Raw genomic sequence first — 55,020 nt, forward strand, 5'->3', positions numbered from 1 at the left:
CGCCGCCCGGTGATCATCACCGGGCGGCGGCCCTTTTCGCGCGTCCGCTCGCCGGCGGCTACTTCTTGTTGGCGTCGCCCACCGAGGTGACGACCTCCTTGGCCGCCTCCTGCGCGCCCTTCTTGATGTCGTCCGCGCTCGGCGACTTCGCGCCCTCGTAGCCGGCACCGCTGTACTTCACGGTGATGACCACGTTCTTGGTCCGCGCGACGACGGTCGCGTTCTTGAAGTCGTTGTCGCCCTTCTTCGAATCCGCGGTCACCACGTTCGCCTCGTCACCGATGCCCGAGGCCTTGTCCGTCTTCGCGTCCTTCGCGCCGTCCGCCGTGCTCGCGGCCGTCGTCTGCTTCGCCACGAAGTCCGCCGCACGCTTCTCGCCCGTACCCAGCGTCGGGTCCGAGACGAACCGCTTCAGCGAAACGGTCATCGTGCGGAACTGCATGTCCTTGACGTCCTCGTCGTCCAGACCGCTCCAGATGCAGCTGGCCGAGTCGTTGGTGTCGGTCGCGGGAAGGGCCTTGCCCTCCTTCTTCTCCGCCTTCGGCACCAGCTTGTCGACCGTCTTCTCCGTGACCGTCTTGCAGACCTCCGGCAGCTTGGCGTACGCCGCCGCCTTCATCGTCGGAGTGGCGTTCGGCTGGGCCGACTGCGTGGGCTTGCCCGATTCCTTCTTCGACCCCGAATCGTCGTCCGAGGAGCAGCCGGTGGCGACGAGCATCACCGGTACTGCGGCGCAGGCGAGGATTCGGGCGAGTCGCGGGGCTGTACGTCGGTGCATGGGTCCTTCGCTCATTCGGTCAGAGGTGACGGGGGCGCCTGACGGTGCCTACCGGCACGGTACGCGGCCCACGCCCGGCCATGGCCGAACGCGAGCCCTGTCGAGGGGGCTAATTGCCGAAGTGCCCCGCATCCAGCTCGCGGGCCAGGCCCTGGGCCTTGCCCTGCAGATCCTGGCTGGTGGGCACGTGCTGCTTGTCCGTCGTCCACTGGTCGTACGCGATCGTGACCAGCACGTTCGACGACCGGAAGACCACCGTCACGTCCCGGTGCACGCCCGAGCTCGTCGTCGCCAGCACATCGTTGACGAACGCGTCGTCCCCCAGGTCGTCCAGCACCCGCGGCGCCAGCCGGGGGTCCGCCGAGGCGGACGCGTTCGCCGACGACGGGGCCGCCGACGCCTCCGCCAGCTGCGGGCCCGGGCCCGGATCGCTCTTGGAGCTCGCGCTCGCACTCGCGCTCGCGCCCGGCGAGGGCGAGCCGGACGACTTCGCCGACGGCGCGGCCGAGGGGATGCGCGCGGCCGTCGCCTGGCGCTCGTACAGCTGCTCCGCCCGGGCCTCGTCGCTCACGCCCGGCTGGTACGACACCACGCGCTCGAAGTCGACCGTCAGGTGCCGGGTGCCGTTGGGCGTCTCCAGCTTCCAGCGGCAGCCGACCCGGCGGTCGGTGTCATAGGTGATCGCGGCCGTCCCGCGCAGGAGCCGCTCCGCCTCCTGCTCGTCGCCGTCGCCCGCGCCGGGCAGCATCCGCCGCACCGTCTCCGCGCTGACGTAGCCGCACGGCTCCGGCAGGCTGTGGTACTTCCCGGGCGGCCCCGCGGGCACCGCCGAGCCCGCCTGTCCCGCCTTCGCGTCGATGCCCTTGCCGCCGGCTCCGCCGCCCCCGCCGCACCCGGCGAGCGCGGCCGACAGCACCGCCGCGGCCAGTGCGGCTACCGGTGCGTACGCCCTCCGCTGCACTGTCCGTGGCTCCCTTCGCCCGAATATTTGGTTGCCGCCGTTGGGCGGCGGCTGGAGACAATGTGTACCGCACGCGCCGCCGAGTCTGCCGTCCCAGTGTCCTGGACGAGCACTTACGTCCGGCTTTTGCGCTTTGTAGACTTTTCGGGGGAATGAGGAAGTTATGTCGTACACCGAGGTACCCGGCGCCCGCGTACCGATCCGCATGTGGGCGGACCCCGCCACGGTCGAGGCCGTAGCCATGCAGCAGCTGCGGAACGTCTCCACCCTGCCCTGGATCCAGGGCCTCGCCGTGATGCCGGACGTCCACTTCGGCAAGGGCGCCACGGTCGGCTCGGTGATCGCGATGCGCGGCGCCGTCTGCCCGGCGGCGGTCGGCGTCGACATCGGCTGCGGCATGTCGGCGGTGAAGACCTCGCTGACGGCGAACGACCTGCCGGGTGATCTCTCGCGGCTGCGGTCGAAGATCGAGGAGGCGATCCCGGTCGGCTTCTCGATGCACGACGACCCGGTGGACCCGCGCCGGCTGCACGGACTGCCGACGGCCGGGTGGGACGACTTCTGGGGGCGGTTCGACGGGGTCGCGGAGGCGGTCAAATTCCGTCAGAGCCGGGCGCTGAAGCAGATGGGATCGCTCGGCGGAGGAAATCACTTTTGGGAGCTTTGCCTCGATTCGGATAATTCGGTCTGGATCATGCTTCACTCCGGGTCGCGCAACATCGGCAAGGAGCTGGCCGAGTACCACATCGGTGAAGCGCGGAAGCTCTCCCACAACCAGAACCTGGTCGACCGTGATCTCGCCGTCTTCATTGCCGACACGCCTCAGATGGCCGCCTACCGGCACGACCTGTTCTGGGCGCAGGAGTACGCACGGCACAACCGCGAGATCATGATGGCTCTCTCCCAGGACGTGCTGCGCAGGGAGTTCAAGAAGGCCAAGGTGACCTTTGGGCAGGTCATCTCCTGCCACCACAACTACGTGGCGGAGGAGCGCTACGAGGGCGTGGACCTGCTGGTCACCCGCAAGGGCGCGATCCGCGCGGGCGGCGGCGAGTACGGCATCATCCCGGGCTCGATGGGCACCGGCTCGTACATCGTCCGCGGCCTGGGCAACGCGGACTCGTTCAACTCCGCCTCGCACGGCGCCGGCCGCCGGATGAGCCGCAACAAGGCGAAGAAGATGTTTTCCGAGCGGGATCTGGCGGAGCAGACGCAGGGCGTCGAGTGCCGCAAGGACCGCGGCGTGGTCGACGAGATCCCGGCCGCCTACAAGCCCATCGAGCAGGTCATGGAGCAGCAGCGGGATCTGGTCGAGGTCGTGGCGAAGCTCAAGCAGGTCGTCTGCGTGAAGGGCTGAGGCCCGGTCGGCGGATCAGTCCGGCAGTGGCTGGCCTTGGCGCAGACGCCAGCGGCGTACTTGGCAGGAGCTCTGGGATCTGCCGAGTCGCTCCGCCGCCTGGGCGAGCGTAGGAGCGGCCAGCAGGATGTGGTCTTCCTGCTGTGTCCACGGGCGGCGGCCTCGTGCGGGGCCCATGTGCGGGGGACGGACCCATGCGGCGACTTCGGCGGCGGCCGTGCGCTTGCGCTCGAGGGCAAGGCTGCCGGGGTAGTAGAGGTGGTCGGCGAGCGTGACGCCTGCCTCGCGCATGTACATGATGTTGTACACATGGTCGCGGGTGTTACGCCCTGCTCGCCGCTGGATGCCGAAGGTCAGCTTGGTGAACCGGCACAGGTACGTGGCGATTGCGGTGCTTGCCGTGGTGAGGCTGACGAATGGCAGCCCCGTGGCCGTGATGCCGACTGATCCGTCGGCATCGATGACGCCGCGGAGGTAGTCCGCCTTCGAGAAGGGGACGCGTGGCGGTGTGATGCGCGTGGACTTCTTGCCGTAGGGGAGGCCGAGCTCCGCGAGGCGGTTTCTCGCTTCCAGCGAGCACACGGTCCAGCTCGCGGATCGGTGGCTCTCGGAGAAGTTGGTCGCCCTCGTGCGCTCGCTGATGGTGCTGTTGTACGGGCACAGCTCCTGAAAGGCACGGAGTATGTCGATGTCGCGGTAGCTGATCTCGACCGTGAGCCGCCCCCGCTGCCGAGTCCCTTCGTGCATGTGACCGTCGGCCTGCAGGAAGCCGAACATGTACGCGTAGCGCGGATCTTCGAGGTCCATGAAGGTCATGGCTCGATCGTCGGCCGACCCTGCCGCTCGATTATTCGAAACGGCAGGGTGTCACTCGAACTGGCGAGCGCGCAACGCGCGTAAACGCGCTGCTTCCGCTTACGCGCCCTGCTCGCGGTCCTCGGCGTACCAGCGGAGCTCGACCGTGTTGCCGTCCGGGTCGAGGACGTAGAGGGACTGGGCGGTGCCGCGGGCGCCGAAGCGGGGGCCGGGGCCGTCGACGACGGTGAAGGTGCCGGAGGCGACGACCTCCTCCCAGTCCAGGGGCTCGACGGTGAGGCAGATGTGGTCGACGTTGGACTCGCCGCGCTCGCGGGCGAAGAGGTCGATGATCGTGGAGGGGTTGACCCGGACCGAGGGGAAGGAGACCTTCCCCGCGCGCCATTCGTCCACGCGGACCGGCTCCAGGCCGAGCGGGCCGGTGTAGAAGGCCAGGGATCGCTCGATGTCGGAGACGTTGAGGACGAGGTGGTCGAAGGCGATGACGCGCATGGGGCTCCCCCTGTTTCGTACGGGCCGCCCCGGTGCCGGGGCGGCTGCGCGTACGACGGTAGCGCTTCAAGATCATCCGCGCATGGGTCCAGGGTCCTGCGACCGTGGCCCCGGCCGGGGTCAGCCCTCGCGGTGGACCTTGTAGTTCGACGCCTGGGCGCGGGGGCGGACGACGAGCAGGTCGATGTTGACGTGCGGGGGGCGGGAGACGGCCCAGGTGATGGTCTCGGCGACGTCGTCGGCGGTGAGGGGGTCGGGCACGCCCGCGTAGACGGCGTCGGCCTTGTCCTGGTCGCCGCGGTAGCGGGTGAGGGCGAATTCGTCGGTGCGCACCATGCCGGGGGCGATCTCGACGACGCGCACGGGCTTGCCGCACAGCTCCAGGCGGAGGGTCTCGGCGATGACGTGGGCGCCGTGCTTGGCGGCGACGTAGCCGCCGCCGCCCTCGTAGGTGGCGAGGCCGGCGGTGGAGGACAGGACGATCAGGGTGCCCTCGGCCTGGACGAGGCGGGGGAGCAGGGCCTGGGTCATGTTGAGGGTGCCCAGGACGTTGACGTCGTACATCGTGCGCCAGTCGGCGGGGTCGGCGGTGGCGACGGTCTCGCTGCCGATGGCGCCGCCGGCGTTGTTGACCAGGACGTCGATGGGGCCGTACTCGTCGAGGAAGACGGCGAAGGTCATGACGGCGGCGCGGTCGGTGACGTCGAGGACGTAGGGGACGGCCTCGTGGCCGGCGGCGGTGAGTTCCCCGGCGAGGGCGTCGAGGCGGTCCTCGCGGCGGGCGGTGAGTACGACGCGGTAGCCGGCGGCGGCCAGGCGGCGGGCGGTGGCGGCGCCGATGCCGCTGCTCGCGCCGGTGATGACGGCGGTGGGGGCTGCGGTGCGGGTTCGCATGGTGGGCCTCCTGGGGCTGGCGTGGTCTCTGCGCAGCATAGGCCGGGTCGTGGGCGGGGTCAGCGGCCGCGTGGTGCGTACATGATCACGGCCACGCCGGCCAGGCAGATCAGGGCGCCGGCGATGTCGTAGCGGTCGGGGCGGTAGCCGTCGGCGGCCATGCCCCAGGCGAGTGAGCCGGCGACGAAGACGCCGCCGTACGCGGCGAGGATCCGGCCGAAGTGTGCGTCCGGCTGGAGGGTGGCGACGAAGCCGTACGCGCCCAGGGCGATGATCCCGGCGCCGATCCAGGCCCATCCGCGGTGCTCGCGGACGCCCTGCCAGACGAGCCAGGCGCCGCCGATCTCGAGGAGGGCGGCGAGGAGGAAGAGGGCGGTGGAGCGGGCGATCAGCATGGGGGAAGGCTAGGTCCGCCGTCGCCGATGGGGTGGTTTCGGATGGTTCCTACGGCCACACCAGGCAGTACGGCTGGTGTCCCGCCTCGTGCAGGCGATGGGAGAAGTCCTGCCATTCGTGGAGCAGCCGGTAGACCGAGAAGGCGTCCCGGGGGCCGCCGCGGTCGGGGACCGTGGACCAGATGAACGCCGCCGCGCCCACCGATTCCTCGCCAATGCCGCGCAGCGGGTCGACCACGGTCATGGGGAGCTTGACCACGGCATAGTCGGGATGGAGAACCACCAGTTCGAGCGGGGGAACCTTGTGCAGGGGTATGCCCTCGATGCCGGTGAGGACCATGGCGGCCACCGTCTCCGGCTTGATCTTGGTGAACATGCCGCCCATGCCCAGCTCGTCGCCGCCGAGCTCCTCGGGGCGCATGGAGATGGGAACCCTGGCCGCGGTCGCGCCGTTGGGGGCCCCGAAGTATTTGTAGGTCACCCCCACTCGGCCACTCCTGCTTCCCGTGCTGTGCTCGATGTGCTCCTGGTGGTGCCCTTCGCGGCGGTGCCGGCCCCGCTGCGCGCGCTGGGCTCGCTCGGGCCCCAGGTCATCGGTGCCCTCGCCCAGTCCGCCACCGCGATGCATATCTCCACCCGACCGCTTTTTTACGCAGCACAGCCCCCGCCGCGCAACCAGATCATCGTCTCAGAGACCTCCCCCGTGGGCGCCGTGCGAAACGCCCGGACGCGACGGGCCGGAACGCTCTGAGACCATGGCTAGCGTGAGCTACCCATACAGTGCCCCAGTCTCGCAGACGCTCTTCGACCGTGCGGCGGTCGTGACGCCCGGTGGCGTGAACTCTCCGGTCCGGGCGTTCCGCGCCGTGGGCGGTACGCCCCGGTTCATGGTTTCCGGCACCGGTCCGTACCTGACGGACGCGGATGGCCGGGAATATGTGGACCTCGTGTGTTCATGGGGGCCGATGATTCTCGGCCATTCCCACCCCGAGGTGATCGCCGCGGTGCAGGAGGCCGTCGCGCGGGGCACCTCCTTCGGTACGCCCGGCGAGGGCGAGGTGGCGCTGGCCGAGGAGATCGTCGCCCGGATCGAGCCGGTCGAGCAGGTGCGCCTGGTGTCCTCGGGCACCGAGGCGACGATGTCGGCGATCCGGCTGGCGCGCGGCTTCACCGGCCGGGCCAAGGTGATCAAGTTCGCGGGCTGCTACCACGGCCACGTCGACGCGCTGCTGGCCGCGGCCGGCTCCGGGCTGGCCACGTTCGGCCTGCCGGACACGCCGGGCGTCACGGGCGCGCAGGCCGGGGACACCATCGTGCTGCCGTACAACGACCTGGAGGCGGTGCACGCCGCCTTCCACGCCCACCCGGGTGAGATCGCCTGTGTGATCACCGAGGCGTCGCCGGGCAACATGGGCGTGGTCCCGCCGCTGCCGGGCTTCAACGAGGGGCTGCGGGACGCCTGCGCCAAGAACGGCGCGCTGTTCATCTCCGACGAGGTGATGACCGGCTTCCGCACGAGCAAGGCGGGCTGGTACGGCATCGACGGCGTCAAGCCGGACCTGATGACGTTCGGCAAGGTCATGGGCGGCGGCTTCCCGGCGGCGGCCTTCGGCGGCCGTGCCGACGTGATGGCCCACCTGGCCCCGGCCGGCCCGGTCTACCAGGCCGGCACGCTCTCGGGTAACCCGGTGGCGACCGCGGCGGGCCTGGCGCAGCTGCGGCTGTTGGACGACGCGGCGTACGAGAAGGTGGACGCGGTGTCCGCCGAGATCAGCGGGCTGGTCGGCGAGGCGCTGACCAAGCAGGGCGTGGCGCACCGTCTGCAGACGGCGAGCAACATGTTCTCGGTGTTCTTCACGGGGCGTGAGGTGAGGAACTACGACGACGCGAAGGCGCAGGAGTCGTTCCGCTTCAACGCCTTCTTCCACTCGATGCTGTCGCAGGGCGTGTACCTGCCGCCGTCGGCGTTCGAGTCGTGGTTCGTCTCGACGGCGCACGACGCGGCGGCGGTGGAGCGGATCGCGGCGGCGCTGCCGGCGGCGGCGCGCGCGGCGGCCGAGGCGACCGAGGAGGGGAAGTAAGTGAGCTCGCAGAAGAAGCAGGACGACATCACCGTCGTCCACCTGATGCGCCACGGCGAGGTCCACAACCCGGACGGCGTGCTGTACGGGCGGCGGTCGGGCTACCACCTGTCGGACCTGGGCCGGCGGATGGCGGACCGGGTGGCGGAGCACCTGGCGGACCGGGACGTGACGTACGTCGTGGCCTCCCCGCTGGAGCGGGCGCAGGAGACGGCGACGCCGGTCGCCAAGGCGCACGGGCTGGACCTGGCGACGGACGAGCGGCTGATCGAGGCGGCGAACGTCTTCGAGGGCAAGACCTTCGGGGTGGGCGACGGGGCGCTGCGCAAGCCGGCGAACTGGAAGCACCTGACGAACCCCTTCCGGCCGTCGTGGGGTGAGCCCTACGTCGAGCAGGTGGTGCGGATGATGGGCGCGCTGGACGCGGCGAAGGACGCGGCGCGCGGTCACGAGGCCGTGCTGGTGAGCCATCAGCTGCCGATCTGGATCGTGCGGAGCTTCGTGGAGAAGCGCCGGCTGTGGCACGACCCGCGCAAGCGGCAGTGCACGCTGGCGAGCCTGACGACGTTCACCTACCGGGGGGACAGGATCGTTTCGGTGGGCTACAGCGAGCCCGCGCGGGATCTCGTTCCGGCGCACCTGCTGGCGGGTGCCAAGCCGGTCAAGGGCGGCGCGAAGGCCTTCGGGGCCTGAGCGCGGGCGTGTGCGCCCTGGCGCTCGGTCAGGGCCGCACTGCGATACACCCCTAAAGGCGAGTAAAAGAGCGCAACCGTCGTAGTTCGGCGCGCCCTCATACCCAATGTCCATTTATATGGACGACATATGGTATTGGGGCGCATCGATCTGGACGGAGACGACATGCGCGACATCAGCCGACGAGGTCTCCTCGAACTGGGGGTGGGAGCGGCCGCCGCACTGGGCACCGTCGCGGCCTGCTCTTCGGGCTCCGGATCGGGCCCGGCCGCCGGGCCGGGCCCGAAGCAGGGGGACCCCGCCGCCAAGCCGGCCGCCAAGGCCCGGCCCCTCGGCGACGGCTCCACGGCCGACGCGGGCAAGCAGCCCCACCAGCCCCCCAATCCGGTGCCGCTGGAGCCCGGCCAGAAGCCCCCGCAGTTCGTGATCTTCTCCTGGGACGGGGCGGGCGAGGTCGGCAACGGCCTCTTCCCCCGCTTCCTGAAGCTGGCCCGGGAGTACGACGCGAAGATGACGTTCTTCCTCTCCGGGATCTACCTCGTGCCCGAGTCCAAGAAGGACCTCTACGACCCGCCGAACAATCCCCGGGGCGCGTCCGACATCGGCTATCTGACCGACGGGCACATCAGGACCACGCTCACCTGCCTGCGCCAGGCCTGGCTCGAGGGCCACGAGGTCGGCACCCACTTCAACGGGCACTTCTGCTCCGGGAACGGGTCGGTCGCCCACTGGACGCCCGCGGACTGGGAATCCGAGATCGACCAGGCCGTCTCCTTCGTCACCCGCTGGCGGACGCACACCGGATTCACCGACCTCGAGCCGCTGCCCTTCGACTACCGCAAGGAACTCGTCGGCGCCCGCACCCCCTGCCTGCTCGGCCAGGACAATCTGCTGCCGACCGCCGCGAAACTCGGCTGGCGCTACGACGCGAGTTCCGCCGGCGGCACGCAGGTGTGGCCCGGAAAGAAACACGGGATCTGGGACCTTCCGCTGCAGCAGATGCCCTTCCCGGGTCACTCTTTCGAAGTCCTCTCGATGGACTACAACATCCTCGCCAACCAGTCGAAGAACACGACGCGGGGAGCCTCGTACAACTACCCCGCCTGGCGAAAGCAGGCCACCGAGTCGTACATCGCCGGCTTCGACCGGGCCTACGAGACCAACCGGGCGCCGTTCTTCGTGGGGAATCACTTCGAGGAATGGAACGGCGGGATTTACATGGACGCCGTGGAGGAGGCGTTCAAATACATGGCCGACGACAAGCGGCGCGACGTCCGCGTGGTGTCCTTCCGGCAATTCGTCGACTGGCTCGACGTGCAGAGCCCGGCGGTGCTGAAGAAGCTGCGCCGGCTCGAGGTGGGCGAGAAATGGAGCGCCAAGGCCGACTGAGAACGGCGGGCCCGCCGGGATCCGTGCGGGGCAAGGGGCCGAAGCGGACCGAGGGGGGTGCGGAAGATCCCCAAACCGCCCATGCGAAACTTTTCACATGAGTGCCTGCCGCGCCCTTCGACGCCCACTTTCACGCCGTCGTACCACCCTGCCGGCCGCCGCCGTCGCCGTCATGGCGGCGCTGACGCTCAGCGCCTGCGGTTCCGGCAAGACCTCCGGCAGCGGGGGGCAGACCCAGTTCGTGCAGGGCACGGGCGGGGTGAGCGTGGTCAAGGAGCGCGGGGACCGGCAGGACGCGCCCGACCTCTCGGGCAAGACCCTGGAGGGCAAGCAGCTCGACGTCGCCGACGCCTACAAGGGCAAGATCGTCGTCCTGAACGTCTGGGGCTCGTGGTGCTCGCCCTGCCGTGCCGAGGCGCCCAACCTCGTCAAGGTCGCCAACGACTACAAGGACAAGGGCGTGCAGTTCGTCGGGCTCGACACCCGTGACCCCGACCCCGCCCCCGGCCTGAAGTTCGAGAAGGAGTTCGAGGTTCCGTACCCGAGCCTGTACGACTCCTCCGGCAAGCTGCTGCTGCGCTTCCCCAAGGGCAGCCTCAACCCGCAGGCCATCCCCTCGACGGTCTTCATCGACCGGGACGGGAAGATCGCCGCCCGGGCCCTGAAGGCGCTGACCGAGGAAGAGCTGCGCAAGACGCTCGACCCGCTGGTCGCGGAGAAGTGACCCCGGTGACCGCCACGATCACCCTGGCCGCCGTGGGCGACGTGAACCACACCGTCGAGACCGGCGCCCTGCTCCTGGCCCTGCCCGTGGCGGTGCTCGGCGGGCTGGTCTCCTTCTTCTCGCCGTGCGTGCTGCCGCTCGTCCCCGGCTACCTCTCCTACGTCACCGGCGTCAGCGGCGCCGACATGGCCGAGGCCAAGCGCGGCCGGATGGCCCTGGGCACCTCGCTCTTCGTCCTCGGCTTCACCGCCGTCTTCGTCTCCTTCGGCGCCCTCTTCGGCTTCTTCGGCGAGACGCTGCTCGCCCACAAGAAGACGATCTCCATGGTCCTGGGCGGCGTGACGATCCTGCTCGGCCTCGGCTTCATGGGGGCCTTCAACCTCTTCGGCCAGCGCGAATTCCGCTTCCACACCCGGCCCACCATGGGCCTGGTGGGCGCGCCGCTGCTGGGCGTCCTCTTCGGGCTCGGCTGGACGCCGTGCATCGGGCCGACGCTCGGCGCCGTGCTCTCCCTGTCCTCGCAGCAGGCCAGCGCCGGCCGCGGCGCGCTGCTGACCGTCGCCTACTGTGCGGGGCTGGGCGTGCCGTTCGTCCTGGCGGCCGTGGCGTTCCGGCGGGCGCTGGGCGCGTTCGGCTGGGTCAAGCGGCACTACGCGTGGGTCATGCGGATCGGCGGCGGGATGCTCGTCGCGGTCGGCCTGCTCCTCGTCACAGGTCTGTGGGACAGCATGGTCGCGGACCTGCAGACGTGGTCGAGCAACTTCACCCCTGGGATCTGATCGATGGCCAAGACCGATAAGAGCGCATCCGCACCGGCCCCGGAGGAATCCGAGGCCGGCGCCGCGGGCGCGAGCATGTCCACCGCCCCCGCCGAGGACCGGGGCCAGGCGATGCCCGGCTCGTTCGGCGGCGTGCGCGCCCCCGGCGCGCTGGGGTGGCTGGCCTGGTCCGCCCGCGAGGCGACGGGCTGGGTGCGCTGGTGCTGGCGCCAGCTGACCTCCATGCGGGTGGCGCTGCTGCTGCTGTTCCTGCTCTCGCTCGCCACCATCCCCGGCTCGCTCGTGCCGCAGACCGGCGTCGACCAGCTCAAGGCCGAGCAGTGGCAGAAGGAACACGAGAGCCTCGCGCCCCTGTACGAGAAGCTCGGGCTCTTCCACGTCTACAGCTCGGTGTGGTTCTCGGCGATCTACATCCTGCTGTTCGTCTCCCTCATCGGCTGCATCGTCCCGCGCACCTGGAAGTTCGTCGGCCAGCTGCGCGGCCGCCCGCCCGCCGCCCCGCGCCACCTGGACCGGATGCCCGCCCACGCCACCTGGCGCACGGAGGCGGAGCCGGAGCAGGTGCTGGCCGCGGCCGGCCGGCTGCTCAAGCGACGCCGCTTCCGCACGGAGACGGCCGCCGGCTCGGTCGGCGGCGAGAAGGGCTACCTCCGCGAGGCCGGCAACCTCCTCTTCCACATCTCCCTGATCGTGCTGCTGGTGGCCTTCGCCTCCGGCCAGCTGTGGAAGTCCGAGGGCGGCAAGCTCGTCGTCGAGGGCGACGGCTTCGCGAACACCCTCACCCAGTACGACGACTTCAAGGCCGGCTCGCTGTTCGACGCCGACGACCTCGACCCCTTCGAGTTCGACCTCGACAGCTTCTCCGGGACCTACGAGCGCACCGGCCCCCAGAAGGGCACGCCGCGCGACTACGCCGCCCACGTCACGTACCGGGACAAGCCCGGCGCCCCGCGCCGCAAGGCCACCATCAAGGTGAACGAGCCGCTGGAGACCAGCCGCTCGAAGGTCTACCTCATCGGCCACGGCTACGCCCCGATGGTCACCGTCCGCGACGGCAAGGGCGACATCGCCTTCAGGGGCCCGATCCCCTCGCTGCCGCTGGACAGCAACGTCACCGAGACCTCGGTGCTGAAGGTGGCCGACTACCGCGACAAGGACGGCAAGCCGGACGACCTCGGCTTCCAGGGCAACTTCGTGCCCACGCTGGACCTGCGCACCGGCACCATGTTCAGCCAGTTCCCCGCGCTGGACAATCCGCGGCTGGTGCTGACCGCCTACCGGGGCAGCCTCGGCGTCGACTCGGGCGTGCCGCAGAGCGTGTACCAGCTCGACACGACGAAGATGAAGCAGTTCAAGAACGAGGACGGCAGGGCCTTCGCCCAGGCGATGAAGGTCGGCGACACCATGACGCTGCCGGACGGCGCGGGCTCGCTGCACTTCGACGGCATCCGCCAGTGGGCCACCTTCCAGGTCTCCCAGAAGCCGGGCAACGCCACCGCGCTGGCCGGCGCCGTGGCGGCGCTGATCGGCCTGGCCGGGTCGCTGTTCATCCAGCGCCGCCGGGTGTGGGTGCGGGCCGTCAAGGGCGCCGACGGCACCACGGTCGTGGAGCTGGCCGGCCTCGGCCGCAGCGAGTCCGCCCGGCTGCCCGAGGAGCTCGCCGACCTGGCCGCGGCCCTGCAGCCCGACGCCCCGCCGGTGGCCGCCGGCGACGGTGACGACGACGCCACCGACGCGGGTGACGACGCCACCGACGACGCCCGCGAAGGCGCCTCCCCAGCCCCCGAAGCCCCCGCCGAAACGTCCGAAGGAGCGCGCGCGTGACCCTCGCCGCCGCAACCAACGAGAACCTGGCCCACATCAGCAATGTGCTGGTCTACTCGGCCATGGCCGTCTACACCCTCGCCTTCCTCGCGCACATCGCCGAGTGGGTCTTCGGCAGCCGCAGCGCCGTCGGCCGGACCGCGGCCGCGCTCACGGCACCGGCGACGCCGGCCGTGACCGTCACCACCGCCAAGAGCGCGCAGAGCGGCGGCACGGCCGTCCTGGAGCGCCCCAAGGTCGTCACCCGCTCCGCCCCCGGCAGCCGCGACGTCCCCGACGGCCCCGGCGCCGCCGGCGGCAGCGAGAAGGGCGACCTCTACGGCCGCATCGCCGTCTCGCTGACCGTGCTGGCCTTCGCCCTGCACGTGGGCGGCGTGCTCAGCCGCGCGCTGTCGGTGCAGCGGGCGCCGTGGGGCAACATGTACGAGTTCTCCACGACCTTCGCCATGGCCGCCGTCGGCGTGTACCTCGGCCTGCTCCTCGCCAAGAAGAACGTCCGCTGGCTGGGCCTGCCGCTGACCACGTCGATCCTCCTCGACCTGGGCCTGGCCGTCTCCGTGCTCTACACCGACAGCGACCAGCTGGTCCCCGCCCTGCACTCGTACTGGCTGTGGATCCACGTCTCCTGCGCCATCCTCTCGGGCGCGGCGCTGTGGGTGGGCGCGACGTCGAGCCTGTTCTACCTCTTCCGCGACTCCCACGAGCTGCGCGCCGCCGAGGGCCGCCCCGCCGGCGCCTGGGACAACGTCCTCTCCCGCCTGCCGTCGGCCGCCACGCTCGACAAGTTCGCGTACCGCATCAACGCCACCGTCTTCCCGCTGTGGACGTTCACGATCATCGCGGGCGCGATCTGGGCCGAGGCCGCCTGGGGCCGCTACTGGGGCTGGGACCCCAAGGAGGTCTGGTCCTTCATCACCTGGGTCGCCTACGCCTGCTACCTCCACGCCCGCGCCACCGCCGGCTGGAAGGGCCGCAAGGCCGCCTACCTGGCCCTGCTGGCCTTCGCCTGCTACCTCTTCAACTACTACGGCGTGAACATCCTGCTGAGCGGCAAGCACTCCTACGCGGGGGTGTGACCGCCCGCGCCGCACGCGCGCACGCACGAAAGGCCCGCTGCCCCGTTCGGGGGCAGCGGGCCTTCCTGCGAGCTCCGAACGGCCCGCGACCGGCGCGCGCGGCGCGGCCGGCCGTGTTAGACGTGGACCATGGAGATCCCCTCCCCCTACGGTGCGTCCGAGACCAAGGGCGACATCCACGTCCTGCGCTACGAGCTGTCGATTCCGTACCCCGTCGACGAGGTGTGGGCCGCCATCGCCACCCCCGAGGGGCTGCCGGCCTGGCTGGCCGTCGCCGATCCGTTCGAGCAGCGCGAGGGCGGGGCGATCACGCTGCGGTGGCAGAACACCGACGCGAAGGGCCACGCCACCGTGGCGCCGGGCCGGGTGACGGCCTGGGAGCCGCAGCGGCTCGTCGAGTACACCGTCGAGATCCACGGGCGGATCCGCTTCGAGCTGGAACGCGGGCCGCTGGGCGTCGGCGGGACACTGCTGCACTTCACCAACGAGATGACCGGCACCGAGGACGTCCGCCTGGACTGCCTCGCCGGCTGGCACCACCACTTCGAGTACCTGCTGCAGGCCCTCGGCGGGCAGCCGGCCGACTGGTCGCAGTGGACGATGGACCGCTGGCGCGAGCTGAGGGAGCGCTACGAGCGCGGAGAGCGCTAGCCCTTGGGGCCCTCGCCGCCCTGGTCCGTGTCGTCGTCCTTCTTCAGCGAGCGCAGGAACTCCGGGTTGTCGTCCGGCGCCACCCACTCCCGGCGCGCCGGGCGGCCGTGCGTACGGGCGCGGGGCCGGCCGGCGACCAGCCAGGCCACCGGGCCCACGAGCACCTCGCCGAAGAGCAGGATGACGAACACCCATGCCATCTTCGGCATGCCCCGCACCTCGTTCTCCGGAGTGTTCAGGCAGTCGATGAAGGCGTAGATCCACAGTGCCAGGATCAGCAGGAACGGCAGATACCTGAGCATGGCGGCGGCCCCCGGAGAGCGGTGATGCGGGCCGCTCGGCGGCCCCCGTGACGGGTCCAGGGTAGTGCGTGCTCGATACTGGAACGCATGGCTTACGACGATCTTCGCTCCTTCCTGCGGGCACTGGAGCGCGATGGCGATCTCAAGCGCATCAAGGCTGAAGTCGACCCGTACCTGGAAATCGGGGAGATCGTCGACAGAGTGAACAAGTCGGGCGGTCCCGCGCTCCTCTTCGAGAACGTCAAGGGCGCGGCGATGCCGCTGGCCATGAACGTCTTCGGCACCGACCGCCGCCTCCTCAAGGCCCTCGGCCTGAAGTCCTACGAGGAGATCAGCGAGAAGATCGGCGGGCTGCTCAAGCCCGAGCTGCCGCAGGGCTTCATCGGCATGCGCGAGGCCTTCGGCAAGCTGGGCGCGATGGCGCACGTACCGCCGAAGAAGGTCAAGGACGCGCCGGTCCAGGAGGTCGTCCTCACCGGCGACGACGTCGACCTCGACCAGCTGCCGGCGCTCTTCACCTGGCCCGAGGACGGCGGCTCCTTCTTCAACCTCGGTCTCACCCACACCAAGCACCCCGAGACCGGCGTCCGCAACCTCGGCCTCTACCGCCTCCAGCGCCACGACAAGCGCACCATCGGCATGCACTGGCAGATCCACAAGGACAGCCGCAACCACTACCAGGTGGCCGCCAAGCGCGGCGAGCGCCTGCCGGTCGCCATCGCCTTCGGCTGCCCGCCGGCCGTGACCTACGCCTCCACCGCGCCGCTGCCCGGCGACATCGACGAGTACCTCTTCGCCGGCTTCATCCAGGGCAAGCGCATCGAGATGGTCGACTGCAAGACCGTCCCGCTGCAGGTCCCGGCGCAGGCCGAGGTCGTCATCGAGGGCTGGCTCGAGCCCGGGGAGATGCTCCCCGAGGGCCCCTTCGGCGACCACACCGGCTTCTACACGCCGCAGGAGCCGTTCCCCGCGCTGACCATCGACTGCGTGACGATGCGCCGGCGCCCGCTGCTCCAGTCGATCGTCGTCGGCCGCCCGCCGACGGAGGACGGGCCGCTGGGCCGGGCCACCGAGCGCTTCTTCCTGCCGCTGCTCAAGGTGATCGTCCCCGACATCGTGGACTACCACCTGCCGGAGTCCGGCGGCTTCCACAACTGCGCGATCGTCTCGATCGACAAGAAGTACCCCAAGCACGCCCAGAAGGTCATGCACGCCATCTGGGGCGCGCACATGATGTCGCTGACCAAGCTGATCATCGTCGTCGACTCCGACTGCGACGTCCACGACCTGCACGAGGTGTCCTGGCGAGCCCTGGGCAACACCGACTACGCCCGCGACCTCACCGTCGTCGAGGGCCCGGTCGACCACCTCGACCACGCCTCGTACCAGCAGTTCTGGGGCGGCAAGGCGGGCATCGACGCCACCGCGAAGTGGCCCGAGGAGGGCTACACGCGCGACGGCGGGTGGCCGCAGATGGTCGAGTCGGACCCGGAGACCGCGGCGAAGGTCGACCGCCGCTGGAAGGAGTACGGACTGTGAGCGCCTCCGCCGCCGCCGTACCGCAGATGGGCCGCGCCCGCGGCTTCCTGCGCGTCGTCATGATCGAACACTCCGTCTTCGCGCTGCCCTTCGCCTACATCGCCTCGCTGACGGCGATGTTCGTCGAGGAGGAGCGCATCGACTGGTGGCGCCTGCTGCTGGTCACCGTCGCCATGGTGGGCCTGCGCACGTTCGCCATGGCCTGCAACCGCATCATCGACCGCGAGATCGACGCCCGTAACCCGCGCACCGCCTCCCGCGAGCTGGTCACCGGCGCGGTGTCCGTGCGCTCGGCGTGGACCGGCGCGCTGATCGCCGTCGTCTTCTTCCTCGGCGCGGCCGCCCTGCTCAACCCGCTGTGCCTGGCGCTGGCGCCGATCGCGGTGGTCCCGATGGTGGTCTATCCCTACGGCAAGCGCTTCACCGACTTCCCGCACGCGATCCTGGGCCTCGCCCAGGCCATGGGCCCGGTGGGCGCGTGGCTCGCGGTGACGGGGGAGTGGTCGTGGGACGCGGTGATCCTCGGCCTCGCGGTCGGCGTGTGGATCGGCGGCTTCGACCTGATCTTCGCCTGCCAGGACGTGGCCGCCGACCGCGCCCACGGCGTGAAGTCGACCCCGGCCCGCTTCGGCATCCCGGCCGCGCTGTACGGGGCGCGCGTGTGCCATGCGATCACCACGGCGCTGCTGGTCTGGTACGCGCTGGCCACGCACGCGGGCGTGTTCTTCTGGACCGGGCTCGTGGTGGTCGCGGGGGCCTTCCTCTACGAGCACGCGATCGTCCGGCCGGGCGATCTGTCGCGTCTGAACAGGGCGTTCTTCACGGTGAACGGTTTCATCGGCATCGCGCTCTTCGTCTGCGCGCTGCTCGACCTGCTGGTGCGGGGGCTGTCGCCGGCCTGACCGCCGTACGGACCTGAAAAGGGGCGGCCCCACCTCTCGAGGTGGGGCCGCCCCTTTCATGCCGTCACGTGCGTGTCACGGCGTCAGATGCCCTCGAAGCCGCTCTTCTCCGGGCGCACGTGCCTCCCCGATCCGTCCTCGTCGCCGAGGCGGTCGCCGCCCATGGTCATGAGCGCGCCGAGGAGGTCCTGCGGCTTGAGTTCCTTGGCGCCGGCGGGGGCCTCGACGGCTGCCGTGTCGCCGGCCTTGAGGGTGATGGTCAGCGGCAGTTCGCCCTTGGCCTTCTTGTCGAACTGGGCGGCGTCGACGGTCAGCCCGGTGAGCGTGCCGTTCTTGATGGCGACGTCGACCGTGACCTTGTCGGGGAAGTCCTCGAGGTCGTCGTCCGCGGCCTTGTCCTGCTTGCCGAAGGGGTTCAGCTTGTCCTTCAGGGGCTTGAGGCCCTCCTTGACGTCCTCGGCGACCTTCTTGGCCGGGACGGTGACCAGCACGTGGTCCACGCCGTTCTTCTTGCCCGCGTCCTTGAACTGCGCGTTGTCGCCGAGCGCCTTGCGGAAGGCGTCGAGGAACCGCTTCTGGGACTTGCCGTCGGGCGAGAAGGGGTTCGGTCCGCCGGCGGAGTCGCTGCCCTGGGACTTGGCGAACTCCTCGGCGGCGGCGTTGTCGAGGACGACCCACTCGCCCTTGAGGGCGCTCTTGACCGCGCCCATGGAGGCGGGCAGCTGGTCGGCCTTCTTCATCATCTCGTCGAGGGCCGCCCCCGGCGTGCTGCCCGGCCCCGAGGCCCGGCCGCCCCTGCCGGAGCTCTGGACGAGGGAGACGACCTCCTTGAGGTCGCTGCGCACGTAGGACTTGCCGTCGGTGGAGCGGACCTCGACGAGCTGCTTGCCGGCGCGGTTCACCTTGTAGGCGACCTTCGCGCTCTTGTCGTCCTTGTCGGTGACGTCCTTGAGCGGCTTGTCGTAGGCGGCCGAGAAGGAGTACTTCATGCCCGCGAGCACGTCGGCGTCGTCGCGGTCGAAGTCGTCGGTGTCCTTGAGGGCGCCGTAGATCTTCTCGGCGTCCGCGTCGAAGGACATCTCCGCGGAGTACGACTTCTGCTTGCCCAGTTTGTCGAAGGCGCGCTCGACCTTGGCCGCGGTACCGAGCTTGCCGGGCTCGCAGGCGGTGGACGCGGCGGCTATGAGTGCCACGCCGGCGAGCGCGGCGAGGCCCTTGTGCGTGCGGTGGATGATGACTCCCCCAATTGACTGATCCTGGGCAAAACCTAATCAATGCCAGGAAGATTAAGCATGTCAAAGGACTTTTCGGCCGTGACTCCGGCCTGCGGATAGGCTCGGGGCGTGGAGCGGTACGAACACACAACGCAGCGCCGGCCGTGGGTGGTGGGCGTTTCCGGCGCGTCCGGGACGCCGTACGCCGCGGCCGTGGTGCGCGGGCTGCTGGCGGCGGGCGAGGCGGTGGACCTGGTGGTCAGCCGGGCCTCGCGGCTGACGCTGCTGGACGAGACGGGAATCGCGTTCCGGGACGCGCACTGGCGGGACGACCTGCGCGCCTGGCTGGCGCTGGGGGCGGACGGCAAGCCGGCGACCTTCGACGCCGACGTGTCCGACGTGCGGTACTGGGCGGCGGGCGACCTCGCCGCCGGGCCGTCGTCGGGCTCGTATCCGGTGAAGGGGATGCTGATCGTCCCGGCGAGCACGGCGTGTGTGGCCGGAGTGGCCATGGGGCTGTCGAAGGATCTTCTGCAGCGAGTGGCGAGCGTGACGCTCAAGGAGCGACGGCCGTTGATCGTCGCGGTGCGGGAGACGCCGCTCAGCGGACAGACGCTCAAGCAGCTCGTGGCGCTCGACGAAGCGGGAGCCGTGGTGCTGCCCGCCTCACCGGCGTTCTACGCGGGGGCGACGCACATCCAGGATCTGGTGGACTTCGTCGCCGGACGGGTGCTGGACGCGGCGGGGGTGCCGCACCGGCTGTACCGCCGATGGGAAGGAGAACTCGGTGGTGCCAGTGGTCCCCGCCGCGCGGGTTAGCGCTTCTTCGCGCGCGGGATGCGGATCTTCGCGGCCGTACGGCGCGAGTCGGCGGGCTGGTGGGCACGCGAGCGGTTGGCCAGGTCCTGCAGCTCACGCATGCGGGCGTAGGCCATCTCGATCGAGTACACGGGCGCTTCACTCCTGAGATCGAAGGATCGTCGTTGATTCGCTGATCTGGTGAAAGATTTGCGGGGCTTGGAGCCCCGTACGCCTTAGATTCTACACGTAAACCGGCGACTTCGCTGATTATTGAAAGGTGCCAGGCAATGGACGCGGTGGACAGGCAGCTCATCCAGGCTCTGCGGGAGAACGGCCGGGCCTCGTACGCGGAGCTGGGCAGGCTCGTCGGCCTGTCCGGGCCGAGCGTCACGGACCGGATCAACCGCCTGGAGGCGGCGGGCGTCATCACCGGCTACCGCGCGACCGTCAACTCCGCGTCGCTCGGCCTCGGCGTCACCGCGCTGATCGGCATTCAGCTCTCGGACGCCGCCGACCACGAGGACGTGGCCCGGCGGCTGCGCGACCTGGAGGAGATCGAGGACTGCTGGTTCATCGCCGGCGACGACTCCTACATGCTCAAGGTCCGCGTCGGCGACGTGGACGGCCTGGAGCGCACCATCCGCCGCCTGTCGGGCACCAAGGGCGTCAGCCGCACCCGCACGACCATCGTGCTGTCCACCAAGTGGGAGAACCGGGTGGGTGAGCTCCCCGAGGAGGCGTGAGGGCGGGGGAGTACGCTCGTTGAGGTTGACGCAGCAGCGGAAGTGACAGAGAGGCGGGCGCATCCATGGACGCGGGGCTCAAGCGTGAGCTGGAGGAGAAGGTCCACGCCGGTGAGCGGCTCACCCGCGAGGACGGCATCGCTCTGTACGAGTCCGACGACCTGGCCTGGCTGGGCGGCCTCGCCAACGAGGTGCGCACGCGCAAGAACGGCGACGTCGTCCACTTCAACGTCAACCGTCACCTCAACATGACCAATGTGTGCACGGCGTCGTGCGCGTACTGCTCGTTCCAGCGCAAGCCGGGCGAGAAGGACGCGTACACCATGCGCATCGAGGAGGCCGTCCGCCTCGCCAAGGCGATGGAGAACGAGCACCTCACCGAGCTGCACATCGTCAACGGCCTCCACCCCACCCTGCCCTGGCGCTACTACCCGCGCTCCCTGCGGGCGCTGAAGGAAGCGCTGCCGAACGTCTCCCTGAAGGCCTTCACCGCCACCGAGATCCAGCACTTCGAGAAGATCTCCGGGATGCCCGCCGACGAGATCCTCGACGAGCTGATCGACGCCGGCCTGGAGTCGCTCACCGGTGGCGGTGCGGAGATCTTCGACTGGGAGGTCCGCCAGCACATCGTCGACCACGACACCCACTGGGAGGACTGGTCGCGCATCCACCGCCTGGCGCACTCCAAGGGCCTCAAGGGCCCCTGCACGATGCTCTACGGGCACATCGAGGAGCCCCGCCACCGCGTGGACCACGTGCTGCGGCTGCGCGAGCTGCAGGACGAGACCGGCGGCTTCCACGTCTTCATCCCGCTGCGCTACCAGCACGACTTCGTGGACATGAAGGACGGCAAGATCCGCAACCGCCTGCAGGCGCGCACGTCCATGGCGACGGGCGCCGAGGCGCTCAAGACCTTCGCGGTCTCGCGGCTGCTGTTCGACAACGTGCCGCACGTGAAGGTGTTCTGGGTGATGCACGGCGTCCAGACCGCCCAGCTCGCGCTGCAGCACGGCGCGGACGACATGGACGGCTCGGTCGTGGAGTACAAGATCACCCACGATGCCGACAACTACGGCACGCCGAACAAGCTCACCCGCGACGACCTGCTGGAGCTCATCCGCGAGGCCGGCTTCCGGCCGGTCGAGCGCAACACGCGCTACGAGATCATCCGCGAGTACCCGGGTCCGGACGCCTCGCTGCGCGAATCGCCGCAGCCGATGCGGGTCTGAGATCCACTTCGGGGCGTGCTGTACTGGCTGTGTTTGACTGAGCCTGCCCCTTTCGGTCGTCGTCGAGAAGAAGGTCCCGTCCGTGAGTAGCCAGAAGTACGCGTCGCTCCGCTACACCGCCCTGCGTCTCGGCCTGCTCGTCGCATGCTTCGCCCTGGTGTGGGTGCTGTGCTACGCGCATGTCATCCCGCTCGGGGTCGGTGACTCCAACCTCGTCTGGATGGTGCTGCTCGCGCTCGTCCTCTCCGCTCCGCTCAGCTGGGTCCTGCTGCGCAAGCAGCGCGACGCCATGTCGGAGCAGATCGTCGAGCGCGTGGACCGGGCCAAGGCCCGCTTCGACGCCAGCGCCGGCCAGGAGGACGGCGCCCGCAACGGCGCGTAAGTCTTCTCACACCTCATCGACGCCCTGTCGCGGAATACCCCTTCCGCGCCAGGGCGTCGGCGCATTTCGGGCACCGCGCGCCTCAAAGTTTCCCTTTGGGTGACTCAAAGTGCCGGTGTTAACGTGGTCGGCATGTCGACGCCCCCGTCCAACCCGGCGTCCGCTCAGCGCGGGCGCATATCGCGCATCCTGTCCGTCCCCTTCTGGGCCCAGATCCTGCTCGCCCTCGTGCTGGGCGCCCTGCTGGGCTGGGTCGCCAAGAGCGGTGACGTCTCCTGGCTGCAGACCGCCCTCGACAAGACCGGCAGCATCTTCGTCCAGCTGCTGATGGTGGTGGTCGCGCCGCTGGTGTTCTTCGCCATCCTGGTGTCGATCACCAACCTGCGGAACGTCTCCAACGCCGCCCGGCTGGCCACCCGCACCCTGCTCTGGTTCATGATCACGTCGCTGATCGCGGTCGTCATCGGCCTCGCCATCGGCCTGCTCACCGACCCGGGCGCCGGCACCGGCCTGACCGCCGCCGACGGCGCCGAGCCCAAGAAGCACGGCTCGTGGCTGGACTTCCTCACCGGCATCGTCCCCACCGACGTCATCACGCCCTTCACCGAGCTGAACGTCCTGCAGATCGTCTTCATGGCCGCCGTCGCCGGCGTCGCCGTGCTGCAGATCGGCGAGAAGGCCCAGCCGCTGCTGACCTTCAGCGAGTCCGTGCTCCAGCTGCTGCAGAAGGTGCTGTGGTGGGTCATCCGGCTCGCCCCGCTCGGCAGCCTGGGCCTGGTCGGCAAGGCCGTCTACACCTACGGCTGGGGCCTGATCAGCAAGTACGCGACCTTCACCGCCGACATCTACGTCGGCTGCGCCATCGTGCTGTTCGGCGTCTACCCGCTGCTGCTGGCCACGGTCGCCAAGGTCAACCCGCTGCGCTTCTTCAAGGGCGCCTGGCCGGCCATCCAGCTGGCCTTCGTCTCCCGCTCCTCCGTCGGCACCATGCCGCTGACGCAGAAGGTCACCGAGCGCCTCGGCGTGCCGAAGGAGTACGCCTCCTTCGCGGTGCCGTTCGGCTCCACGACCAAGATGGACGGCTGCGCCTCGATCTACCCGGCCATCGCCGCGATCTTCGTCGCCCAGGTCTTCGACGTGCCGCTGGAGATCAAGGACTACGTCCTGATCGTCTTCGTCTCGGTCATCGGCTCCGCCGCGACCGCCGGCCTGACCGGCGCCACGGTGATGCTGACCCTGACCCTGTCGACGCTGGGCCTGCCGATGGCGGGCGTGGGCCTGCTGCTGGCCATCGACCCGATCGTGGACATGATGCGCACCGCGACGAACGTCGCCGGGCAGTCCGTGATCCCGATCATCGTCGCGTCGCGGGAGAAGATCCTGGACCGCGAGGCGTACGAGACGGCCGACGGCTCCCGTCTGGAGCCGGCCGCGCCGGCGGAGCCGGAGCCCGTCGCCGCGTGAGCGGGGCGGCTTGATCTCCACCCTTGACGTCCCTCCTCCCCGTGATATTACCTGCCGGTAACGTGACGGGGGGGAGGGATTTTGTCATGAATGTCATGAGTTCCATCAAGCCCGCGCAGTCCGGAGCCAAGCGCAAGGGCAGCGGCAAGACCAAGCGGATGCCCCGGGAGGTGCGCGAGCGGCAGATGCTCGACGCGGCCGTGGAGGTGTTCGCCCGGCGCGGCTACAACGCCGCGTCCATGGACGAGATCGCCGAGCTGGCCGGCGCCTCCAAGCCGCTGGTGTACCTCTACCTGAACTCCAAGGAAGACCTCTTCAGCGCGTGCATCCGGCGCGAGGCCGAGGCGCTGCTCGCGGCGGTGCGGGGGGCGACCGAGCCGGACGCGCCCGCCGACCGGCGGCTGTGGTGCGGGCTGCTCGCCTTCTTCGCGCACACCGCCGAGCACCCCGCCGGCTGGGCGGTTCTCAGCTGTCAGGCCCGTACCCACGGGGAGCCGTTCGCGCTGGTGGTGGCGGGGCTGCGGCAGCAGATCGTCGACCTGGTCACCCGGCTGATCGGGGAGACCGCCCGGGCCGCCGCGCCCGCCGTGCCGCTGGCGCCCCACGAGGCCGCCGGGCTGGCGCACGCGGTCGTGGGTGCCGCCGAGTCGCTGGCGGGCTGGGCCAACTCCGGGGCGGGCACCGTGCCCGCGGAGAAGGAGACGGCGGAGACGCTGATGAACGTGGTGTGGGTGGGGCTGGACAACCTCATGAACGGGCGGCGCTGGACGTGCGCCGCCCGCCCGTGAGCCGCCCGGGCCGGCGCGCTCTGGTCGGCCCCCGCCACCGGGCGTACATTTACGGCCATAGATTTACCGCTGAGTAAGGTTACTTGCCGGTCTCGCATGTGGGTCAGGAGCCGCACGTGTCCGCACCGCACAGCACCGCCTTGCCTCCGCTCGTACCGCCCCGCACGACGGCCGTCGCCGGCGTCGTCCGCGAGGCCTTCGTCCCCCCGCTCGCCGGCCCCGCCCCGCGCGGCTCGCTCGGCGACCTCCCCTTCGACAACGCCGCCGAGGCCCCCGACGACGTGGTGCTCGGCCGCAGGCAGCCCGACGGGCTGTGGCGCGACGTCAGCGCCGCCCGCTTCGCCGCCGAGGTGCGCTCGGTCGCCAAGGGCCTGATCGCCCAGGGGCTGGAGCCCGGCGACCGGCTCGCCATCATGGCCCGCACGTCCTACGAGTGGACGCTGCTGGACTTCGCGGCCTGGGCCGCGGGCCTGGTCACCGTCCCCGTCTACCCCACCTCCTCGCCCGTGCAGACCCACTGGATCCTGCGCGACTCCGGGGCGGCCGCCTGCGTCGTCGAGACCGCCGAGCAGGCGGAGCTCGTCGCCGCCGGGGACCTGCCGGACCTCGCCCGCGTGTGGCGCCTGGAGGAGGACGCCGTCGGCGAACTCGTCGCCGCCGGACGGTCCCTGCCCAACGCCGTGGTGGACGAGCGGCGCGCCGCCCGTACCCCCGACGACATCGCCACCCTCATCTACACCTCCGGCACCACCGGCCGCCCCAAGGGCTGCGTCCTGACGCACGCCAACTTCTTCGCCGAGGTCGACAACGCGACGGGGTTGCTGCACCCGGTCTTCAGGGCCACCACCGGCGAGCCCGCCGCCACCCTGCTCTTCCTGCCGCTCTCGCACGTCTTCGGGCGCATGGTCGCGGTCGGCTGCCTGCGGGCGCGGGTCCGGCTGGGGCACGCCCCGAGCATCCGCACCGAGGAATTGCGCGCCGACCTCGCAGGGTTCCGGCCGACGTTCCTGCTGACCATCCCCTACGTCCTGGAGAAGATCTACAACACCGGCCGCGCGACGGCCGAACGCATGGGCCGCGCCGACACCTTCGACCGCGCCGCCGGCGTCGCCCGGCGCCACGGCGAGGCCGTCGCCGCCCGCCGGCACGGCACCGGGCCCGGCCCGGGGCCGCGGCTGAGGGCGGCCCGGGCGCTGTACGACCCGCTGGTCTACCGCCGCATCCGCGCCGCGCTCGGCGGCCGGGTCCGCTACGTCATCAGCGGCGGCTCCCCGCTCGGCCCCCGGCTCGCCGCCTTCTACGCGGGCGCCGGCATCGAGGTCTTCGAGGGCTACGGCCTGACCGAGACCACGGCCGCCGCCACGCTGACCCCGCCGCTGCGCCCCCGCCCGGGGACGGTCGGCTGGCCGCTGCCCGGCGGCGGGGTGCGCATCGCCGAGGACGGCGAGGTGCTGCTGAGCGGCGGGCACGTCTTCGCCGGGTACTGGGACGCCGCGGGGCGGGCGGCGGTGCGGCCGGACGAGGGGGAGTGGTTCGCCACGGGGGACATCGGCGCGCTCGACGACGACGGCTACCTGACCATCACCGGCCGCAAGAAGGAGCTGATCGTCACCTCGGGCGGCAAGAACGTCGCCCCCGCCCCGCTGGAGGACCGGCTGCGGGCGCACCCGCTGGTCGACCAGTGCGTGGTGGTCGGGGACGACCGGCCGTACGTCGCGGCGCTGATCACCCTCGACGAGGACGGCTTCGCGCACTGGCAGAAGATGAACGGCCTGGAGGAGGTGCCGCCGCAGGAGCTGGTGGCGGACCCGGCGCTGCGGGCCGCGCTGCAGGAGGCGGTGGACGACGCGAACACGCTGGTGTCGCGGGCGGAGTCGATCCGGCGGTTCACGGTGCTGCCGGTCTCCTTCACCGAGGAGTCGGGGCACATCACGCCGTCGCTGAAGCTCAGGCGCGCCGCCATAGCGCGGGACTTCGCCGGTGAGATTGCGGACCTGTACGGCGGCTGAGCCCGGGCGGGTCCGGGGGCTGCGGCCCCCGGACCCCGTGCGTCCCGCTAGCAGTTGCCGCCGGCCGGCTTGCCCGCGAAGCGGTCGGCCAGCCAGTTGGCCGCCGGTATCGATTCGGTGATCACGCCCAGGACGTGCTCGCCCAGCGGCAGCGACTTCCACTGGACCGTCGCGCCCTTGGCGCACCAGTCGGCGCGCAGCTGCTTGCCCACGCCGTACGGGATCAGTTCGTCGATCACCCCGTGGTAGAGGTACACGGGGTGGTCCGGCGCGTGGGTGCCCAGGTCGGAGGCGCGCAGGGCGCGCTGCCAGTCGGCCTCCTGGAGGGGGTTGGTGACGGTGACGTCCGAGATGCGCTTGAAGAGGCCGGCGACGGCGTCGACGGCGACGCAGTGCTTCTTCATGAAGTCGACGTAGGAGCGGCCCTTGGCGTTGAGGTAGCGGTCCAGGCCGAGCTCGGGGTAGGCGGCGTTCTGGCCGGCGGCGGCCATCAGGACGAGGCCGGCGCCTATGCCGCCGTTGTTGTACTCGGCGGTCTTGAGCAGGTCGGCGGGCACGCCGCCGGTGGCGGTGCCGCGCACGTCGAGCTCGGGGGCGTACGAGTCGTGCAGCTCGGCCGCCCAGCTGGTGGCCTGGCCGCCCTGGGAGTAGCCCATGATGCCCACGGGGCTCTTGGTGCTCAGCCCGGCGGCGGGCAGCCGCTGCGCGGCGCGGGCGGCGTCGAGGACGGCGTGGCCCTCGGCGCGGCCGACGGCGTAGGTGTGCTCGCCCGGGGTGCCCAGGCCCTCGTAGTCGGTGACGGCCACGGCCCAGCCGCGCAGGGTGAGTTGCTGGATGAGGTTGGCCTCGAGCGTGGTGCCGCGGGGGAAGCCCGCGGAGGGGGCGCACTGGTCGGCGAGGCCGACCGTGCCCACGGCGTAGGTGACCAGGGGGCGCGGGCCCTTCCGGCCGTCCTGGGGGACGATCACGGTGCCGGAGACGACGTTGGGCGCGCCGCGGGCGGTCGTCGAGCGGTAGGTGATGTGCCAGGCCTTGGTGCCGGTGGGCTGGCCGGGCAGGGGGTGGAAGGAGGTGGGGGCGGAGGTGACGATGTCGCCGGGTGATCCGGCCGGCTGCCCGGTGGCGGAGGCGGTGCCGTTCGTCAGGCCGAACGAGACGGCCAGCGCGGCGAGCGCGGTGAGGGCTCTGGTGCGCAGGTGCATGCGGCTCTCCCAACTGTCCGGTGCTGCTGAGGCAGTTGGGCCGACCGTAGTGACCGGTGGGTAATGCGGCGTTGACCAGGAAGCTCAGCTTCGCTGACCGCGGAGCCGGTAGACCCCGGGGGTGACGCCGGTCCAGCGGCGGAAGGCGCGGTGGAAGGCGGTGTCCTCGGAGAAGCCGAGCCGGGCCGCGAGCTCGGCGATGGGCTCCCGGCCCTCGGCGAGGCCCGCGATCGCCGCGTCCCGCCGCACCTGGTCCTTCAGCCGCTGGTACGAGGTGCCCTCCTCCTGCAGCCTGCGGCGCAGCGTCGCCGGGCTGACCGCGAGGCGGGCGGCCAGCTGGGCGACCTCCGGCAGCCGGGCCGGGCGGCCCTCGCGCAGCGCCCGCACGAACGACCGCCGCACCTGTTCGGTGACGGTCGTGCCGTACTCGCGACGGCTGAGCAGCTCGGCCGGGGCGCGCCGCAGCAGCTCGCTCAGGCTCTCCTCGTCGCGCACCAGGGGCGCCGCCAGCCAGCGGGCGTCGAAGGCGGCGCCCGTGCTCACCGCCCCGAACCGCACGGGGCAGCCGAACATCAGGGCGTACTCGCGGGCGTGCGGCGGCTCCGGGCAGGCGAAGCGGGCCCCGTGCAGCGGGATGCGCCGCCCGATCAGCCAGCTCGCCAGCCGGTGCCAGATGACGACCGCGCACTCGGCCAGGAAGCGGCCCTCGTCGTCGTCGCCCAGGTCGTTGCGGACGGTGAACACCGCCCGGCCGTCCTGCCGTTCGAGGGCCAGGTCGGGGCCGCCGGGGAAGAGCCCGTAGAAGCGGACGGCCCGCTCCACGGCGCTGCCCAGGTCGCGGCAGCCCAGGCAGGCGTAGCACATCATGGCGAAGGTGCCGGGTCTGCTGGGTGCCGGTCCCAGGCCGAGGAACTCGTCGCCCGTGGCGCGGTGCAGGGCCCGTATCAGGTGGGCGAACCGCTCGGCCGGCACCCGCGCCCGGTCGTCGCCGAGGAGCAGCGGGGGGATGCCCGCCCGCTGCAGCAGGGGCACGGTGTCGATGCCGAGCCGTCGCGCCCCGCCGAGCGCGTCCCGCAGGTGGTGCACGCTGATCGTCGGCATGCTCATGCCCTGCACGGTAGCCCGCCTGAGCGCCGGGGTCAGTGGCGCTGACGCTTCCGGTCATCCCTGGAAGACGGGCGCGCTCCATAGCGTCGGTAAGGGTGGGACGACTTCCAGGAGGCGGCATGGAGCGCGCACGGCCCGGCACACTCGCGACCTTCATCGACTGGACGGCCGAACGGTACGGAGAACTGCCCGCGCTGCGCTTCCGCTCGCGCGAGGAGGGCGGCGGCTGGACGGAGACGACCTTCACCGCGCTGCGGGAGGAGATACGGGCCGTCGGGCGCGGACTGATCGCGCTCGGGGTGCGGCCGGACGACCGGGTGGCCATCGTGTCCGAGACCCGGCCGGAGTGGACGATCGCCCAGTTCGGCGCGCTGACCGCCGGGGCCGCGGTGGTGCCGGTCTACCCGACGGCCGGCGAGGACGAGCTGGTCTGGGTGCTGGGCGACTCGGGGGCCTCGGTCGTCGTCTGCGAGGACGCCGCGCAGGCGGCCCGGGTCGCGGCCGTACGGGCCAAGCTGCCGGCGCTGCGGCACGTGGTGCTGATGGACACCGAAGGCTGCGCGCCGGGGGAGCTCGCCCTGCGCCGGCTCCCCGGCGGGGCGGCCCCGGACGAGGTCGAGAGCGAGCTGGAGAAGCGGAGCGCGGCCCGCAGGGGCGAGGACCTGTGCACCGTCATCTACACCTCCGGCACCACCGGCCTGCCCAAGGGCTGCCGCCTCACCCACGCCAACATCGTCTCCAACCAGGACGCCACCGCCCACCTCACCGAGGGCGGCCCCGGCTCCACCACCTACCTCTACCTCCCGCTCGCCCACGTCCTCGGGCAGATCATCCAGCTGACCTCGCTGCGCCGGGGCGGCACGCTCGCCTACTTCGGCGGGAAGGTGGAGAACGTCGTCGCGGAGCTGGCGGAGGTCAGACCCACCCACCTGCCGTCGGTGCCCCGGCTCTTCGAGAAGATCCACGCCCAGGTGGTCTCCCTCGCCGAGGCCCAGGGGCCGGCCGGGCGGGCGCGCCTGGAGGAGGCGATACGGACCGGGGTGGCGGTGGCGGACCTGCGGGCGCGGGGAGAGGAGCCGGCGGGGGAGCTGCGGGCGGCGTGGGAGACGGCGGAGGAGAGCCTGTTCTCGCTGGTGCGGGCGGCCTTCGGCGGGCGGCTGCGCTGGGCGCTGACCGGGGCCGCGCCGATCGCGCCGCAGACGCTGGACTTCCTGCGGGCCTGCGGCATCGACGTCTACGAGGGCTACGGGATGACCGAGGGGTCGGGGGTGATCACGGTCAACCACCGGGGCGCGGTCCGGCCCGGCACGGTCGGGCGGGCGGTGGAGGGGAGCGAGGTGCGGATCGCCGGTGACGGCGAGGTGCTGGCCCGGGGGCCGGGCGTCTTCGCCGGCTATCACGGCAATCCGTCGGCGACGGCCGAGGCGGTCGACGCCGACGGCTGGCTGCACACCGGCGACCTGGGCACGCTGGACGCGGACGGCTATCTGACGATCACCGGACGCAAGAAGGACCTGATCATCACGTCGAGCGGCAAGAACCTCGCGCCCTCGCCGGTGGAGTTCGCCATCCAGCAGTCGCGCTTCGTCTCCCGCGCGGTGATGGTGGGGGACCGCCGCCCGTACGCGGTGGCGCTGCTGACCCTGGACGCGGTGGAGGTCGAGGCGTGGGCGGCCCGGGAGGGGGTGGACCTGCGGGCGGCGGGTCCGGCCCGGCACCCGCAGGTGCGGCGGCTGTGCCAGGAGGCCGTCGACGCGGCCAACGCCCGGGTGGCCCGGCCCGCCCGAATCCGTGCGTTCGCAATCCTGAACGAGGACTTCAGCGTGGAGAACGGCGAGCTGACGCCCACCCTGAAACTCCGCCGGGCGGTGGTCGGTGAACGCTATGCGGCCGAAATCGATGCGCTGTACGAACGCGGGGACAAAGGTTCGGTTGAGGGGAGTTAGGGGAGTGGCGGCAGTGAAATGAGTGATAAAGCAAGGTGAAAAAGGCAGGAGCCCTGCCTTCCGCGGAAACGGAAGGCAGGGCTCCTTGGGTACAGCACGATCGACCGCGATCCGGTCGGCCGGAGAGATCCGAAGATCAGACCGGGGTGACGTTCTCGGCCTGCGGACCCTTGGGGCCCTGCGTGACGTCGAAGTTGACCTGCTGGTTCTCCTCGAGGGAGCGGAAGCCAGAGGCGTTGATCGCGGAGTAGTGAACGAAGACGTCGGGGCCCCCGCCGTCCTGGGCGATGAAGCCAAAGCCCTTTTCAGCGTTGAACCACTTCACGGTTCCGGTAGCCATAAAGCCCTCCTTGGGCCCAAAGGGTTGCCCTGCTCCAGAACCTGCGAGAAGTCTGAAAACTACAAAAGCCTGCGGGTCACATGCTCCGCAGGCTCTGTACTGCAAGGGAAACCAAACTGCAACTTGCGGCGAGCCTAGCACGCCAGGTTCTTCCGGGGAAGGAGTCAAAGATCACGCCCCTGGGGGGTTTTCCGGCCCTTCGCTCCGGAAAAGATGTTCGTTCGGGCCGGTGCGGCGGCACCCCCGCGGCACCCCCGCCCCAGCGGTCGCCGGAGCCCGGGGCTAGCCTCCGGATGTGGACAATTCAGCCTCAGACGTAGCGATCGCCGACGATGTGCCCCAGCCGCTCCGCAGCCGCCCGCGCGTCGGCCACATCCAGTTCCTCAACTGCCTGCCCCTCTACTGGGGCCTCGCCCGCACCGGCGCGCTGCTCGACCTGGATCTGACCAAGGACACCCCGGAGAAGCTCAGCGAGCGGCTCGTCCAGGGAGACCTCGACATCGCCCCCGTCACCCTGGTCGAGTTCCTCAGGAACGCCGACGACCTCGTGGCGCTGCCGGACATCGCGGTCGGCTGCGACGGGCCGGTGATGTCCTGCGTGATCGTCTCGCAGCTGCCGCTGGACCGGCTGGACGGCGCCCGGGTCGCCCTCGGCTCCACCTCGCGCACCTCCGTGCGGCTGGCGCAGCTGCTGCTCGCCGAGCGCTACGGCGTGACGCCCGAGTACTACACCTGCCCGCCCGACCTCGGCGCGATGATGCAGGAGGCGGACGCCGCCGTGCTGATCGGGGACGCCGCCCTGCGGGCCTCGCTGCACGACGCGCCCCGGCTGGGCCTCGAGGTGCACGACCTCGGGCAGATGTGGAAGGACTGGACGGGGCTGCCCTTCGTCTTCGCGGTCTGGGCCGCGCGCCGCGACTACCTGGCCCGCGAGCCGCGGATCGTGGCCAAGGTGCACGAGGCGTTCCTGGCCTCCCGGGACCTGTCCCTGGAGGAGGTCGGCAAGGTCGCCGAGCAGGCCGCTCGCTGGGAGGCGTTCGACGCCTCGCTGCTGGAGCGCTACTTCACCACGCTGGACTTCCGCTTCGGCCCCGCGCAGCTGGCAGGGGTCGAGGAGTTCGCCCGCCGCACCGGCCCGGACACGGGCTACCCCGCCGACGTGCGGGTGGAACTGCTGAAGCCCTGACCCCCCGCGGGGGGTCAGGGCTCCGGAGCGAGTGATGTGCGTGCCGCCGGGCCGGCGGCGCCGGGCTCCCGGGGAACAGACCGGGAGCCGGTGGGGGGATCAGGGGGCGACGGGGCCTTCCATGTGCTCACTGATCCACTGCATGCTGCCCGCGTCCATGCCCTCGATGTAGGTCTTGGCGTTGTGCCGCCCGCCCTCGATCTTCTGCAGGCGCGTGTGGACGGGGCCCTTGTTGCCGTAGGTGGCGATGAACTTGTCCACGTGCGGGATGACGCTGGACTCCTTCGTTCCGTACTGGAACGCGAGGTAGACGTCCGGTCCCTTGGCGGCGATCAGGTTCTTCGCCAGCACCTCGGGGTTGTTCTCGGCCTTCTCCTTCTCGTGGCCGTTCCACAGCCGCGAGTCCGGGACGATGTCCGGGCCGGAGGCGATCACGGCCTTGAACTTGTCCGGGTGCTTGAGCACGGCCTTCAGGCCGGCGAAGGCGCCGGAGGAGGAGCCCATGAAGGACCAGCCGTCGCGCGACTTGATCGTGCGGAAGTTGGCGCGGATCAGGTCCGGGACGTCCTCGGTGAGCCAGGTGCCCATCTTCGGCTGGCCGGGGATGTCACTGCCGTCCCAGTACAGGCCGCCGGTGTCCGGCTGCGGGTTGAGGACCGGCATGGCGAGGATGAAGGGCTTGCCCTTGCCCTCGTTGTACCACTTGGTGATCGACGACTCGAGGTGCAGGCCTCCGTCGTCCATCCAGTAGTTGTTCGGGAAGCCGGGACCGCCGGGCAGCGCGACCATCACCGGGAAGCCGTGGTCCTTGAACTTCGGGTCCTTGTACGCCTTGGGCGCCCAGACCCACACCTTGCCCTTGAAGCCGGACTTCTTGCCGTCCAGGGTGGTGACGGCGACCTGGGTGCCGTCGGAGAGGGTGCTGGTGTTCTTGAACTCGGCCTGCGGGCCGGTCGGCATCGACACCTTCGAGTCCGGCTTGGCGGCGCCGCCGGCGCCGCCCGCCTGGCCGCCGCCGGCCTGGTCCTGGCCGAAGCTGACCGGCTTGCCCTTGTCCGAGAACGGGCCGATCTTGAAGTAGTTCAGGACGCCGGCCGCGATCAGGCCGACGACGGCTATGGACGCCACGACGATCGTCCATTTTTTGGCACGGCCGGCCCGGGCGCGGCCCTGGGACTGGTACGCGCCGTTCGGGTCGTAGTCGCCGCCGAGCGTCGGGTAGGTCTCGGTCTGCTGGTAGCCACCGTGCGGCGGGTAGTCCCCGCCGCCCTGGTAGCCGCCGTTCGGCTGCTGGTATCCCCCGTTGGGCCGGTAGCCCCCGTTGGGTGTGTGCGTCATCGCGTCGCTCCGGATGATGCTGCTGCCCCGAAGGACATGACGGTCTGTTCCGTCCTAGTGGATGGGCAAACCAGGCGTCGGGGTTCCTGGCAGGTGCCGTGAATTGAGTCATAGGCTGATTTCGGGGCCACAGGGCCCCTCCCGGGGGGAGGCGAAAGGCCCGATGCAGCCACTGACGGCAGAGGACCCGCAGGTCATAGGGGCGTACCGGCTGCTGGGCCGGCTGGGGGCGGGCGGCATGGGCCGGGTGTACCTCGGGCGCAGCGCCGGCGGCCGCACGGTGGCCGTCAAGGCCGTACATCCGCATTTCGCCCTGGATGAGCAGTTCCGTGCCAGGTTCCGCCGGGAAGTGGAATCCGCCCGGAAGGTCGGCGGCGCGTGGACGGCGCCCGTGCTGGACGCGGACCCCGACGCCGCCGTGCCGTGGGTGGCCACGGGCTACGTGGCCGGGCCCTCGCTCACCCAGGCCGTCGCCGAGGTGGGGCCGCTGCCGGAGGAGACCGTGCGCACGCTGGGCGCGGGGCTGGCCGAGGCGCTGGCGGCGGTGCACGCGCTGGGGCTGGTGCACCGGGACGTCAAGCCGTCGAACGTGCTGCTCGCGCTGGACGGCCCCCGCCTGATCGACTTCGGCATCGCCCGCGCCACGGACGGCACGGCCTCCCTGACCACGACCGGGGTGTCGGTCGGCTCGCCCGGCTACATGGCCCCCGAGCAGATCCTGGGCAAGGGCGTCACCGGGGCGGCCGACGTCTTCTCGCTGGGTGCGGTCCTGGCGTACGCGGCCACCGGCGAGCCGCCCTTCACCGGCGACAGCTCGGCGGCGCTGCTGTACAAGGTCGTGCACGAGGAGCCGGTGCTGGGCGCGGGCCTTCGCGGCGAGCTGCGCGAGCTGGTCGCCCGCTGCCTGTCCAAGGCGCCGGAGGACCGGCCGGGCCCGCCCGAGGTGGCCCGCCGCCTCGCCCCCGCCGCGGGCGCGAGCGGACTCGTACGGTCCGGCTGGCTGCCGGTGCCGCTGGTGGAGCGGGTGAGCCGGCAGGCGGTGGAGCTGCTGGACCTGGAGGCGGAGTCGGCGGATGCGGTGGCGGGCGCGGCCGGGAGGTTCGGGCCGCCGCCCGGCGCGTACGGCGTGTACGGGCCGGGCGCCACGCAGCCCTCGCACCCGCCGCGCCCGCCCGGAAAGCCGGCCGGACGCGAGCGGAGGTGGCCCAAGCAGCGGTCCGCCCGGGCGGCGGAGCCCGCCGCGGACGCGCCGCAGGGCGGCAGGAGCGTCTCCCTGGCCGCCACGGCGGGCGGGGTCGAGCGGCGCAAGGTGAGCTGCTCGCTCGTGCTGACCGTGACCGGAGTGCTGGCCGCCGGCCTGCTGACCGCCTCCTTCTTCACCGGGCTGCTGCCCGGCACCGGCGACGAGGGCGGGGGCCGCGACGCGGCGTCGCCGCCCCGGTCGTCGCCGAAGGGCAGCGCGGAGACCCGCTCCGAGGTGCCCAAGGACTTCCTCGGCACCTGGACCGGCCAGGTCATCCAGGCCGACGGCGTGCCCAACGGCACGGTGACCAGCACCATCACCGCCGGGGGCAAGGGCTCCTACGTCGTCCGCGCGACCTACTCCGTGCTCGGCGTCATGGAGTGCCGGGCCAAGGCCAGGCTGGTCACCGCGACCGCGGACAGGATCACGCTGGAGGAGGTCACCGACGGCGACCGGCAGGCGCTGTGCACGGGGGAGAAGGCGACCGTGACCTACACCCTCACCGAGGGGGGCCGCCTCGCCTACACCTCCGACGACGCCAAGGGCGGCAGGCCCACCGCCACGCTCACCAGGACGGGCGGCTGACCGGCCCGGGCGGGGCCCGGCGGGGCGTCTCGCGTAGGCTGACCCGGTATCGCATACCCCCTCCGAAGGGACGCCCGGTGACCGACGCCGACCTCAAGTCCTTTGATGTCACAGCCGTCCTCGACCGCGCCGCGGCCGGTGGCCGGATCACCCCGGAGGAGGCGCTCGAGCTCTACCGCTCCGCGCCGCTGCACGCCCTGGGGCAGGCGGCCGACGCCGTGCGCCGCCGGCGCTACGCGGGCACCGAGCACATCGCGACGTACATCATCGAGCGCAACATCAACTACACGAACGCGTGCGTCACCGCGTGCAAGTTCTGCGCCTTCTACGCCCCGCCCAAGAGCGAGAAGGTCTGGACGCGCCCGATGGACGACATCCTGCGCCGCTGCGCGGAGACCGTCGAGCTCGGCGGCACCCAGATCATGTTCCAGGGCGGTCACCACCCCGACTACGGCGTGGAGTACTACGAGGAGCACTTCGCGGCGATCAAGAAGGAGTTCCCGCAGCTCGTCATCCACTCCCTCGGCGCGTCCGAGGTCGAGCACATGTCGCGCATCTCGGGAGTCTCGGCCGAGGAGGCCATCCGCCGCATCCACGCCGCCGGCCTCGACTCCTTCGCGGGCGCCGGCGCCGAGCTGCTGCCGGAGCGGCCGCGCAAGGCCATCGCGCCGCTGAAGGAGTCCGGCGAGCGCTGGCTGGAGATCATGGAGCTCGCCCACAACCTGGGCGTCGAGTCCACCTCCACCATGCTGATGGGCACCGGCGAGACCAACGCCGAGCGCATCGAGCACATGCGGATGATCCGGGACGTGCAGGACCGTACGGGCGGCTTCCGCGCCTTCATCCCGTACACCTACCAGCCCGAGAACAACCACCTGAAGGGCCGCACGCAGGCCACGATCTTCGAGTACCTGCGGATGATCGCCATCGCCCGCCTCTTCCTCGACAACATCGCCCACATCCAGGGCTCCTGGCTGACGGTCGGCAAGGAGGTCGGCCAGCTGTCGCTGCACTACGGCGCCGACGACCTCGGATCGATCATGCTCGAGGAGAACGTCGTCTCCTCGGCCGGAGCGAAGCACCGCTCCAACCGCATGGAGATCATCGACCTCATCCGCAAGGCCGGCCGCGTCCCGGCGCAGCGCGCCACGACGTACGAGCACCTGCTCGTCCACGACGACCCGGCCAACGACCCGGTCGACGACCGCGTGGTCTCGCACCTGTCCTCGACGGCGATCGAGGGCGGCACCGCGCACCCCGAGCTGAAGATCGTCCAGGCGAGCTGACGCACGGGCGATGTCCACGGTCCACCGCGTCCGCGCGGTCCGGCTCACCGAGGGCGGCGAGCTCCTCGAGGCGCCCGGCGGCTACGCCGTCGCCGTCTCCGGCAGCCTGATCGCCGCCATCGGCCCCTACGAGCAGGTGCGCGCGGAGGCGGGCGAGCACGCCCGCGTCCGGGAATGGGACGGCGTCCTCGCGCCCGGCCGCCACGAGCCGCACGCCGCCGCGTACCTCGAGGCCGCGTACCACCCCGACCCCCGCGAGGCCGCCGACCTGGGCACCGAGCCCCTGACCGGCCCCGCCCTCGCAGCGCTGGAGATGACCGACACCCGCTGGGGCGGCAGCGCCCGGCGCGGCGTCCAGCGCCTCCTGGCATCGGGCACGACCACCCTGTCCGGCCCGTTCCTCCGCCCCTCGGTCCGCACCGCCGTCGAGCGCTCCGGCATCCGCGTCCTGCCCGGCCCGCGGCCCGGCACGCTCACGGTCTCCGGCCCCGCCGACTTCGCGGTGTTCGCCGACGACGGCACCGCCCTGGTGACCGTCCTCGACGGCCGGCTGGTGTACCGGCGCCGGTGAGGGCGGCGGGGGCGGCGTGGAAACCCGTTCATCACTTCGGGCGACGCTACCGTCGTATGTGGGACCGCGATCCGTACCCGCGTCCATGGGAGCAGTGATGATCGCAGAACGGCTGGAGAAGGCCACTCCTGAGAACTGGATGTTCCCGCCTGAGGAGGGCTGGACGGTCGACCAGGTCGAGGACCTGGAGCTGCCGTTCGACTGGGAACTCGTGGACGGAGTGATCGTGGTCCGGGGGAGGATGGTGCTGTGGCACAACCATGTGAGGAGCGAAATCGAGCTCCATCTGAAGGGCGCCCGCTGCGCACCTTTCGCTGTCGCCTCGGAACAGTGCGTCCTGATCGACAAGTACAACCCGCCGGTTCCCGACCTCGTCGTGTACGACAAGACGGGCCTCGACCTCTTCCAGGCGAAGTACATCCCGGTGGAGAAGGCCGTCCTCCTGGTGGAAGTGGAGTCGACGGGCTCACGCTACGACGACCGCGTCCGTAAGCCGGAGATGTACGCGGCCGCGGGCGTGAAGAACTACGTGAAGAACTACTGGCGCGTGGAGCGCGGCGAGAACGGCATCCCCGAGGTGCACGAGTACTGGCTCCACAGCGAGACGGGTAAGTACATCTCCGCTCCCGACCGCCCTGTGCACGTCGGGAAGCTGGAGACCGACCGGCCCTTCCCCGTCACGATCGACCTGGCGAGCCTGGTCGAGCTCTGAACGAACCCGTGCCGGGGCGGCGCCGTCAGTGATCCGTATGGACGGCGTCGCCGCACGTCAGGGCGGCGTCAAGGGGAGCGCTTCGGGTCGGTTCCCCCGGCAGGATGAGCGGCGCGGGGGCGGCCGTCGAGAGTGGCCTCCCGGTGCGGATGTGGAGGGCCCGCCGTCAGGGCGGGCCGTTGAGGACGCGCACCGCCGGTCCGGGAAGCCTAGTCGCCGAGGGGGCGACGGGCGGGGGGACCGGTGGTCCCGTGGGCGTGGGGGTCCACCGGAACGCGCAACCGCACCGCGAGGCCGCCCGTCCTTCCCGGGCGAGCCGTCCCCGTCCAAGAGCGCCGGGGCCCGTGGTGAACAATGGGCACGTGACCCGAGCATCCCTGGACAAGCAGCCGCATGAAGTCGCCGCGATGTTCGACGACGTGGCGGCGAAGTACGACCTGACCAACGACGTCATCTCGCTCGGCCAGGCCCGCCTGTGGCGCAAGGCCGTGGCGCAGGCGGTCGCCGCCCGGCCGGGGCAGAAGGTCCTCGACCTCGCCGCCGGTACGGGCACGTCCTCGCTGCCCTTCGTCGCCGACGGCGCGTACGTCGTGCCGTGCGACTTCTCGCTCGGCATGCTGCGCGAGGGCAAGAAGCGCAACCCCTGGCTGCCGCTGACCGCCGGCGACGCCACGAAGCTGCCGTTCGCGGACGACGTCTTCGACGCCGTCACCATCTCCTTCGGGCTGCGCAACGTCCAGGAGACGGACACCGCGCTGCGCGAGCTGCTGCGGGTGACCAAGCCCGGCGGGCGCGTGGTGATCTGCGAGTTCAGCCAGCCCACGTGGGCGCCGTTCCGCACCGTCTACACCGAGTACCTGATGCGCGCCCTGCCGCCGATCGCCCGCACGGTCTGCAGCAGCCCGGACGCGTACGTCTACCTCGCCGAGTCGATCCGCGAGTGGCCCGACCAGCCCGCGCTCGCCGCCCGGCTGCAGGGTGCCGGCTGGTCGAAGGTCGCGTGGCGCAATCTGACGGGTGGCGTCGTCGCGCTGCACCGCGGGTTCAAGCCGGCGAGCTGAGCCAAAAGCGGAGCAAAGGCCGCGAAAGGGCCGCGAACAGGCGGTGGGTGAGGGGCGAACAGGCACCCGGAACATGGCGGGAATCCCCGCATGGTCCCGGAGATAGTCCCGCATAGGGGACTTGCTGCGCGTGTCGACGATTGTCATGGGCAGGCTGCGCCGGATCGGTACGATCATGATCGGCCAACTCCGGCCACGTCCCTCCCGCACCTCGCCCCAGCCTCGGAGCGCCCTATGCCGTCGTTCTGTCCCGCCTGTGGTTCCGCGTTCGTGCAGGACGCGCGCTTCTGCATGAAATGCGGGAAGGAGCGTCCGGAGGGCGACGGGGCGGCCGGGTCCGCCCCGTCGGCCGTGGCCACGGCTCCGGCCCAGGCTCCGGCCGCGGCGCCCGCCCAGGCCCCGGCGGCGCCCGCAGCGCCTCCGATGCCGGCGACCGTGCCGCCCCCGGCCGCGCCCCCGCCCGGGCAACCGCACTTCCTCGGCGCCCCGCCCGGGTACGCCCCCCACCCGCAGCCCTCCCGCGCCGGCCTCTTCCTGAGCCGCACGGTCGGCGGCGACTGGCTGGGCGCGCTGAAGGTGACCGCGTGGCCCACGGCGCTGCTCCTCTTCCTCGCGGTCGTGATCGCGGCGCCGTCCGCCGACACGTACGAGGCCGCCGAGTTCGGCAACTTCTCCGACCGCTTCCAGGTCGTCGTCGCCCTGCTCCTGCAGGGCCTCGGCGCCACGCTCGAGGTCGAGATGCGCAGCGGCGGACTGCTGTCGATGTTCATCCGGGGCAGCGGCTCGGTCTCCGTGTGGCCGCTGACGATCACGCTCCTGTGGTCGGTCATGGTGGCCCTCGGCTCCAAGCGGCTGCGCGACGCCCGCCCGGCCGGCGCCGGAGGCGGCGCGGAGGCGGCGGTGCGCATCGCGCTGCTGTGCGGCGTCGTGGTGCTGGTGCTGGGCCTGATCGGCCAGCCGGACGTGCCGGTCGTGTCGGTCTCCACCACCCCCGTCCTCGCCGCGCTGTTCTCGTGCGCCCTGGCGGGCGTGGTCAGCGGCGCGGTGCTCTGCCGCGACGCGATGGCCGCGCGCCTGGGCGCGGACGCGCGGATGGCCGTACGGGCCTGGGGCACCGCCCTGCGCGCGCTCGGGCTGACGACCGGCCTGTGCGCGCTGGTCGCCTTCATCGTCGTCGCCTCCCACCAGGAGGACGCCGGCGACTGGGGCTGGCTGATCATCCTGCCGGTCCTGGTCAACGCGGGCCTGGCGGCGCTGGGCCTGTCCTGGGGCGCGGGCATCGAGGCCTCCTCCACCGAGCACAGCAGCCGCCAGGAGGGCAGCACCCTCGGCCTCTCCGAGCTCGGCGAGGCGGCGGGCGGCTGGGCGCAGGCCGGTGCCGTGCTGCTCGGCGTGGTGTGCGCGGTGCTGCTGGCGGTCCTGATCGCGCGGCGCTCGGCCGACCGCCGCGAACAGGTCCTGTCCGGCGTGTTCTTCCTGGCGGCGCTGTGGCTGCTGTCGCTGGTCTCCGGTGCCTCGACGGAGATGTCGACGGGGTCGTCCCCGATGTACCGCTCGCGCGGCGTCGAGGCGTCGGTCGGTACGAACTCGGGTGAGCTGCTGCTGTTCGGCCTGCTGTGGACGGCGGGCGCGGTGCTGCTGGCGACGCTGGTGGTCCGTGCGCCGGGCGGCCTGGGCGGCGGCGGGTTCGGCGGTCCCGGTGGCCCGGGCGGTGGCGGCGGGTTCGGCGGGTTCGGCGGCCCGGGTGGTGGCGGTGGCGGTACGACGGGCTTCGCGCCCGCGCCGCCGATGCCGCGGTTCGCGCCGGAGGGCTCGACGTCGGCGATGCCGGTGCTGCCGCCGCAGACGCCGGCGCCGGCCGCTCCCGCGACTCCGCCTGCTCCGGCCGCTCCTGCGGCTCCGCCTGCTCCGGCCGCTCCTGCGGCCCCCGAGGCTCCCGCCGCGCCGCCCGCCCAGGGCCCGGTGCAGTCGCCGCCGGCGGCTCAGCCGCCCACCGCTCAGCCGCCCGTGGCCCAGCCGCCCACGGCCCAGTGGACCCCTCCCGGCCCGCCTTCCGCTTCCTCCATTCCTTCCGCCCCCTCAGCTCCTTCCGCCCCTTCCGCCTCGCGTACGCGGCTCGTCCGGCGGCCGCTCGTCTGGGTGGCGGCCGGCCTGGCTGCGTTCCTGGTCGGTGGCGTCGTGACCGGCGGTGTGATGCTGGCCCGCAAGGCCGACGACAAGCACGACAGCGCGCACAAGAACGACAAGCGCGTCGTCGTCACCCCCTCGGCCGGGGCGAGCGGGGCGCCGTCGTCGGCCGTGCCGAGCACGGGGCCCACGGCCGGGCCCTCCCCGTCCGACGCCCCCTCGCCGCTGGCCTCCGGCCCGGCCGCCGTCCCCTCCGGCTACTCCATGGTCGACGACCCGATGGGCTTCAAGTTCGCGGTCCCCGAGGGCTGGCAGCGCAAGGAGAAGGGCAGCTTCCAGACCGACTACGAGCCGAGCACGGGCGGTTCGTACATCAGGGTCGGCCTGGTGCTCAAGAGCAAGCGGTCCTCCTACGACCACTTCCTGGAGCTGGAGAAGACGCTCCAGGAGAAGAACAGCACGTACAAGCGGGTCGCGCTGGAGTCCAACACCTTCCAGGGTCTCCCCGGCGCCCGCTGGGAGTTCACCTGGACCGATCGGGGCACCGGCAGGACGATGCACGCGATCGACCAGGCGTACTCGAACGACGCGGGCACGGAGTACGCGATCTACTTCCAGGCGCGCGACGAGTACTGGTCCGGTTCGCGGAAGGTGTTCGATACGGCGGTCTCGACGTGGACCGTCATCCCGGTCGACTTCAACTGACCCCCGGGGGCCGGGCGGGGCCTCCCCCATAGACTGCACGTGTTTCTCCAACCGACGAGTCTTCGGGAGTCCCCGCCGTGACCGAGTCCCCCTCCGAACACAGCGCTGATGTGATCGTCGTCGGGGCGGGCCCGGCCGGCTCCACGACCGCCTACTACCTGGCCAAAGCGGGGCTCGACGTCCTCCTGCTGGAGAAGACGGCCTTCCCGCGCGAGAAGGTGTGCGGCGACGGCCTCACCCCGCGCGCCACCAAGCAGCTGGTGGCCATGGGCATCGACATCTCCGAGGAAGCGGGCTGGCTGCGCAACAAGGGCCTGCGCATCATCGGCGGCGGCGTCCGGCTCGAGCTCGACTGGCCCGACCTGGCCTCGTACCCGGACTACGGACTCGTCCGCAAGCGCGACGACTTCGACGAGCAGCTCGCCCGCCAGGCCGTCAAGGCCGGCGCCCGGCTGTACGAGCGCTGCAACGTCGGCGCCCCCGTCATCGACGACCGCACGGGCCGCATCACCGGCGTCGAGGCGAAGCTGGGCGAGGAGAAGACCCCGGTCACCTTCCACGCGCCGCTCGTCGTGGCCGCCGACGGCAACTCCTCCCGGCTGTCGCTGGCCATGGGCCTGCACCGCCGCGAGGACCGCCCGATGGGCGTGGCCGTCCGCACGTACTTCACCTCCCCGCGTCACGACGACGACTACCTCGAGTCCTGGCTGGAGCTGTGGGACCGGCGCGGGCCCGGCCCGGACCGGCTGCTGCCCGGCTACGGCTGGGTCTTCGGCATGGGCGACGGCACCAGCAACGTCGGCCTCGGCGTCCTCAACACCTCCGACTCCTTCAAGGAGCTCGACTGGCGCGAGGTCCTCAAGGCGTGGTGCGCCTCGATGCCCGAGGACTGGGGCTACACCCCCGAGAACATGACCGGCCCGATCCGCGGCGCCGCCCTGCCCATGGCCTTCAACCGTCAGCCGCACTACACGCGCGGCCTGTTGCTCGTCGGCGACGCGGGCGGCCTGGTCAACCCCTTCAACGGCGAGGGCATCGCCTACGCGATGGAGTCCGGCCAGCTGGTCGCCGACGTCATCGTGCAGGCCCACGCCCGGTCCTCGTACGCCCAGCGGGAGCTGGCGCTGCAGCGCTACCCCAAGGTCCTCAAGGACACGTACGGCGGCTACTACACCCTCGGCCGCGCCTTCGTGAAGCTCATCGGCAACCCCAGGGTCATGAAGATCGCCACCGAGCGCGGCCTGACCCACCCGTTGCTGATGAAGTTCACGCTGAAGATGCTGGCGAACCTGACGGACCCGACCGGCGGCGACGCCATGGACCGCATCATCAACGGGCTCTCGAAGGTGGCTCCGAGGTCCTGAGGATGGGGTCCTGACGATGAGGTCCTGACGACTCGACCCCGCGGCGCGTAGCGGTTTCCGCGGCGCGATGGCGGGTGGCGGGGGCCGGCCGCGACTGCGGCCGGCCCCTGCGGCATGTCTGCCGCCAGGCTCAGTGGGCCGCCTTGGTGTGGCGGGCGCGGACGCGGTCGGGGTAGCGGGCGGTGAAGGCGGCGGGGAGCGCGAACCCGGCGACCTGTATCGCCGTGCACACTCCGGTGCCGAGGTCGTTGGCGTCGGCGACGGCGAGCGCGGCGGCGGCCAGGGTGAAGGCGGCTGCCCAGGCGGCGGTGATCGCGACGTTGATGTGGCGGAAGACCGGGGTGTTCCAGACCTCCGGCGGGGCCTGGCGCTTGGCGATGCCGGTGGTGAACGGGCGGCCGACGGCCAGTGTGGCCCAGGCGGTCAGGGCGAGCCAGCCCAGGGACATGGCGCCCCCGAAGTGCTGCAGTGCGCTGTGCGGGAGGGCGAAGGCCAGGGCGGTCAGGGCGGTGAAGAAGCCCGCCGTGCTGAATTCGAGTATCAGCGATTCCCCGGCGGTGCCCGCCGTCCGCTCCTTGATCAGCAGGGCGACGGCGGTGACGAGCCCCGCGGCGGCGCCCCACTGCCAGCCGGAGGAGGAGACGATCGCGAAGGCGATCCAGGGCAGGAAGCCGCGCAGGTAGTTCATCGGAAGTCCCCTCGTTCGGTGGCCGTGGCCGGCCGTGTCGGCGCCGGCCCCCCGGCCGACATTCCAACTATGACATGTCAGTTCTGGACTGTCCACCCTCGACATGTCTGTTGTGGAGGGTAGAGTGGTGGCCATGAGCCTGAGACACGCGATGCTGGGCCTGCTGGCGAACGAACCGGCCAGTGGATACGACCTGATGAAGGGGTTCGAGACCTCTCTGAGCAACGTCTGGCCGGCGACGCAGAGCCAGGTCTACGGCGAGCTGGCCAAGCTCGCGAAGGCCGGCCTGCTGGAGGTCTCGGCGGAAGGCCCCCGCGGCCGCAAGGAGTACGCCATCACGCCGGACGGCCGCGTGGAGCTCCACCGCTGGCTCACCGAGCCCCAGCCCGACACGCCCCGCCGCAGTGACGCCCTGCTGCGGGTCTTCTTCCTCAATCACCTCACACCCCTCGAGGCGATCACCTATCTCACGGGCGAGGCCGAGCGTGCCGGCCGGCAGCACGAGGCGCTGACGGAGCTGGAGGGGCAGATCGACTGGGGCGACGACCCGCTGTCCGTGAACGGCCGGCTGGCCTTCGAATACGGCCTGCGCTTCACCGCCATGCGCGAGGAATGGGCCCGCTGGGCCGCCGAGGAGCTCAACAAGACCCGGGGGCAGTGAAGGGTGGGGTGACGCCGCGCCCTGCCAATACGCAGCGAAACAACCGACATTCACCCCTTCGGGTAATTTCCACACGGTTTCGGCGTGTCCGCTTTGCGGAATTATCGAGGTAAGCCCGGTTCCGGTTGGGGTCGGAACGGCTACCACGTGGAGGGGATGTGGTCGTCATGCACGACGCGAGGAGACGTGCCCGACGGCTCGTCACCGTCGCGGCGGCAGCCCTGTTGCCGACCGTGGCCCTGCCGGTGACGCCCGCCCGCGCCGCGACCGCCTGCACGGTCAACGGCGTTCCGGCCCGCGGGCCGTTCGTCGCCGGCACCGAGCGCGGTGACCTCATCGTCTGCGACGCCGTCGACGGCGGGACCGTCGTCGACGCCCGCGGCGGCGACGACACCGTGATCCTCGACGGCGTCGTGCGCGGCCGCGTCCGCGCCGGCTCCGGCGACGACCGCGTCACGCTGGGCCCCGCCGGCGTCGTGGAGCCCGGCGCGTCCGTCGACGCCCAGCGCGACGACGACACCGTCGACATCGCCGGCGTCGTCCGCGGCGACATCGATGGCGGCGCCCAGAACGACGCCCTCACCCTCCGCGCGACCGCCCGCGTCGAGGTGAGCGGCGCCGTCCTCGGCGCCGCCGGCAACGACCTCCTGCGTGCCGAACCCGGCCCCCACCCCTACGCCGGCCGCGCCGACGGCGGCCCCGGCGCCGACCTCGTCGACCTCCGCACCACCCTCGCCCCCACGGCCCGCGCCCTCGGCGGCAACGACTTCCTCCACGCCCACGTCGCCTTCGCCCTCACGGACGGCGGCCCCGGCTTCGACATCTGCCGCGTCGACGCGGGCAACCGGCCCGCCGCCTGCGAGCTCTGACCGCGGCCGCCCCGGCTTCGTCGCCCGAACTCCGCCCGCCGTGCGAACGCCCCCGCACGGCGGGCGGTCCACGCCGGGCCCTGGGCGGGCGGTGACATCTCAGGTGCCGAGTGCTCCGCGTTTGACGCTACGCAGCAGGGCGCGGACCCCCGCCGCTGGGGCAGTGAGGATGGTGCGGGGCTCGTCGCTTTCGCGTATCAGTATCGAGTGGGCGGCGGCTGCCAGCTCGAGGCAGTCGGGGTTGTCGTCCGGCCCGGAGAAGGACGACTTCTGCCAGCCGATGGACGCGCCCATGGCTCAGCCCAGGGTGCCGGTTTTGACGCCGGTGACGAAGACGGCGAGTTGCATGGGCGTCACCGTGATGACCGAAGCCGGCATCTGGCTCTCTCTCACCTGAAGCATCCCCGCCACCGGTCGTATCTCCAGGCAATTGTTGCCGCCTCCGCCGCAGAAGGAGGAGCGCTGCCAATCGGTGTCCGGCATTTCGGATCCCTTCACAATGCGTTGGCAATATCCCTGATCAGGTCACGAGATTGCCTCTCGCCGAGGCTAGTTCCCTCCATGGCGGAAATCAGGTCCCGGTACGCGCCAAGTTCTGCTGCGTCGCTGAGGAACGTCGCACCGTGCGCCGAGTCGAGATGGACGGTGTCCAACTGGGGCACTGTTCCACCCGCGTACAGCACTGCCTGCCCTGATCCGGCGAAGCCGTCCGTTTCGAAGGGCATCACTCGAATCGCGCATCGTCCCTGTTCCGACATGGCCAACAGGTGCGCAAGCTGCCTGCGGGCCGGCGACCTCCCGCCGAAGCGCATGCGCAAAGCGGCCTCATGGATGATCGCTGTGAACTCGGGCCCATTCGGTTGGCGGAGGATCCGCGACCGTCTCAGACGATGCGAGATTCGTGCCTCTACGTCTTCGCTGCTCAGCCGAGGGAAAGCGAACTCGAAGACAGATCGCGCGTAATCCGCCGTCTGCAGCAGGCCGGGCAGGTGAGTGACCTGGTACGAGCGGAGGGATGTGGCTTTGCTCTCGAGCTCCGTGAGGTCGAGGAAGCCGTCGGGGAGGATTCCGCGGTACTCCTCCCACCAGCCCTTGCCGCGCTCGGTCGCCATGGCGACAAGAGCATCGATGTAAGTCGCATCCGTGCAGCCGTATCCGGCGGCCAGCATGCGAATCCGGTCAGGGCTGACCCCGAAGCGGGCGGTTTCGACGTGACTGATCTTGGTGTGGTCGATCCCGAGCAGCTTCGCGGCTTCGCGGGCGTTGAGGCCTGCCGCCTCCCTCATCTTGCGCAGTTCGGCACCCAGTCTGCGCTGGCGGGCCGTCGTGGCTGTCCTCGGTGGCATGGCGGCAAGTTTGCCCGCACAGACTGATGCGGGTCCATCGAAGGAGCGACATAGCTACGGAACAGGTAGCTATGTCGCTCCCGTATGCCCTACGGTCCTACCCACACCGCGCAACGGGGTCGGGAAGACCCGAAGTGCAGCTACCCGCATGCCAGTTGGCGAGAGCCAAAAGACCAGGTCATCGGGGGGCCGGGCCACGGATGAACCTCGCGGCGCGCGGAAGGTCAGAGACGACCCCACTGGGAGACGACGCCATGGGCATCGGCACGCTCGACAGTCCCCGTACCGCCATCGGCCAGGACGACGCCGAGTTCTACGAACTCATCGCACCGGCCACCGCCACCACCCCTCGCCTCGCACGGCAGTTCGTCACCGGCACGCTCGAGGCGACCGGGCATCCCGCGCTGATCGACAACGCTCGGGTCTGCGTTTCGGATGCCGTGACCAACGTCGTGCAGCACGCGCGCGTGCCGTCTCTGTCGGTCGAGGTGACCGTGCGGCCGGGGTGGGCCGTCATCGCCGTGCGTGACGGGGACGTGGCCAGACGGCCGTATCACCGGCGGGCCGGGGCGGAGGACGAAGGAGGGCGGGGGCTCGCGCTGGTGCGGGGGCTGTCGTACGCCTCTGGGGTGACGCTCGCCTGGGACGGGCTGCACCTCATCGGGAAGCGGGTGTGGTTCGAGCTGAGGGACGGGGGCCGGTGATCAGGTCCGGCGGCGCCATGTCGCGTACAGGCCGGAGAGGGCGATGGCGACCGTTGCCAGGGACTCCGGCGGGACGCCCCAGCAGATGAGGACCGTTCCGGTGAGAAGTACGGAGAGGAAAGCGGCGAGGTCGTGAACTCGCTTATTGTCGTTGCTCATTCGTCGAGAGTCGTACGTGGCGGTGGTGCTGCGGCAGTGGCAGCGGTGCTGCCACTTAGGCGGCAGCAGTGGCAACAAGGGGGAGCGATGGGTGAGTTACAAGCCTTCGGCGACGGGTTGGCGCCCGAAGCGCGTGCCCTGGCACAGGCGTTGCGTGATCTCTTCGCAGGGCTCGGCATCTCTGAACGCCGTTACGCCGCCCGCCGCAGCTACGACTCCTCCACGATCTCCCGCTATCTGAGCGGACAGCGGATCCCCCCTTGGGAGTTCGTCCTCAACCTCCTCAACGATGTCGCCGAGGAGCGCGGCACGGTGCCGACCCTCGAGACGACGCGAATGATGCGGGACCGGCACATGGCCGCGCTGAAGGCCGGCAAGAGCCCCAGCCACAAGGTCCAGCTGCTGGAGCAGCAACTGGCGCTGGCGGACCAGGAAGCACGTCGCGTCTCCGCCCGGGAGCGGGTGCTGGAGGACGCCCTGCAGGACCGCGAGCACCGCATCCGGGACCTTCAGATGCAGTTCCGGCAGCTGCAGGCCATGTCGGCGCCGGTGCCGGGCGACGAAGGGCCGGCCGACGACGGGACGGATGACGAGCGGGCCCGGCTGCGGACCGAGATCCGGCAGCTGACGGAGGAACTGGAACGGACTCGGGAGCTGCACCGGCAGGCCGAGACGCGCTGCGAGCAGCTGGAGCGGCAGCTGGCCGAGGCGGAGAGCCGCCCGGACCGTCCGGACGCGCCGGTGGCCGTGGGGGCCGGGCAGGCCGGGGTCGGGCTGGGGGCGATGCTCGCGCCGGGGGCCATTTTTCACAGCGACGTGAAGGTGAATATCACGGGGTGGCAGAGCGACGAGACGTTCGTGGACTCTGTCACCGTTCAGGTCGTCGGGGAAGGCGCCGTCGGCAACGGGCTGCTCGTCGACCCGACGACCGTGGTGACCAGCTGGTGGGCGATCTGGAGACCGCGGGAGCCGAAGCCCGGGACGGTGGAGGTGCTCGATTTCTCCCGGCGGGTGGGGATACCCGCGCGCGTGGTCCAGTGGCTGCCCGCGGTGTACGACGCATCGGCGAGCCTCGAACCCTTCCCCACTCTGGCCGTGCTGCGGCTGGAATCGCCGTGGGGAAGCCCGGTCCCTGCGGTCGGCCTCGGCGGTCCGCCGCCCCCCGGGACTCAACTGATCATCAGCGGACGGGGCAGGGCCGGTCGCGGCGATTGGGAGCCCTACTCCTGCCTGCTGGAAGTGAAAGGCCGCAGTGGAGAGGTGTTTCGGCTGGAGGGGGAGTTCACTCCGGGACTGCGCGGGGCTCCCGCCTTCCACACGGGTACCGGCGAGCTGGCGGGTCTGGTGAGCGGCTATCGCGAGCAGAAGGGCGCCCTCATCCCCGCCGACGCCCTCCGCCAACTCACCACCCTCGGTTACGGTCCGACCCCCTGATTCACCCCAACGTGGCCCCTATGATCCGTTTGACCGTCCGGCCCCGCAGGGGATGAACCGAATGCTCCGGTTCCATTTCAACCTGCACCGCTTCAGCCCGCACCGCGTCAATCCGCACCGCACTTCCTCCCGAAGGGACTTGGGCCGTGCCGAACGCAACGAGAGACGCCGCCCCAGCTGCCCCCGCTGACGCTCGCCCCTCCGCCATCGCCCGCCTCGCGACCGTCACCGCCACGCTCATCCTCCCCGCCACCGCCCTCGCGGCCACCGTGGCCACGGCCGCCGCGGTCGTCACCGAACCGGCGCCGCGCGGGCCCGGTCGTACCGACGGCACGTGTCTGACCTGCGAGGTCTCGCACCCGACCCGCTAGCGGCCGGTCCGGCCGCCCGACCGTTCGTACGCCCGATTTCGATTCGGGCCGAAGGGGTTTGCGGGCCCCCGCCCCGGATGCGCACACTCCCAGGTACCGGCACGGGGGGTCCGGGTGCCCGGGTCAACGGGGGTGGGCACCCGGGCACGAAACCCGCCCGGACCATGCGAAAGGCCGCCGCCCCCGAGCGGGGGGAGCGGCGGCCTTCCGGATGAGGCGTGAAGCCCGGTGACGAGGGGGCGCGTTACAGGACGCGCACGGCACCCGTCGGCGGGGAGTAGCTCAGGGGCTGCTCGACGATGCCCTTGTCCGGGTTCTGCGCGCCGATGAACTTGCCGCCACCGACGTACACGGCCACGTGGTACGCGCTGCCCGCGGAGCCCCAGTAGAGGATGTCGCCGACCTGCAGGTTCGAGGTCGACACCTGGGTGCCGGCCGTCGACTGGTCCTGCGAGACGCGCGGCAGGTCGATGCCGATCTGGCTGTAGGCGGCCATGACCAGGCCGGAGCAGTCGTAGGCGGACGGACCGGTGGAGCCCATGATGTAGGGCTTGCCGACCTGATCCTCCAGGAAGGCGACCAGAGCGGCCGCGCTGCCCGTCGCGCTGGACTTCTTGGTGGACGCGGAGGTGCCCGACCCGTCGGCGGACGCCGACTTCGCGCTCAGGGAGGAGCGCTCGCCGCCGCGGGAGGCGCGGGCCTCGTCCGCCTCGGCCTTCTCCTTGGCCTTGCGCTCCGCCTCGGCCTTGCGCTCGGCCTCGTCCTTGGCCTTCTTCGCGTCGGTCTTGGCGTTGTCGAGGGCCTCCTCCACCTGCGCGCGGACCTGGTAGTCGACGGCGGTCTGCTGGGTGGCGACCGCGCTCTGCGCGATGGACGTGGCGAGGTCCGCGTTGAACGCGGGCATCTCCATCGTCGCCTCGGTGGGCTTGTCGGCACTGGCGGAGGCGGAGCCCGCGCCGGCGACGGCCAGGGTGCTGAGGACGCCACCGGCCACACCCGTGCGGACGACCCATGACTGGGACGCGGGGCGACGGGGCTTCCGGTGGCTGGTTATGTGCGCGTTCGGGGACATGGGACAAGGGACTATCAGTCCGCACTGGGTGAGTTCAAGGTAAGTGACCTGCGCCACATTTGGCGTGTACGCGTCTGAAATTCCCCGCTTTGATCACGAGACGGTCACGACGCGGAGGGAGACCGGAAGGCCGATCAGGCGCCTCAGCACGGCTTTTGGACCCCGGCGGCGTCCGGATGGCCTCTTATCACCTTTACAGCTCGCGCGTCGAGACTACCCATCAGAACCGGTCGCCGAACCTCCCGTCGCGTGGCAGAACTCACGCAACGGGCGTCTCGCGGGAGGCTTGTGAAGCGGTATGCGGACCCGGCGCGGACCGACGGTGAAACGGTCCGCCGGGAGACGGTCCGGGACACGTGCTGACCGCCGTCGCCCCACCGGGTTGTGTGCCTTTATCAGTTGACAATCGATCATGTCAATTTGCGTGCAGGCGGCACTTCTTGATAGTGGCTCACCACCCCCGACCAGCATTTTGGCTCCCGGATGTCACCCTTGGTGACCACTCGACCGCTTCGCGTATGAAGATCGCCGATCATCCGACTTCATGATCGTTCGTCAGGTGGTGGAGATCACAAACGTGGTCGTGTACGCCGTGTCGCAGATCACAGACCGGCGGGCATAGGATGCAGTCGACCCGGGCTTGTGAACTGCCTCACATGTCGGCGATCTTCGCCGAGGACCTCCGCCGCCGGGTCCGGTCAGCCAGCAGTCAGCGTCGACAGACTGGAAGGAGCGAGGAGCGGTGAACGCCTACGCGCCCATCCTCGTACTGGGAGCCCTCGGTGCAGGCTTCGCGATCTTCTCCGTGGTCATGGCGTCGATCGTCGGGCCCAAGCGCTACAACCGGGCCAAGCTCGAGGCCTACGAATGCGGCATCGAACCGACCCCGCACCCAGCCGGTGGCGGCCGCTTCCCGATCAAGTACTACCTGACGGCGATGCTCTTCATCGTCTTCGACATCGAGATCGTCTTCCTCTACCCCTGGGCGGTCACCTTCGACTCCCTGGGGCTGTTCGGGCTCGTGGAGATGCTCCTCTTCGTGCTCACCGTCTTCGTCGCCTACGCCTACGTATGGCGGCGCGGCGGCCTGGAATGGGACTAAAGGGGGCCCCGGATGGGACTCGAGGAGAAGCTGCCGAGCGGCTTTCTGCTGACCACCGTCGAACAGGCCGCGGGGTGGGTGCGCAAGGCATCCGTCTTCCCCGCCACCTTCGGCCTGGCCTGCTGCGCCATCGAGATGATGACCACCGGAGCGGGGCGCTACGACCTGGCCCGCTTCGGCATGGAGGTCTTCCGCGGCTCGCCCCGCCAGGCCGATCTGATGATCGTGGCCGGCCGGGTGAGCCAGAAGATGGCGCCCGTGCTGCGGCAGGTCTACGACCAGATGCCCAACCCCAAGTGGGTGATCTCCATGGGGGTCTGTGCGTCCAGCGGCGGCATGTTCAACAACTACGCGATCGTGCAGGGCGTCGACCACATCGTGCCGGTCGACATCTATCTGCCCGGGTGCCCGCCCCGGCCCGAGATGCTCATGGACTCGATCCTCAAGCTGCACAAGAAGATCCAGAACGAGAAGCTCGGCGTGCACCGCGAGGAGGCGGAGGAGGCGGCGGAGCGGGCGGCGCTCAAGGCCCTGCCGCTGATCGAGATGAAGGGGCTGCTGCGATGAGCGAGCCGAACCCCAAGGGCTCGAACTCCAAGGGTCCGGACCCCAAGGGACGGGACGCCAAGGGCCCGGACGCCAACGGATCGAAGGCCAAGAGCCCGGACGCCAACGGATCGAACGCCAAGGCCCCGGACGCGGCGTCCCCGGCCCCGGTGCCCAAGGGCCCCAACGGGGTCAACCCCGACAAGGACGTCGCCGCCCAGACCCTCCCCGGCCAGCGGCTCGACCACGGCGAGGTCATCGGCGTCCGGCACGGCATGTTCGGCGCCGGCGACGGCGGCGACACCACCGGCTACGGCCGGCTCGTACGGACCGTACGGCTGCCCGGCCGGGCCACCCGGCCGTACGGAGGGTGGTTCGACGAGGTCGCCGACGAGCTGGAGGGCGCCCTCGAGGAGCAGGGGCTGGTGCCGGAGAACGCGATCGAGAAGACCGTGGTCGACCGCGACGAGCTCACCTTCCACATCGCCCGCGAGCACCTTCCCGTCGTCGCCCGGACCCTGCGCGACGACCCCGCGCTGCGCTTCGAGCTGTGCACGGGCGTGAGCGGAGTGCACCTCCCCGGCGACAAGGGGCGCGAGCTGCACGCCGTCTACCACCTGCGCTCGATCACCCACAACCGGCTGATCAGGCTGGAGGTCGGCGTCCCCGACGACGACCGGCACATCCCCTCGGTCGTCGACGTCTATCCCACCAACGACTGGCACGAGCGCGAGACCTACGACTTCTTCGGTCTCGTCTTCGACGGTCACCCCGCGCTCACGCGGATCATGATGCCGGACGACTGGCAGGGCTTCCCGCAGCGCAAGGACTACCCCCTCGGCGGCATCCCCGTCGAGTACAAGGGCGCCCAGATCCCGGCTCCGGACCAGCGGAGGTCGTACAGCTGATGACCACCCCGAACGACGCCGGCCCCCGCGAGACCACCGAGGGCCCGGTCTACACCGTCACCGGCGGCGACTGGGACGAGATCGCCTCCGCCGCCCAGCAGGCCGACGACGAGCGCATCATCGTCAACATGGGTCCCCAGCACCCCTCCACCCACGGAGTGCTGCGCCTGATCCTGGAGATCGACGGGGAGACGGTCACCGAGGCCCGCTGCGGCATCGGCTACCTCCACACCGGCATCGAGAAGAACCTCGAATTCCGGACCTGGACCCAGGGCACCACGTTCGTGACGCGCATGGACTACCTCACGCCCTTCTTCAACGAGACGGCGTACTGCCTGGCCGTCGAGAAGCTGCTGGGCATCGAGGACGACGTCCCCGACCGCGCCTCGGTCGTCCGGGTCATGCTCATGGAGCTGAACCGAATCTCCTCCCACCTGGTGGCCATCGCCACCGGCGGCATGGAGCTCGGCGCCACCACGATCATGATCTACGGCTTCCGCGACCGCGAGCTGGTCCTCGACATCTTCGAGCTGATCACCGGCCTGCGGATGAACCACGCCTACGTGCGCCCCGGCGGCCTCGCCCAGGACCTGCCGCCCGGCGCGGTGGACCAGGTGCGCGAGTTCGTCAAGAAGATGCGCAGAAACCTTCCCGAGTACGACAAGCTCGCCACCGGGAACCCCATCTTCAAGGGCCGCATGCAGGACGTCGGCTACCTCGACCTCACCGGCTGCATGGCGCTGGGCGCCACCGGCCCCATCCTGCGCTCCGCCGGCCTCCCGCACGACCTGCGCAAGGCCCAGCCCTACTGCGGCTACGAGACGTACGACTTCGACGTCCCCACCGCCGACAGCTGCGACGCCTACGGACGGTTCCTGATCCGCCTGGAGGAGATGCGGCAGTCACTGCGCATCGTCGAGCAGTGCCTGGACCGGCTCCAGCCGGGCCCGGTCATGGTCGCGGACAAGAAGATCGCCTGGCCCGCCCAGCTGGCCCTCGGCCCCGACGGGCTCGGCAACTCCCTGGACCACATCAAGAAGATCATGGGCACCTCGATGGAGGCCCTGATCCACCACTTCAAGCTGGTGACGGAGGGCTTCAGGGTGCCGCCCGGGCAGGCGTACTCGGCCGTGGAGTCGCCCAAGGGCGAGCTCGGCGTGCACGTCGTCAGCGACGGCGGAACGCGCCCCTACCGGGTCCACTTCCGCGACCCCTCCTTCACCAACCTGCAGGCCATGGCGGCGATGTGCGAAGGCGGCCAGGTCGCCGACGTGATCGTGGCGGTGGCTTCGATCGATCCCGTCATGGGAGGCGTAGACCGGTGAGCGTCGCACGCGCGGCCGCCGGGCCGCAGACGGACACGACGGCCGCACCTCTGCGCCGCGTGGGCGGAGAAGCGAACAAGGAGACGTGGTGACCGATGTACAGCTGGGGATGCCGCAGCTCCCCGCGCCCGACTACCCCGCCGACGTACGGGCCCGGCTCGAGGCGGACGCCCGGGAGGTGATCGCCCGCTACCCCGACAGCCGCAGCGCCCTGCTGCCGCTGCTGCACCTGGTGCAGTCCGAGGAGGGCCACGTCACCCGCACCGGCATCCGCCTGTGCGCCGAACTGCTCGGCCTGACCACGGCCGAGGTCACGGCGGTCGCGACCTTCTACACGATGTACCGGCGCAAGCCCGGCGGCGACTACCAGGTCGGGGTGTGCACCAACACGCTGTGCGCGGTGCTGGGCGGCGACGCCATCTTCGACGACCTCAAGCGCCACCTCGGCGTCGGCAACGGCGGGACGACCGACGACGGGAAGATCACGCTCGAGCACATCGAGTGCAACGCCGCCTGCGACTTCGCGCCCGTGGTGATGGTCAACTGGGAGTTCTTCGACAACCAGACCGTCGAGAGCGCCCGGCGGCTCGTCGACGACCTCCGCGAGGGCCGCACCGTCGAGCCCACCCGCGGCGCGCCCCTGTGCACGTACAAGGAGACGGCCCGCATCCTGGCCGGCTTCCCCGACCGGCGGCCCGGCGCCGTCGAGGCGAGCGGCGGCGCCGGTCCCGCCTCGCTGGCCGGACTGCGGCTGGCCAAGGGCGAGGCCGGACCGGCGC

57 protein-coding genes (1 of these 57 only partly in view) are annotated in these 55,020 nt (G+C 71.0%); 37 read left to right on the forward strand and 20 right to left on the reverse strand.

Annotated features, from left to right (window positions below; genetic code table 11):
• Positions 1–58: 58 nt before the first annotated feature.
• Together IE295_RS26225 and IE295_RS26230 are read right to left on the reverse strand one after the other, a co-directional pair.
• The gene (locus tag IE295_RS26225; protein WP_190066257.1) at positions 59–778 is read right to left on the reverse strand and encodes a hypothetical protein; all 720 of its coding nucleotides are present in this window, start codon (positions 776–778) and stop codon (positions 59–61) included.
• A 109-nt stretch (positions 779–887) separates the two neighbouring features.
• Positions 888–1,739, reverse strand: a complete 852-nt coding sequence (locus IE295_RS26230) for a hypothetical protein (protein WP_190066258.1) — start codon at positions 1,737–1,739, stop codon at positions 888–890.
• Positions 1,740–1,902: 163 nt separating this feature from the next.
• Between IE295_RS26230 and IE295_RS26235 the strand changes: the two genes are divergently transcribed.
• Positions 1,903–3,096, forward strand: coding sequence for an RtcB family protein (locus IE295_RS26235; RefSeq protein ID WP_190066259.1), 1,194 nt, complete (start codon positions 1,903–1,905; stop codon positions 3,094–3,096).
• 15 nt (positions 3,097–3,111) lie between these two features.
• Here the strand turns inward: IE295_RS26235 and IE295_RS26240 are convergent, their stop codons facing one another.
• The 5 genes from IE295_RS26240 to IE295_RS26260 form a co-directional block, all read right to left on the reverse strand.
• A complete protein-coding gene (locus IE295_RS26240; RefSeq protein WP_190066260.1) occupies positions 3,112–3,912 on the reverse strand; it encodes an LAGLIDADG family homing endonuclease in 801 nt (266 codons plus the stop codon).
• A gap of 99 nt (positions 3,913–4,011) precedes the next feature.
• Complete coding sequence (locus tag IE295_RS26245) at positions 4,012–4,404, reverse strand: VOC family protein (RefSeq protein WP_190066261.1); 393 nt, start codon at positions 4,402–4,404, stop codon at positions 4,012–4,014.
• A 120-nt stretch (positions 4,405–4,524) separates the two neighbouring features.
• Positions 4,525–5,298, reverse strand: coding sequence for an SDR family NAD(P)-dependent oxidoreductase (locus IE295_RS26250; protein ID WP_190066262.1), 774 nt, complete (start codon positions 5,296–5,298; stop codon positions 4,525–4,527).
• A gap of 59 nt (positions 5,299–5,357) precedes the next feature.
• Positions 5,358–5,693 carry a YnfA family protein gene (locus IE295_RS26255; RefSeq protein WP_190066263.1) on the reverse strand — a complete coding sequence of 112 codons (336 nt, stop codon included), beginning with the start codon at positions 5,691–5,693 and terminating at the stop codon, positions 5,358–5,360.
• A 49-nt stretch (positions 5,694–5,742) separates the two neighbouring features.
• Positions 5,743–6,321, reverse strand: a complete 579-nt coding sequence (locus tag IE295_RS26260) for a hypothetical protein (RefSeq protein WP_190066264.1) — start codon at positions 6,319–6,321, stop codon at positions 5,743–5,745.
• 127 nt (positions 6,322–6,448) lie between these two features.
• Between IE295_RS26260 and hemL the strand changes: the two genes are divergently transcribed.
• The 8 genes from hemL (at position 6,449) to IE295_RS26300 (ending at position 14,910) form a co-directional block, all read left to right on the forward strand.
• Positions 6,449–7,774 carry a glutamate-1-semialdehyde 2,1-aminomutase gene (gene hemL, locus IE295_RS26265; protein WP_190066265.1) on the forward strand — a complete coding sequence of 442 codons (1,326 nt, stop codon included), beginning with the start codon at positions 6,449–6,451 and terminating at the stop codon, positions 7,772–7,774.
• A gap of 45 nt (positions 7,775–7,819) precedes the next feature.
• Positions 7,820–8,467, forward strand: a complete 648-nt coding sequence (locus IE295_RS26270; protein ID WP_190066415.1) for a histidine phosphatase family protein — start codon at positions 7,820–7,822, stop codon at positions 8,465–8,467.
• A gap of 165 nt (positions 8,468–8,632) precedes the next feature.
• Complete coding sequence (locus IE295_RS26275) at positions 8,633–9,856, forward strand: polysaccharide deacetylase family protein (protein ID WP_190066266.1); 1,224 nt, start codon at positions 8,633–8,635, stop codon at positions 9,854–9,856.
• A 97-nt stretch (positions 9,857–9,953) separates the two neighbouring features.
• Positions 9,954–10,580, forward strand: coding sequence for a TlpA family protein disulfide reductase (locus IE295_RS26280; RefSeq protein WP_190066267.1), 627 nt, complete (start codon positions 9,954–9,956; stop codon positions 10,578–10,580).
• A 5-nt stretch (positions 10,581–10,585) separates the two neighbouring features.
• Complete coding sequence (locus IE295_RS26285; protein ID WP_190066268.1) at positions 10,586–11,359, forward strand: cytochrome c biogenesis CcdA family protein; 774 nt, start codon at positions 10,586–10,588, stop codon at positions 11,357–11,359.
• Positions 11,360–11,362: 3 nt separating this feature from the next.
• Positions 11,363–13,183, forward strand: coding sequence for a cytochrome c biogenesis protein ResB (resB, locus tag IE295_RS26290; RefSeq protein ID WP_190066269.1), 1,821 nt, complete (start codon positions 11,363–11,365; stop codon positions 13,181–13,183).
• Positions 13,180–14,259: a c-type cytochrome biogenesis protein CcsB gene (gene ccsB, locus IE295_RS26295; protein WP_190066270.1), complete on the forward strand. Its 1,080-nt coding sequence runs from the start codon at positions 13,180–13,182 to the stop codon at positions 14,257–14,259. Before resB ends, ccsB begins: the two co-directional genes overlap by 4 nt.
• Before the next feature lie 129 nt (positions 14,260–14,388).
• Positions 14,389–14,910, forward strand: a complete 522-nt coding sequence (locus IE295_RS26300; RefSeq protein WP_190066271.1) for an SRPBCC domain-containing protein — start codon at positions 14,389–14,391, stop codon at positions 14,908–14,910.
• Here the strand turns inward: IE295_RS26300 and IE295_RS26305 are convergent.
• Positions 14,907–15,212, reverse strand: a complete 306-nt coding sequence (locus tag IE295_RS26305) for a PLD nuclease N-terminal domain-containing protein (RefSeq protein ID WP_190066272.1) — start codon at positions 15,210–15,212, stop codon at positions 14,907–14,909. The genes IE295_RS26300 and IE295_RS26305 overlap by 4 nt on opposite strands.
• Before the next feature lie 87 nt (positions 15,213–15,299).
• On the opposite strand from IE295_RS26305, the gene IE295_RS26310 reads away from it, so the two are divergent.
• Both IE295_RS26310 and mqnP read left to right on the forward strand, forming a co-directional pair.
• Complete coding sequence (locus tag IE295_RS26310) at positions 15,300–16,751, forward strand: menaquinone biosynthesis decarboxylase (RefSeq protein WP_190066273.1); 1,452 nt, start codon at positions 15,300–15,302, stop codon at positions 16,749–16,751.
• Entirely contained in the window at positions 16,748–17,653 is a 906-nt protein-coding gene (gene mqnP, locus IE295_RS26315; RefSeq protein ID WP_190066274.1) for a menaquinone biosynthesis prenyltransferase MqnP, read from the forward strand. The genes IE295_RS26310 and mqnP overlap by 4 nt, the downstream gene beginning before the upstream one ends.
• An 83-nt stretch (positions 17,654–17,736) precedes the next feature.
• On the opposite strand, the gene IE295_RS26320 is transcribed toward mqnP, so the two are convergent.
• A complete protein-coding gene (locus IE295_RS26320; RefSeq protein WP_190066275.1) occupies positions 17,737–18,846 on the reverse strand; it encodes a hypothetical protein in 1,110 nt (369 codons plus the stop codon).
• Between the two features lie 150 nt (positions 18,847–18,996).
• Here IE295_RS26320 and IE295_RS26325 point away from each other — a divergent pair, with 150 nt between their 5' ends.
• Positions 18,997–19,686, forward strand: a complete 690-nt coding sequence (locus IE295_RS26325; RefSeq protein WP_190066276.1) for a UbiX family flavin prenyltransferase — start codon at positions 18,997–18,999, stop codon at positions 19,684–19,686.
• Here IE295_RS26325 and IE295_RS34200 read toward each other — a convergent pair.
• The gene (locus IE295_RS34200; protein ID WP_263454117.1) at positions 19,683–19,817 is read right to left on the reverse strand and encodes a hypothetical protein; all 135 of its coding nucleotides are present in this window, start codon (positions 19,815–19,817) and stop codon (positions 19,683–19,685) included. The two genes, IE295_RS26325 and IE295_RS34200, sit on opposite strands and share 4 nt — an antisense overlap.
• A 138-nt stretch (positions 19,818–19,955) precedes the next feature.
• On the opposite strand from IE295_RS34200, the gene IE295_RS26330 reads away from it, so the two are divergent.
• The 6 genes from IE295_RS26330 (at position 19,956) to IE295_RS26355 (ending at position 26,283) form a co-directional block, all read left to right on the forward strand.
• The gene (locus IE295_RS26330) at positions 19,956–20,411 is read left to right on the forward strand and encodes an Lrp/AsnC family transcriptional regulator (RefSeq protein ID WP_086567598.1); all 456 of its coding nucleotides are present in this window, start codon (positions 19,956–19,958) and stop codon (positions 20,409–20,411) included.
• A 65-nt stretch (positions 20,412–20,476) separates the two neighbouring features.
• Entirely contained in the window at positions 20,477–21,640 is a 1,164-nt protein-coding gene (gene mqnE / locus IE295_RS26335; protein ID WP_190066277.1) for an aminofutalosine synthase MqnE, read from the forward strand.
• Between the two features lie 82 nt (positions 21,641–21,722).
• Positions 21,723–22,022 carry a DUF4229 domain-containing protein gene (locus IE295_RS26340; RefSeq protein WP_190066278.1) on the forward strand — a complete coding sequence of 100 codons (300 nt, stop codon included), beginning with the start codon at positions 21,723–21,725 and terminating at the stop codon, positions 22,020–22,022.
• Between the two features lie 132 nt (positions 22,023–22,154).
• Positions 22,155–23,486 (forward strand): dicarboxylate/amino acid:cation symporter, encoded by a 1,332-nt coding sequence (locus tag IE295_RS26345; protein ID WP_190066279.1) that lies wholly within the window; start codon positions 22,155–22,157, stop codon positions 23,484–23,486.
• Between the two features lie 95 nt (positions 23,487–23,581).
• Entirely contained in the window at positions 23,582–24,274 is a 693-nt protein-coding gene (locus IE295_RS26350) for a TetR/AcrR family transcriptional regulator (RefSeq protein WP_224323546.1), read from the forward strand.
• A gap of 116 nt (positions 24,275–24,390) precedes the next feature.
• On the forward strand, positions 24,391–26,283 hold the full coding sequence (locus IE295_RS26355) for an AMP-dependent synthetase/ligase (RefSeq protein ID WP_190066280.1): 1,893 nt from the start codon (positions 24,391–24,393) through the stop codon (positions 26,281–26,283).
• A gap of 47 nt (positions 26,284–26,330) precedes the next feature.
• Here the strand turns inward: IE295_RS26355 and IE295_RS26360 are convergent, their stop codons facing one another.
• Together IE295_RS26360 and IE295_RS26365 are read right to left on the reverse strand one after the other, a co-directional pair.
• The gene (locus tag IE295_RS26360; RefSeq protein WP_190066281.1) at positions 26,331–27,485 is read right to left on the reverse strand and encodes a lipase family protein; all 1,155 of its coding nucleotides are present in this window, start codon (positions 27,483–27,485) and stop codon (positions 26,331–26,333) included.
• A gap of 84 nt (positions 27,486–27,569) precedes the next feature.
• A complete protein-coding gene (locus tag IE295_RS26365; protein WP_190066282.1) occupies positions 27,570–28,592 on the reverse strand; it encodes an AraC family transcriptional regulator in 1,023 nt (340 codons plus the stop codon).
• Positions 28,593–28,711: 119 nt separating this feature from the next.
• Between IE295_RS26365 and IE295_RS26370 the strand changes: the two genes are divergently transcribed.
• Positions 28,712–30,538, forward strand: a complete 1,827-nt coding sequence (locus tag IE295_RS26370; protein WP_190066283.1) for an AMP-dependent synthetase/ligase — start codon at positions 28,712–28,714, stop codon at positions 30,536–30,538.
• A gap of 136 nt (positions 30,539–30,674) precedes the next feature.
• Here IE295_RS26370 and IE295_RS26375 read toward each other — a convergent pair whose 3' ends face one another.
• Positions 30,675–30,878, reverse strand: a complete 204-nt coding sequence (locus IE295_RS26375) for a cold-shock protein (protein ID WP_003984261.1) — start codon at positions 30,876–30,878, stop codon at positions 30,675–30,677.
• A gap of 295 nt (positions 30,879–31,173) precedes the next feature.
• Here IE295_RS26375 and IE295_RS26380 point away from each other — a divergent pair, with 295 nt between their 5' ends.
• Positions 31,174–32,064, forward strand: a complete 891-nt coding sequence (locus tag IE295_RS26380; RefSeq protein WP_224323545.1) for a menaquinone biosynthetic enzyme MqnA/MqnD family protein — start codon at positions 31,174–31,176, stop codon at positions 32,062–32,064.
• Positions 32,065–32,163: 99 nt separating this feature from the next.
• Here the strand turns inward: IE295_RS26380 and IE295_RS26385 are convergent, their stop codons facing one another.
• The gene (locus IE295_RS26385; protein WP_190066284.1) at positions 32,164–33,402 is read right to left on the reverse strand and encodes an alpha/beta hydrolase; all 1,239 of its coding nucleotides are present in this window, start codon (positions 33,400–33,402) and stop codon (positions 32,164–32,166) included.
• A gap of 163 nt (positions 33,403–33,565) precedes the next feature.
• Here IE295_RS26385 and IE295_RS26390 point away from each other — a divergent pair, with 163 nt between their 5' ends.
• From IE295_RS26390 to IE295_RS26420, 7 genes are all read left to right on the forward strand, one after another.
• Complete coding sequence (locus tag IE295_RS26390; RefSeq protein WP_190066285.1) at positions 33,566–35,230, forward strand: serine/threonine-protein kinase; 1,665 nt, start codon at positions 33,566–33,568, stop codon at positions 35,228–35,230.
• A gap of 77 nt (positions 35,231–35,307) precedes the next feature.
• The gene (mqnC, locus tag IE295_RS26395) at positions 35,308–36,516 is read left to right on the forward strand and encodes a cyclic dehypoxanthinyl futalosine synthase (RefSeq protein WP_190066286.1); all 1,209 of its coding nucleotides are present in this window, start codon (positions 35,308–35,310) and stop codon (positions 36,514–36,516) included.
• 10 nt (positions 36,517–36,526) lie between these two features.
• A complete protein-coding gene (locus IE295_RS26400) occupies positions 36,527–37,087 on the forward strand; it encodes an amidohydrolase family protein (RefSeq protein ID WP_190066287.1) in 561 nt (186 codons plus the stop codon).
• A gap of 97 nt (positions 37,088–37,184) precedes the next feature.
• The gene (locus IE295_RS26405) at positions 37,185–37,799 is read left to right on the forward strand and encodes a Uma2 family endonuclease (protein WP_190066288.1); all 615 of its coding nucleotides are present in this window, start codon (positions 37,185–37,187) and stop codon (positions 37,797–37,799) included.
• 362 nt (positions 37,800–38,161) lie between these two features.
• Complete coding sequence (locus IE295_RS26410) at positions 38,162–38,860, forward strand: demethylmenaquinone methyltransferase (RefSeq protein ID WP_190066289.1); 699 nt, start codon at positions 38,162–38,164, stop codon at positions 38,858–38,860.
• A gap of 291 nt (positions 38,861–39,151) precedes the next feature.
• Entirely contained in the window at positions 39,152–41,692 is a 2,541-nt protein-coding gene (locus IE295_RS33810) for a serine/threonine kinase C-terminal domain-containing protein (RefSeq protein WP_224323550.1), read from the forward strand.
• Between the two features lie 77 nt (positions 41,693–41,769).
• Positions 41,770–43,056, forward strand: a complete 1,287-nt coding sequence (locus IE295_RS26420; RefSeq protein ID WP_190066290.1) for a geranylgeranyl reductase family protein — start codon at positions 41,770–41,772, stop codon at positions 43,054–43,056.
• 130 nt (positions 43,057–43,186) lie between these two features.
• Here IE295_RS26420 and IE295_RS26425 read toward each other — a convergent pair whose 3' ends face one another.
• Entirely contained in the window at positions 43,187–43,744 is a 558-nt protein-coding gene (locus tag IE295_RS26425) for a hypothetical protein (protein ID WP_190066291.1), read from the reverse strand.
• A 133-nt stretch (positions 43,745–43,877) separates the two neighbouring features.
• Between IE295_RS26425 and IE295_RS26430 the strand changes: the two genes are divergently transcribed.
• Together IE295_RS26430 and IE295_RS26435 are read left to right on the forward strand one after the other, a co-directional pair.
• Positions 43,878–44,405: a PadR family transcriptional regulator gene (locus IE295_RS26430; protein ID WP_190066292.1), complete on the forward strand. Its 528-nt coding sequence runs from the start codon at positions 43,878–43,880 to the stop codon at positions 44,403–44,405.
• A gap of 167 nt (positions 44,406–44,572) precedes the next feature.
• Complete coding sequence (locus IE295_RS26435; RefSeq protein ID WP_190066293.1) at positions 44,573–45,274, forward strand: bactofilin family protein; 702 nt, start codon at positions 44,573–44,575, stop codon at positions 45,272–45,274.
• A 99-nt stretch (positions 45,275–45,373) separates the two neighbouring features.
• Here the strand turns inward: IE295_RS26435 and IE295_RS26440 are convergent, their stop codons facing one another.
• The 3 genes from IE295_RS26440 to IE295_RS26450 are packed head-to-tail and all read right to left on the reverse strand — an operon-like array spanning position 45,374 to position 46,620.
• Positions 45,374–45,568 (reverse strand): DUF397 domain-containing protein, encoded by a 195-nt coding sequence (locus IE295_RS26440; protein WP_190066294.1) that lies wholly within the window; start codon positions 45,566–45,568, stop codon positions 45,374–45,376.
• A gap of 3 nt (positions 45,569–45,571) precedes the next feature.
• Entirely contained in the window at positions 45,572–45,757 is a 186-nt protein-coding gene (locus tag IE295_RS26445) for a DUF397 domain-containing protein (RefSeq protein WP_190066295.1), read from the reverse strand.
• A gap of 11 nt (positions 45,758–45,768) precedes the next feature.
• A complete protein-coding gene (locus IE295_RS26450; protein WP_190066296.1) occupies positions 45,769–46,620 on the reverse strand; it encodes a helix-turn-helix domain-containing protein in 852 nt (283 codons plus the stop codon).
• 254 nt (positions 46,621–46,874) lie between these two features.
• On the opposite strand from IE295_RS26450, the gene IE295_RS26455 reads away from it, so the two are divergent.
• The gene (locus tag IE295_RS26455) at positions 46,875–47,324 is read left to right on the forward strand and encodes an ATP-binding protein (protein WP_190066297.1); all 450 of its coding nucleotides are present in this window, start codon (positions 46,875–46,877) and stop codon (positions 47,322–47,324) included.
• Here the strand turns inward: IE295_RS26455 and IE295_RS26460 are convergent, their stop codons facing one another.
• Positions 47,325–47,483, reverse strand: a complete 159-nt coding sequence (locus IE295_RS26460; protein WP_190066298.1) for a hypothetical protein — start codon at positions 47,481–47,483, stop codon at positions 47,325–47,327.
• 87 nt (positions 47,484–47,570) lie between these two features.
• Here IE295_RS26460 and IE295_RS26465 point away from each other — a divergent pair, with 87 nt between their 5' ends.
• Together IE295_RS26465 and IE295_RS26470 are read left to right on the forward strand one after the other, a co-directional pair.
• The gene (locus IE295_RS26465; RefSeq protein ID WP_190066299.1) at positions 47,571–48,917 is read left to right on the forward strand and encodes an AAA family ATPase; all 1,347 of its coding nucleotides are present in this window, start codon (positions 47,571–47,573) and stop codon (positions 48,915–48,917) included.
• A gap of 146 nt (positions 48,918–49,063) precedes the next feature.
• Entirely contained in the window at positions 49,064–49,288 is a 225-nt protein-coding gene (locus tag IE295_RS26470) for a hypothetical protein (RefSeq protein ID WP_190066300.1), read from the forward strand.
• Positions 49,289–49,532: 244 nt separating this feature from the next.
• On the opposite strand, the gene IE295_RS26475 is transcribed toward IE295_RS26470, so the two are convergent.
• Positions 49,533–50,360, reverse strand: a complete 828-nt coding sequence (locus IE295_RS26475) for a C40 family peptidase (protein ID WP_190066301.1) — start codon at positions 50,358–50,360, stop codon at positions 49,533–49,535.
• A 742-nt stretch (positions 50,361–51,102) separates the two neighbouring features.
• Between IE295_RS26475 and IE295_RS26480 the strand changes: the two genes are divergently transcribed.
• The 5 genes from IE295_RS26480 to nuoE form a co-directional block, all read left to right on the forward strand.
• Complete coding sequence (locus IE295_RS26480) at positions 51,103–51,462, forward strand: NADH-quinone oxidoreductase subunit A (RefSeq protein WP_190066302.1); 360 nt, start codon at positions 51,103–51,105, stop codon at positions 51,460–51,462.
• Positions 51,463–51,474: 12 nt separating this feature from the next.
• Positions 51,475–52,029, forward strand: coding sequence for a NuoB/complex I 20 kDa subunit family protein (locus tag IE295_RS26485; RefSeq protein WP_190066303.1), 555 nt, complete (start codon positions 51,475–51,477; stop codon positions 52,027–52,029).
• Positions 52,026–52,916 carry an NADH-quinone oxidoreductase subunit C gene (locus IE295_RS26490; RefSeq protein WP_190066304.1) on the forward strand — a complete coding sequence of 297 codons (891 nt, stop codon included), beginning with the start codon at positions 52,026–52,028 and terminating at the stop codon, positions 52,914–52,916. The genes IE295_RS26485 and IE295_RS26490 overlap by 4 nt, the downstream gene beginning before the upstream one ends.
• Positions 52,916–54,241, forward strand: a complete 1,326-nt coding sequence (locus tag IE295_RS26495; protein ID WP_190066305.1) for an NADH-quinone oxidoreductase subunit D — start codon at positions 52,916–52,918, stop codon at positions 54,239–54,241. Before IE295_RS26490 ends, IE295_RS26495 begins: the two co-directional genes overlap by 1 nt.
• Before the next feature lie 109 nt (positions 54,242–54,350).
• Positions 54,351–55,020, forward strand: partial view of an NADH-quinone oxidoreductase subunit NuoE gene (gene nuoE, locus IE295_RS26500; protein WP_190066418.1) — the 5' portion only. It continues 140 nt past the right edge of the window; the window shows 670 of its 810 coding nt (coding positions 1–670); its start codon is at positions 54,351–54,353; the stop codon falls past the right edge of the window.

It is taken from the genome of Streptomyces griseocarneus (assembly GCF_014655595.1).
In the GTDB taxonomy this organism is placed as follows: Bacteria; Actinomycetota; Actinomycetes; order Streptomycetales; family Streptomycetaceae; genus Streptomyces; species Streptomyces griseocarneus.

Excerpts from the sequence above, each read along its gene's own strand:
- IE295_RS26225 (WP_190066257.1), bottom strand. The coding sequence starts at position 778 with ATGCACCGACGTACAGCCCCGCGACTCGCCCGAATCCTCGCCTGCGCC.
- IE295_RS26235 (WP_190066259.1), top strand. The coding sequence starts at position 1,903 with ATGTCGTACACCGAGGTACCCGGCGCCCGCGTACCGATCCGCATGTGG.
- IE295_RS26240 (WP_190066260.1), bottom strand. The coding sequence starts at position 3,912 with ATGACCTTCATGGACCTCGAAGATCCGCGCTACGCGTACATGTTCGGC.
- IE295_RS26245 (WP_190066261.1), bottom strand. The coding sequence starts at position 4,404 with ATGCGCGTCATCGCCTTCGACCACCTCGTCCTCAACGTCTCCGACATC.
- IE295_RS26250 (WP_190066262.1), bottom strand. The coding sequence starts at position 5,298 with ATGCGAACCCGCACCGCAGCCCCCACCGCCGTCATCACCGGCGCGAGC.
- IE295_RS26255 (WP_190066263.1), bottom strand. The coding sequence starts at position 5,693 with ATGCTGATCGCCCGCTCCACCGCCCTCTTCCTCCTCGCCGCCCTCCTC.
- IE295_RS26260 (WP_190066264.1), bottom strand. The coding sequence starts at position 6,321 with ATGCATCGCGGTGGCGGACTGGGCGAGGGCACCGATGACCTGGGGCCC.
- hemL (WP_190066265.1), top strand. The coding sequence starts at position 6,449 with ATGGCTAGCGTGAGCTACCCATACAGTGCCCCAGTCTCGCAGACGCTC.
- IE295_RS26270 (WP_190066415.1), top strand. The coding sequence starts at position 7,820 with ATGCGCCACGGCGAGGTCCACAACCCGGACGGCGTGCTGTACGGGCGG.
- IE295_RS26275 (WP_190066266.1), top strand. The coding sequence starts at position 8,633 with ATGCGCGACATCAGCCGACGAGGTCTCCTCGAACTGGGGGTGGGAGCG.
- IE295_RS26280 (WP_190066267.1), top strand. The coding sequence starts at position 9,954 with ATGAGTGCCTGCCGCGCCCTTCGACGCCCACTTTCACGCCGTCGTACC.
- resB (WP_190066269.1), top strand. The coding sequence starts at position 11,363 with ATGGCCAAGACCGATAAGAGCGCATCCGCACCGGCCCCGGAGGAATCC.
- IE295_RS26300 (WP_190066271.1), top strand. The coding sequence starts at position 14,389 with ATGGAGATCCCCTCCCCCTACGGTGCGTCCGAGACCAAGGGCGACATC.
- IE295_RS26305 (WP_190066272.1), bottom strand. The coding sequence starts at position 15,212 with ATGCTCAGGTATCTGCCGTTCCTGCTGATCCTGGCACTGTGGATCTAC.
- IE295_RS26310 (WP_190066273.1), top strand. The coding sequence starts at position 15,300 with ATGGCTTACGACGATCTTCGCTCCTTCCTGCGGGCACTGGAGCGCGAT.
- IE295_RS26330 (WP_086567598.1), top strand. The coding sequence starts at position 19,956 with ATGGACGCGGTGGACAGGCAGCTCATCCAGGCTCTGCGGGAGAACGGC.
- mqnE (WP_190066277.1), top strand. The coding sequence starts at position 20,477 with ATGGACGCGGGGCTCAAGCGTGAGCTGGAGGAGAAGGTCCACGCCGGT.
- IE295_RS26345 (WP_190066279.1), top strand. The coding sequence starts at position 22,155 with ATGTCGACGCCCCCGTCCAACCCGGCGTCCGCTCAGCGCGGGCGCATA.
- IE295_RS26350 (WP_224323546.1), top strand. The coding sequence starts at position 23,582 with ATGAGTTCCATCAAGCCCGCGCAGTCCGGAGCCAAGCGCAAGGGCAGC.
- IE295_RS26360 (WP_190066281.1), bottom strand. The coding sequence starts at position 27,485 with ATGCACCTGCGCACCAGAGCCCTCACCGCGCTCGCCGCGCTGGCCGTC.
- IE295_RS26365 (WP_190066282.1), bottom strand. The coding sequence starts at position 28,592 with ATGAGCATGCCGACGATCAGCGTGCACCACCTGCGGGACGCGCTCGGC.
- IE295_RS26370 (WP_190066283.1), top strand. The coding sequence starts at position 28,712 with ATGGAGCGCGCACGGCCCGGCACACTCGCGACCTTCATCGACTGGACG.
- IE295_RS26375 (WP_003984261.1), bottom strand. The coding sequence starts at position 30,878 with ATGGCTACCGGAACCGTGAAGTGGTTCAACGCTGAAAAGGGCTTTGGC.
- IE295_RS26385 (WP_190066284.1), bottom strand. The coding sequence starts at position 33,402 with ATGACGCACACACCCAACGGGGGCTACCGGCCCAACGGGGGATACCAG.
- IE295_RS26390 (WP_190066285.1), top strand. The coding sequence starts at position 33,566 with ATGCAGCCACTGACGGCAGAGGACCCGCAGGTCATAGGGGCGTACCGG.
- IE295_RS26400 (WP_190066287.1), top strand. The coding sequence starts at position 36,527 with ATGTCCACGGTCCACCGCGTCCGCGCGGTCCGGCTCACCGAGGGCGGC.
- IE295_RS26405 (WP_190066288.1), top strand. The coding sequence starts at position 37,185 with ATGATCGCAGAACGGCTGGAGAAGGCCACTCCTGAGAACTGGATGTTC.
- IE295_RS33810 (WP_224323550.1), top strand. The coding sequence starts at position 39,152 with ATGAAATGCGGGAAGGAGCGTCCGGAGGGCGACGGGGCGGCCGGGTCC.
- IE295_RS26425 (WP_190066291.1), bottom strand. The coding sequence starts at position 43,744 with ATGAACTACCTGCGCGGCTTCCTGCCCTGGATCGCCTTCGCGATCGTC.
- IE295_RS26430 (WP_190066292.1), top strand. The coding sequence starts at position 43,878 with ATGAGCCTGAGACACGCGATGCTGGGCCTGCTGGCGAACGAACCGGCC.
- IE295_RS26435 (WP_190066293.1), top strand. The coding sequence starts at position 44,573 with ATGCACGACGCGAGGAGACGTGCCCGACGGCTCGTCACCGTCGCGGCG.
- IE295_RS26440 (WP_190066294.1), bottom strand. The coding sequence starts at position 45,568 with ATGGGCGCGTCCATCGGCTGGCAGAAGTCGTCCTTCTCCGGGCCGGAC.
- IE295_RS26445 (WP_190066295.1), bottom strand. The coding sequence starts at position 45,757 with ATGCCGGACACCGATTGGCAGCGCTCCTCCTTCTGCGGCGGAGGCGGC.
- IE295_RS26450 (WP_190066296.1), bottom strand. The coding sequence starts at position 46,620 with ATGCCACCGAGGACAGCCACGACGGCCCGCCAGCGCAGACTGGGTGCC.
- IE295_RS26455 (WP_190066297.1), top strand. The coding sequence starts at position 46,875 with ATGGGCATCGGCACGCTCGACAGTCCCCGTACCGCCATCGGCCAGGAC.
- IE295_RS26460 (WP_190066298.1), bottom strand. The coding sequence starts at position 47,483 with ATGAGCAACGACAATAAGCGAGTTCACGACCTCGCCGCTTTCCTCTCC.
- IE295_RS26465 (WP_190066299.1), top strand. The coding sequence starts at position 47,571 with ATGGGTGAGTTACAAGCCTTCGGCGACGGGTTGGCGCCCGAAGCGCGT.
- IE295_RS26475 (WP_190066301.1), bottom strand. The coding sequence starts at position 50,360 with ATGTCCCCGAACGCGCACATAACCAGCCACCGGAAGCCCCGTCGCCCC.
- IE295_RS26485 (WP_190066303.1), top strand. The coding sequence starts at position 51,475 with ATGGGACTCGAGGAGAAGCTGCCGAGCGGCTTTCTGCTGACCACCGTC.
- IE295_RS26490 (WP_190066304.1), top strand. The coding sequence starts at position 52,026 with ATGAGCGAGCCGAACCCCAAGGGCTCGAACTCCAAGGGTCCGGACCCC.
- IE295_RS26495 (WP_190066305.1), top strand. The coding sequence starts at position 52,916 with ATGACCACCCCGAACGACGCCGGCCCCCGCGAGACCACCGAGGGCCCG.